The following is a 40,989-nucleotide window of genomic DNA, read 5'->3' as shown; positions in this document are numbered from 1 at the left end:
GCGATTACCAATGGTGGGATCTGGTGAGCAATTGCAACGCAATGGTTCTGGATGATTTTCCGGCAGATTACCGTCCGGTTGTACATATTATTGACGATTGGTTCACGAACCGGAAGCTGGGAATCCTACTGGAAGGCAAGATCGGTAACGGTAAATTGATGGTATGTAGTGTTGATTTGCAAAAGAATCTGGATAAGCGTCCTGCTGCCCGCCAGTTCCGTCAAAGCATTTTACAGTATATGGCATCCGATCGTTTCAATCCGTCTATCTCGATCGATCCGGCATTAGTGAGGGCTTTGCATCAAAAGTAAAATAACAATACAGAGAATGTGTGTTTCATAATAAAATACACATTCTCTCCGGATAAAACTTTTTATACCGTCACTTCACGGATAATCGGTCTCCTGTTCAAAAGTAGCACCGATGTTAACGCCACGACCTAACTGATTGTTAAATGTGGAAATAAAAGATATCACAATGATCAAATTTGAAGAAATATAAAACATTTTAACACAAAAAAGAGCAAAATAAAAACATAAATATCACATATCGAATCACTTCCAGAGAAAGAATTGATACACATTTTAACACCGATACTCAATAATATGATTCCAAAACCCGGTTTTAAACAAACTTCAACTTCGTTTAAAACGAAAAAAAATTCTGTTTAACCGAGATTGAGCTCCGTTTAAAACGAGATTTTCACAAATAGGAGTCCAGATTTTGAGAAAATAGCCTGTCAAAAGACTGATTTTGCATGCTAAATAACATATTCACAATGCCAGAACGAGTAAAAAAGTGAACAAAAACAAAGAACCGAAATACATCTGTACAGACGATTCACGAATAAAAACTACCCTATCGCTCACATATTCATTCCAGTTTAACAGCAATAGAGAAATTAACTTACACATATGTCATTTTGATATTCACGTAGAATGGCCTGCATGAAGACAAGTCCGACCCATATCTCGTATACCTCCTACAAACTGATGCTAAATTATCATTTTGTCAAAAAGAATTCTACATAAATCAATATCATAGATATAAATACGATTATGACAAAGAAATACTATAATCTCCATTTTTTATCTCTCTTTACCTTATCAATGGTTTGAGATATTGGAGAACATTTCAGAGATAATACCTATATTCAAGATGAAAAGACTGCAGAAGATATAGTTGTCGACAGCTTGGTTTACTATTGGGAAAACCGACATTCTCTTATCTCTAATACCAATATCCCAGCTTACACCGACATAAGCAAGCACTAGTAATACAAGGTACGGCTTGCCCTGTGTTGACATAATTATAAAATAATAAAAAGTATTACTTTTGTCACAAATACCATTGAGGTATTTAATTGCTTTGGGCCGTCCTGGTCGTGAGATTTGGGCGTTTTTTATGATGCGAGGAACATGTGGGGAAACAGACAAAAACAAATAAGGCTAAACAGGTTCAAATCAACCGTTTAGCCTTTTGCCTTTGTGGTCCCACTTGGGCTTGAACCAAGGACTCCCTGATTATGAGTCAGGTGCTCTAACCAACTGAGCTATAGGACCGGTATTTCAGAGGGTCACTCTGAAATCGGGTGCAATATTACGACATTTAATCGGATTTTGCAAGTATTCTCGTGAAAACTTTACTTTTCAGCAGCTTCCTCACCACCAAATTCCATCAGATAAGCCTTGATGAATTCGTCGATCTTACCATCCATGACACCGTTCACATCAGAAGTCTGATAGTTGGTACGGTGGTCTTTCACACGACGGTCGTCAAATACGTAGCTACGTATCTGTGATCCCCATTCGATCTTTTTCTTACCGGCTTCGATCTTGGCTTGTTCAGCCAGACGATGTTTCAACTCCTTATCATACAAGATAGAACGCAACTGACGCATAGCGTTTTCTCGGTTCTTGGGTTGGTCGCGCGTTTCCGTGTTTTCGATCAGGATCTCTTCCTCCTCACCTGTGTAAGGATCTTTAAACTGGTAACGCAGACGAACACCGGATTCCACCTTGTTCACATTCTGTCCACCGGCACCTCCCGAACGGAACGTATCCCACGAAATTGCTGCCGTTTCAATCTTCACTTCGATCGTATCGTCCACCAACGGAGTGACAAACACGGAAGCGAAAGAAGTCATACGTTTTCCCTGTGCATTATACGGAGAGACACGAACCAGGCGATGTACACCATTCTCACTTTTCAGGTAACCGAATGCATAATCACCTTCGATATTGATCGTTACCGTTTTAATACCGGCTTCATCCCCTTCCTGTAAGTTGGCGATAGAGACTTTATAATTATTGGATTCAGCATAACGCAGATACATACGCATCAGCATGGAAGCCCAGTCCTGGCTTTCGGTACCGCCGGCTCCGGAGTTGATCTTAAGGACACAACTCATTTGATCGGCCTCATCACGAAGCATATTCCGGAATTCCAGGTTTTCTACCAGTTCCAACGCCTTGTTGTAAGCAGCATCAACCTCAGCTTCAGTGATAATTTCTTCTTTTACATAATCATAAGACAACTGCAACTCTTCTGCGGCATCATGAACCTCGTTATAAAGTTCAATCCACTTTTTCAGTTCCCTCACTTTCTTCATCTGAGCCTCTGCCCGCTTGGCATCTTCCCAGAAACCGGGGTCCTGCGTACGCAATTCTTCTTCTTCTAACTGGATGGTCTTACCATCTATGTCAAAGATACCCCCTCAGCGCGAGCTCGCGCTCCAACACATTCTGTAGTTGGTCTGATGTTATCATACTCTTGTTCTTCTTTTAAATTTTGTGCAAAGATAGAAAATTAATCGTCAGTTTACTCTGCATACATAGCTTCAATCTGATCGGCATATTTCTGCAGGACAACCGGACGTCGTAATTTCAAGGTATCGGTCAGCTCACGCCCTTCCATAGTAAACGGTTGGGGAAGCAAAGTAAACCGCTTGATCTTTTCATAAGAAGCCAGATTCTTCTGATGTTCTTCAATATGCGATTCTATCAGACGGATAATATCATTGTTGGCAACCAATTCTTCACGACTACCGTATACTATACCTTTCTTCTCAGCATACTCTTCCAATAAAGGATAAGCCGGAACGATCAAAGCACTGACAAACTTACGCTGATCGCCGATAACCGCAATCTGCTCGATATATTTATCACTACTCATCTCCATCTCGATGGCCTGGGGAGCAATATATTTACCATTGGATGTTTTATAAAGGTCCTTGATGCGCTCTGTAAAGAACAACACATTACCTTCCAGGCGTCCGGCATCTCCAGTACGGAAAAATCCGTCTTCCGTAAACGAACGGGCGTTTTCTTCCGGCTTGTTATAATATCCGGTTGTTACCGTCTTACCTTTTACCAGGATTTCACCATTGCTTTCATCTATTTTTACTTCCACACCCGGCATGATCTCACCAATAGAACCAAACTGGAAACCTATCTCCGGATAGAAACATACGGTTGCCGTAGTCTCACTCAAGCCATAGCCATAAACAATAGGAATATTAACAGATTGCAGGAATTCGTTCACCGTATCAGACAATGGAGCCCCGGCCACAGGAAACAGACGTCCCCTTTCGATACCCAATACCTTCTTCAACAAAGTGAAAACAGTCTTGTCATAAAATTTAAACTTGGATTTCAAGCAGAAAGGAGCCTGAAGCCCTTTATTCTTATATTCCAGATTATACAAACGTCCTGTTTCTATTGCGTCCAGGAAAATCTTTTTCATAAAAGGAGCAGAAGAATTGATCTTCTCATGAACTCCCACATATACTTTTTCCCAGAAACGAGGTACATTACACATCAAGGTTGGATGAACCTCCGGTAATGTTTTCTGGATCTGCTTCGGATCCTGATTGATAGCTATCTTCACCCCTTTATGCAGACAGTAATAAGTCCAGGCCTTTTCAAAGATATGAGTCAAAGGCAGGAAACACATTGATGTATCCTTGTCATTTACCATCGGCAGACGGACATCATGAATACGCATTGCTTCCAAATAATTGAAATGATGAAGAATGACCCCTTTCGATTCGCCGGTAGTTCCGGAAGTATACATGATAGTTGCTACGTCACCAGGAGTAGCTTCATTAGTACGGATCTTTACGGTAGTCTCTGCATGTGCATTATCCCCCAGACGCAAAAAATCATTGAAATAGATGGACGTTTTATCGTCCGGGTTGAATTTAACGGCTGGGTCAAATACTACCAGGCGCTTTAACACAGACGATTCTTTCTGGACTTTAAAAGCATTATTATATTGCAACTGTTCGCCCACAAACAAGGTGTGTATATCCGCATCATTGATAATATATTCTATCTGGGCCGGAGAATTAGTGGCATACATAGGGATAGAGATTACCCGGTTGCCATAAGCTCCGAAGTCGGTAAACAAACATTGAGGCATGTTCTGAGAATAGATACCGATTTTCTCCTGTACCTCTATTCCAAACTCTGCCATCGCTTTTGCTGTAAGCATTACATACTCAGAGAAATCTTTCCATGAGATCTTTAACCATTTTCCGCTTTCATTATCGCGGTATTTCAAAGCTGTACGCGAGCCATATTTTTCAGCCTGCTTATGAATTAATTCAGCATAGTGGTAATAAACCATAAATCTTCTTTTTGAATTGATACAACAAAAGTACGGCTTTCCTACTGAATAGCAACACATTCCCTCCTTTTTTTACACACAATCGTACTTTTTGTGCAAAAAGTACTCCCGACAACTTACGGACACAATAGAAAGAGGATGTTAAAATAGAATAAACATAGTAGCATGTATTGCATAGTACATAGGCAATACATATATTTGCATTATAAAACTATAAGAGATGAATGCAGAGAACGTAAAATCACAAATGAGAAAAGGGACACTGGAGTATTGCATCCTCCTGCTTCTCAAGAAAGAGCCGGCTTACACCTCTGACATTATTCAGAAGTTACAAGAGGCTAAATTGATTGTAGTTGAAGGCACCTTATATCCCCTTTTAACCCGGTTAAAGAACAGCGAATTATTAAGTTATCAGTGGATAGAATCGACTCAGGGACCGCCTCGCAAGTATTACCAACTCACAGAGAAAGGTGAAGAATTTCTCGGAGAACTGGAAAACTCCTGGCAGGAACTAAACGAAACAATCAACCACATCAGAAACAATTAAAACAGCAAAACAATGAAGAAGACACTTACTGTTAATTTGGGAGGAACAGTTTTCCACATTGACGAAGATGCATATCAGCTATTAGATAAATATCTCTCCAATTTGCGTATACATTTCCGTAAAGAAGAGGGCTCTGAAGAGATCATGAACGATTTCGAAATGCGTATATCCGAACTTTTCGGCGAACGGGTCCGTCTGGGTCATGAAGTCATCACGATCGAACATGTCGAAGAGGTCATCAACCGCATGGGAAAACCGGAGGAGATATTTGAAGAAGAAAAAGAAGATGAAAAAGAGACTACGGGTAAACGCGTATTCCAGGAACAGGTCATTACCGGTAAGAAAAAACTAATGCGTGACCCTGACAACCGGGTGATCGGTGGAGTTGCAGCCGGCATTGCCGCTTATATGGGCTGGGATGCCACAGCAGTCAGATTAGCTATGATCCTGTTGCTCTTTATCCCTTTCGTACATTGGATGGCTATTTTATATATCATTCTTTGGCTGGTAATGCCGTTAGCAAGAACAGCAGCCGACCGATTGATCATGCGAGGGAAAAGCGTCACACTTGAAACCATTGGACAAACTGTTACAGACGGTTTCGAAAAGGTATCGAATAACGTAAACGATTATATCAGCTCCGATAAGCCAAGAAGTTTTTTTCAAAAAATAGCTGACCTGTTTGTTACAGTGTTCGGCTTCATCCTGAAATTCGGCGCTATATTGGCGGGTATCATTCTACTACCTCCTCTCCTGCTCGTCGTATTCATATTATTCATTGTAACGGTAGCATTACTCGGAGGCGGAGCCAGTGTTCTGTATCACCTTTCACCGTTCGGAATGGATTTATATAACGGAGAGCCTGTTTATATGGTCATCATCGGTTGTATTGGCACTATATTATTGATTGGCATACCGGCAATCTCCCTGCTTTATGCCATATGCGGACAACTGTTCAATCTGAAACCGCTTCCTAATTCCGCTAAATGGACACTGCTTGTCTTGTGGATAATTGCTTTGAGCGGTTGCGTGATCTATTTTGTACATGTTGGATTACCGGCTCTTACTCCTTATTTCTGGCAAAACGGTTACTCTATACATATATAGAAGGAAATAAAATGATTGTCGTTTAAAATGTGTGTTTAAAAAAGAAGGCCGCTCTGTCTCAGAGGGGCCTTTCTTCTAAGGTTAACAAATTTATGAGTAAAAACCACTAATGAATCATTAAAAAACCACTACCTCTGAGTCCCTTGGGGTTACACAGAAATAGTGGTTACAAATATACGTATTATTTTCAATAAAAAAAGACTTTACCCAATTATTTGTACGCTTTTCTTATCAAGGCGGCAATTGAAGCTAATTCATCTTGACTTATTGTCATTTTCTCACCACCAAAATACATATCCGACTCCTTCGTTATAGGGATCAGATGGATATGAGCATGAGGTACCTCCAAACCCATTACAGCCAGCCCTACACGCTTACAGGGAATAGCCGCTTCCTGAGCACGGGCCACACGCTTGGCGAATGCCATCATTCGCCCTAACAATGCGTCTTCCAGATCAAAAATATAGTCAATTTCCTTCTTGGGAATCACCAATGTATGCCCTTTTGCAACCGGGTTAATATCCAGGAAGGCAAAGAATTCTTCGTCTTCCGCAATTTTATGGCAAGGTATCTCACCGGCCACTATTCTACTGAATATTGTTGCCATAACTTATTGTATTAAATTGAAATTTCCATTACTTCGAAAGTCATTAACCCCGAAGGAACTTTGATTTCCACCACGTCACCAACTTTCTTGCCCATCAGACCCTGAGCGATCGGAGTGCTGACAGAAATCTTACCTTCTTTCAGATTCGCTTCCGAATCAGACACCAAAGTATACGTCATCACAGCATTGTTTTTCGTATTCTTAATCTTTACTTTATTCAAAATCTGAACTTCGTTCGTTTGAACACGCGTTTCGTCGATCAAACGGGCGTTGGCCAACAAACCTTTCAACTGTGACAGCTTTGCTTCCATTATACCCTGAGCTTCTTTTGCAGCATCATATTCTGCATTTTCAGACAAATCTCCTTTATCTCTGGCTTCAGCAATCTGGGCAGAAATCTCAGGACGTTTCACGGTTTCCAAATAGTTGATCTCAGCTAAAAGCTTATTGTAGCCGTCTTCTGTCATATAACTAACAGCCATAGTAAATCCTCCTAATTATTGATTATTAAATTAATATTTATACCACATATAAAAAAAGAATCCCGACCAACAACCTGGCCGGAACTCCTTTTTCTCTCTATTTAAGACTAGGCAAAGATAAGACATCTTTTCAAAATGCACAAATCTTCGCAAGTGCTTTACAACATATAAATCTGATTGTTAGCGCGATATATTAAAGTACTGCTTTCACATCAGCTTCCAGGGTCTTCACGTCATCCACACGTTTAACCAGGTTACCTTTGCGATCGAGTATGAAAATCGCGGGGAGTTGCTTCACGTTATACAATCCTGCGATCTGCGAATAAACCGACTGCGGATCACGCACGGTAACCCAAGGCAGGTTAGAAGCAGCATTTTTCCAGAAATGAACATCGGAATCCAAAGAGATTTGATAAATATCCAATCCCTGTCCATTATATTTTGTATAAAGTTCCCCCAAAGTCATATTTAAAGCCGGAGACCATTCTGCCTGATAAGCAGTAAAATTGATCACAACAGGTTTACCTTCAGCCACAGACGACAACTTCACCACTTCTCCTTTCAGGTTCGGCAACTCGACATCGAGAAAACTCACTTCGGTTGTTTTCACATTATCAAAGTTCACCGGACGTTGTGCACGAAGCACCTTCATCGACTGCAGTGTCAGATTATACAGATGTTTGGAACGGGGACTTCCCGGATAGAAATGGTCGTAGCTGGTTGCTACGGCACCATAAGCCTTCACATCATTCTTGTCATACAGGTCGAAGAACAACAGACCGTCAATCTGCTGGAATAATGCAAAGTAAGCAGCAGTCGACATCGGTGCCGAGTATATATATTTACGGGCAACCTCCTTATAGGCCTCTGCCGTTTCCAGTATTCTTGCACGATAAGTCGTGTCTGCTATATGTTTATCTTCATATTCTTTACGCAACCTGCCGATAGCCTGGTTAGCATCCAATTGCGCCAGGGTAATTGCTTTGATCGCTTTTGAATTCTCAGAACCTTCCACGGTATATGAAGTAGCAAATGTACCTGCATCGGCAGCAATCGTGATCGTCTCAACCGAGTCGATCGCAAAATTGATCCGTTGATTATTCAGACGCAGGCGATAAAAATCAGGATACGCCGGACGTTTATGATTGAATTTGAATTTACCGGCAGCCGTCAGTTTGACAGAGTCAAGAGTCTCGACATTCGATATACCGACGTTTTCCAGATACATGGTCTGCCCATCAGCTCCGGAAACAACTCCTTTCACGGTAAAATCGGACGCATTATTACACGCTGTGAATAACAGCATGCATATTCCGAGGACAAGCAGTAATTGTGCAGATATTTGTTTCATCATTTCTTCTTTACAATGTTCGTAATTCCGATGCAAATATACATTATTTTACAATTGTGACACTATTATTCTCAAAATCTTCCCTTTATTTTTATAAAAAAGAACTTTTCTGATGTTTTTTATTTTCATTTTCATGCATTTACAGGTAAACTTTCATTACATTTGCACCAATTTTTACAGATAGAAAAATAAGAAAGAAGATTATGCTTAATCCAATTAACAAGACGATCGAGTTGGCTGATGGAAGAACCATCACCATCGAGACCGGGAAGTTGGCAAAACAGGCGGACGGTGCGGTTACCGTACGTATGGGCAACACAGTGTTGCTGGCTACTGTTTGTGCCGCAAAAGATGCAAATCCCGGTGTTGACTTTATGCCGCTGCAAGTTGAATACAAAGAAAAGTACTCCTCATTTGGCCGTTTCCCGGGAGGTTTTACAAAAAGAGAAGGAAAGGCTTCTGATTACGAAGTCCTTACATCACGCCTTGTAGACCGCGCACTGCGTCCGTTATTTCCGGACAACTATCATGCTGAAGTATATGTAAACGTTATATTGTTCTCTGCCGACGGCGAAGACATGCCGGATGCACTGGCAGGTTTGGCTGCATCTGCTGCACTGGCCGTTTCAGATATACCTTTCAACGGTCCGATCTCCGAAGTACGTGTAGCACGTGTAGATGGCAAATACATTATCAACCCGACATTCTCTGAATTGGAAAAAGCAGATATCGACATGATGGTTGCCGCTACAATCGACAACATCATGATGGTAGAAGGCGAAATGTCTGAAGTACAGGAATCTGAAATGCTTGAAGCTATCAAGATTGCTCACGAAGCGATCAAAGTACAGTGCCAGGCTCAGCTCGAACTGTCGGAAGCATGCGGTAAACTCGTAAAACGCGAATATTGCCACGAAGTAAACGACGAAGAACTGCGTAAAGACGTACATGACAAATGTTTCGCAAAGGCTTATGCCGTTGCCACATCAGGTACAGACAAGCACCAGCGCTTCGATGCTTTTGAAGCAATCATAGAAGAATATAAAGCCAACTTCACAGAAGAAGAACTGGCTGAAAAGGCTGAAATGATCGGCCGTTACTATCACGATGTAGAAAAAGAAGCTATGCGCCGTGCAATTCTGGACGAAGGCAAACGTCTGGATGGCCGTAAGACTACTGAAATTCGTCCGATCTGGATCGAAACAGATTATCTTCCGGGACCTCACGGATCAGCAGTTTTCACACGTGGTGAAACTCAGTCACTTACAACTGTTACACTCGGTACCAAAGCCGACGAAAAGATGGTTGACGACGTACTGAACCATAGCAAAGAACGTTTCCTCTTACACTATAACTTCCCTCCGTTCTCTACCGGTGAAGCAAAAGCATCACGTGGAGTAGGACGTCGTGAAATCGGGCACGGAAACCTGGCCCACCGTGCTTTGAAACGTATGATTCCGGATGATTACCCTTATGTGATCCGTGTAATTTCCGATATCCTCGAATCAAACGGTTCTTCTTCTATGGCAACTGTTTGTGCCGGTACATTGGCATTGAGAGACGCCGGTGTTCCGATGAAGAAACCGGTATCAGGTATCGCAATGGGTCTGATTTCTGAAAATAAAGGTAAGAACTATGCTATCCTGTCCGACATCTTAGGTGACGAAGACCACCTGGGCGATATGGACTTCAAGGTAACAGGAACAAAAGACGGTATCACTGCTACTCAGATGGACATCAAGGTAGACGGTCTGTCATACGAAATTCTTGAAAATGCATTGGCACAGGCTAGAGAAGGCCGTATGCATATCTTAGGAAAGATCATGGAAGCTCAACCGACACCCCGCGAAGATCTGAAACCGCATGCTCCTCGTATCGAAACGATGACAATCGGCAAAGAATTCATCGGTGCTGTAATCGGCCCGGGCGGAAAGATCATCCAGGGTATTCAGGAAAAGACAGGTGCTGTTATCACGATTGAAGAAGTTGACGGATTCGGTCGTATCGAAATTTCAGGAACCAACAAAGATACAATCGATGCTGCTATCAGAGCCATCAAGGGTATCGTTGCAGTTCCGGAAGTAGGCGAAGTATACGAAGGAAAGATATCTTCTATCATGCCTTACGGTGCATTCGTTGAATTCATGCCGGGTAAAGACGGTCTGCTTCATATCTCTGAAATTGACTGGGCTCGTCTGGAAACAGTAGAACAGGCAGGTTTGAAAGAAGGTGATACTATTCAGGTTAAATTGGTAGACATCGATGCAAAGACCGGTAAGTTCAAACTTTCACGTAAGGTGTTGCTGCCGAAGCCGGAAGGCTACGAAGAACGTCCGCCGAGACCAGAAAGAGGCCCGAGACCGGACCGTGGTGATCGCGGCGACCGTGGTCCTCGTCAGGACCGTGGAGATCGCCGTAACGATCGTTAATAAACGACTTTCTTATATATAATATATAAAGAGCTATCCTGCGACAGGATGGCTCTTTTTTTATACCCGGCCTTCACTTTTCAGACACGTTACAACCCATACACATAAAACTCAAACAGATCATTTTTTCAAATCAACTATCATACTATCATTCAGCAGCACACACCAATTGTATTTCAATACACATAGAGAATGACAGTTCCTATGATAGCTCTATTTTCAACCATCATACTATCATAAAACAGCCTGACAAAACCGACTAAGTATATGACTTATTTTCAACAAAGTAGGGACTTTTCTTTTCTGAGACCCGGGTGTAAAGGGTGCTGAGATCCGGGTCTTAGCACCGCTCAAACCCGGGTGCAAAAGGGCCTTAAAAGGGGATCTAAAGGAGAAGAATAAGTAGTTTTCGTGAAAATAACAGCCATATTTGAGCTAAAAATGTAGGGTGTGCTATCGGAAAACAGTACAGGCGGAACAGGCGCATTGCAACGTGAATTACGTGTTGGCAGAGGCACACCTTTTTTAATGCACAAAAAAACCTGCCCCGAAAAACAGAGCAGGTTCTTTACCTCTTATTTAATAATTCGTTTATTTACTGCAAGAACAACGTGGCTTCAGTTGTTTGAAGAAATCGTTGCCTTTATCGTCAACCAGGATAAATGCAGGGAAGTCTTCTACTTCGATCTTCCAGATTGCTTCCATTCCCAGTTCAGGATATTCCAGACATTCTACTTTCTTAATGCTTTCCTGCGCAAGGATAGCAGCCGGACCACCGATACTTCCAAGGTAGAAACCACCATGTTTTTGACAAGCATCTGTAACCTGCTGGCTACGGTTACCCTTGGCAATCATGATCATGCTACCACCATTATCCTGGAACAGGTCGACATACGAGTCCATACGACCGGCAGTTGTCGGGCCGAAGGAACCGGAAGCCATTCCGGCAGGAGTCTTGGCAGGACCCGCATAATAAATAGGATGATCTTTGATATACTGAGGCAGACCTTCCCCTTTATCGATACGTTCTTTCAGTTTAGCATGAGCAATGTCGCGGCCTACCACGATCGTTCCGCTCAGAGAAAGGCGAGTCGATACCGGATATTTAGTCAACTCTTTCAGGATATCAGCCATCGGCTGGTTCAAATTGATCTTTACAGCATTACCTTCACCTGCCTTACGCAATTCCTCAGGGATCAGGCGGCCAGGATTTGAATCCATCTTTTCGATCCAGATACCGTCTTTATTGATCTTACATTTGATGTTACGGTCGGCAGAGCAGGAAACACCCATACCTACCGGGCAAGAAGCACCGTGACGGGGCAGACGAACGATACGTACATCGTGAGCATAATACTTACCACCGAACTGGGCACCCAAACCGATGTTGTGGGCAGCTTCCAGGACCTGTTTTTCTAATTCGATATCACGGAAAGCCTGTCCGCCTTCGTTACCGCTTGTAGGCAGGTTATCGTAATAATGAGTAGAAGCCAGCTTCACTGTCAACAGGTTCTTTTCAGCAGAAGTACCACCGATAACGAACGCAATATGATAAGGAGGGCAAGCAGCCGTACCTAATGTCTTCATTTTTTCTACCAGGAACGGAACCAGAGTAGCCGGGTTCAGGATCGCTTTTGTTTCCTGGAACAGATAAGTCTTGTTGGCAGAACCACCGCCTTTAGCTACACAAAGGAATTTATATTCCATACCTTCAGTAGCTTCGATGTCGATCTGTGCAGGTAAGTTACATTTCGTATTTACCTCGTCGTACATATTTAAAGGAGCATTCTGTGAATAACGCAGGTTTTCTTCCGTATAAGTTTTGTAAACACCCAGAGAAAGCGCTTCTTCATCGCAATATCCTGTCCATACATGCTGGCCTTTTTCACCGTGGATAATAGCCGTACCGGTATCCTGGCAGAAAGGAAGCTGCCCTTTTGCAGATACTTCCGCATTACGCAGGAAAGTCAATGCCACGAACTTGTCGTTGTCGCTGGCTTCCGGATCGCTCAGGATCTTAGCCACCTGTTCGTTGTGCTCAGGACGAAGCATGAAAGCCACATCACGGAAAGCAGCATTAGCCATCGCTGTAAGTCCTTCTTTTGCAATTTTCAGCATCGGCTGTCCTTCAAATTCGGATACCGATACATAATCTTTTGTAAGCAGATAATACTCTGTTGTATCCGGCCCGAGTGGGAACGGTGCCTGATACTTGAAAGGAGGTGTTGCCATATCTTTATTATTTAATTATGTAATTATTGGTTTTATAATTCAGAATGATCCTTTTTCGATTGGCAAACTTAGATAAAAATCACGAATTACGAGAGAGGTTTCACCATTTTGTTCGCCGAAAGGAATGAAATAGTTGAAAGAAAAACATATATTTGCAAGAACATGAAAAAGCTAGTCGTACTTTTCACGCTATGCCTGTTGATATCCGACCATCTGACAGGGCAAATCAGTCACGGAGGAAAACCTCTTCCGATGACGGTATTAAGTACCCGCTCCGGAAGTATATTCAAAGAAATGCCCCCCTTTGACATAGATGAACAATTACGTATCGATTCACTGAATGAAAGCGACTTACGCAGCGGCTATCATTTCGCCTATAAGTTTATGACAGACTTTACACCGGAAAACTCAGGCACCAGTTTTACACTGGCCGACGGGACTCGTGTGTGGCGGTTAGGCATACGTTCGGCCAAAGCTTATTCCATCAATGTATTATTTACTGAATTCGAATTACCCGAAGGTGCCCAGCTTTTCCTGTATAATCCTGACCAGACACATATATTAGGTTCATTCAATTATCTGAACAATTCGAAACTCGGGATACTACCCGTTTCACCGGTACAGGGTGACGAACTGATCATCGAATATCAGGAACCTGCCAATGTTCCCTTTCATGGAAGACTGAAAGTAGGAGAAGTCAACCACGACTATCGGGGACTGAAAGAATATGAACCTAACGGTGACAATCCCTTTTTCTGGTGTATGAAACCGTTAGCCTGCCTGCAACAGGAAACAGATAAATACGATGACGTCGGACGTAGCGTCGTCCTGATCGTACTTAATGGAGAGACGGCTTGTACAGGTACATTAATTAATAACACAGAAAACGACGGAAAGCCTTATATCCTGACAGCCTCCCATTGCCTGAACAACCAATTTTCAATTGAAAATCCGGACTATGAACAGATCGCCGGAAGCATTGTAACTTTCTTCAACTACGAAAGTCCGCTTTGCGACCCTATAATGAGGGGGACGGAAGAGATGTCGATGGCTTCGACCTACTTCAGAGCGACCAACGAGAGTACGGATATGGCTCTGCTTGAACTATTGGAAACTCCACCAGTCTACTATCAACCTTATTATGCAGGATGGAATGCCAAAGACGAGGGAACAGCACCCTATATCAATATCCACCACCCGAATGCTTCCGTAAAAAGGGTTTCAAAAACCGATAATGTAAAAATAGCTACTTTTCATTATCCCGAGCATCCATTTAAAGAAAACGGACACTGGCATGTAGAGGAATGGACAGAGGGGAGCACCTATGGAGGTTCTTCCGGTTCTCCTCTGTTCAATAATAATAACCGGATAATCGGAGGCTTGTCCGGAGGAGCATCAGCATGTTCACGACCATACAACGATTACTTCTACATGTTAAGCCGAAGTTGGGATATATCACCCGACCCGGACAAACAACTAAAAACATGGCTCGATCCATCCAACCGGAACAAAGAACTTATCTGTAACGGTATCGACCCATATGCCACAACACCAGCTATCCGCCTGAGCAATATCAGTGAAAGCGGTAAAATAAACACGATAGAAACGACCGCCCTTCCCTCACCCGGAAAAGGACCGGCTTTCGGTAACAACTCATTAGGTATGACCGAATTTACAGAAATGTATAAAACAACAGGGGATGCCTCCATTTTTGGTGCATATATAGTTAATCCATCTATCGCCAACTCTAAAAATATCGATATAGAAATAACCGTTTACAGCGGAAGCAACAAACCGGAAAAACTTTTACATACCGAAGCATTCAAACCGAAGTTCACCACCTTCAAAGAAGAGGGTAAATTATTTATCGACTCGCTTAAGCCTTTGAGCCGTGACCAGGAGTCATTCATCCCATTCTCAGAACCGATCACGGTATCCGGGACTTTCTTTATCGGTTATAAAATCAAATCTTCTACAGATGGTGCCTTCTTTTCGGCATTTAATCTACCAAAAGGAGAAACCAGTAAAAACACGACCTGGATTCATTATAAAGAAGAATGGATCGAAGCGACCGCTCACCCGGCATCACCGATGAATACATCTCTGTTTATCGACCCGGTTATCCAATATAACACCACATCGGCCAACACATCCATCGCAAAAAGTAATCCTATCCGCATATTTACAGGATCGACTCCAAAAACAGTCTATATCCTGCTCCCGGAGAATATCAGACAAGCCCAATACTCAATGATTACGACAGACGGAAGAACAGTACGGAGCGGAACGGTCTATACTGGCCAAAACATAGTCACAACACCCTCTGTCACAACAGGGATTTATCTGATACGAGTTACTTACAATAATGAAAGTTTCACGCAAAAGATATTATTTTAATCAAAAATACACAATAAGCAAGTCGGAAACGCTGCTTTATTGTATTGATAACGATATAGTAAATACAAAAAATTAACCTAATTATATCAGGAACTCAGGCTAAGGAATGTCCGTAAATCCTGCTATTTATATCCGTTTCGGCAAAAAAGGGGACACGGATTCATTAATAAGTATTAATTAGAAAGATTTTATTGTATCTTTGCTATTCATAACAAAAAAATGCTTTAGTTTTGCACTTTGATGGCTAAGGGACAATTGGAAGAGAATATATAAACATAGTAACATTTTAAACTTACATCAAATTATGAACAAAAAGTTTTTATTGTCATTCTTCGTAATGGCAGCAATTTTAACCCTTTCTTCTTGTTCTAACAAGTTGAAACCGCTAGCTGAAGAGTATATCAAAGCTGAGCCGCAGCCGCTAGAGGCTATCGGAGGCAAAGTTCCGGTAACTATCAACGCAACATTCCCTGCAAAATGGTTCAATAAAAAAGCTGTTGTAACAGTAACTCCGGTTCTTCGTTACGCAGGTGGTGAAGCATGGGGAACATCCTACACTTATCAAGGTGAAAAAGTAAAAGGTAACAACCAGGTTATCCCGCAGAAAGAAGGTGCTAACGTAACAATGAAATCTGCTTTTACTTACAAACCGGAAATGAAGAAATCAGAATTGTATCTGACTTTCGACGCAAAGATCAAGAACAAAACAGTTAAATTGCCGGACGTAAAGATCGGTGAAGGCGTAATCGCAACTTCTGAATTGGCTGACGCTGCTACTGCAACTGCTGCTATCGCTGCTGATAAATTCCAGCGTATCATCAAAGAAGCTCACGATGCTAACATCATGTTCCTTATCCAACAGGCAGAACTCCGTTCAAAAGAACTGAACTCTACATCTATCAAAGATTGGAAAGACCTGGTAAAAAATGCTGACGAAGCTCCTAACCAGAATGTAGCAATCGAAATTTCTGCTTATGCATCTCCTGATGGTGGTGTTAAACTGAACACAGGTTTGGCTGAAAGACGTGAAGGTAATACTTCTAAATATCTGGCTAAAGAATTGAAGAAAATGAAAGTTGATGCTCCGGTTGATGCACGTTACACTGCTCAGGACTGGGAAGGCTTCAAAGAATTGGTATCTGCTTCCAACCTGCAGGATAAAGACCTAGTATTAAGAGTTATCTCTATGTACCAGGATCCTGAAACAAGAGAAAAAGAAATCAAAAACATCTCTGCTGTATATTCTGATCTGGCAGAAACTATCTTACCTCAGTTGCGTCGTTCTCGTTTGACTGCTAACATCGAAATCATCGGTAAGTCTGACGACGAAATCAGCGCATTAGCTAAGAGCAACCCTGCAGAACTGAACATTGAAGAAATTCTGTATGCTGCTACTCTGACTAACAACGATGCTGAAAAGATGGCTATCTATACAAAAGCTTCTGAACTGTATCCTAACTGCTACCGCACTTGGAACAACATCGGTATGATGGCGTTCAAGGCTGGTGACCTGGCTAAGGCTGAACAGATGTTCAACAAATCTAACTCTGTTAAGGCTAACAACGAAGCTAACATGAACTTAGGTCTTATCGCTCTGACTAAGGGTGACCAGGCTAAAGCTCAGCAATTGTTCGGTAACGCTGCAGGTGTAGCTGAATTAGGCGAAGCTCTGGGTGTTCTTTATCTGGAACAAGGCGAATATGCTAAGGCTGTCAACTCTTTCGGTTCTGTTAAGACAAACAACGCTGCTTTGGCTCAGTTGTTAGTAAAAGATTACAGCAAAGCTTCTCAGACTCTGAATGCTGTTGCTAATCCTGATGCTACTACTTCTTACCTGAAAGCTGTTGTTGCTGCTCGTACAAACGATGCAAACGGTGTTATCAGCAACCTGAAAGCTGCTATCGCTGCAGACAAAGCTATGGCTAAAGAAGCTGCTATCGATCTGGAATTTGCTAAATATGCAACTAACGCAGATTTCGCTAGCTTGGTTAAGTAATTAAGCTTACAACCTACATACAAAAGGCTGCTTCCATACGGAGGCAGCCTTTATTTTAATACATAACAGCCAGAACGCAAGAGCAAACCACACATAAATATGGTTCTTATTATATAATTTAAGACAAAATGTTTTGTCATCTTGTCAACCTTTTACACCTTTGCGTGCTAATTTAAATAAACAGACGTTTTACCAGATGAAAGGATTGCTATCTATACTTGTTTTTTTAAGCCTGATACTGATAGGTACTCAGGACGCTACAAATATAGATACATGTATCCGTCACGGGAACGTACAATTGAGTTCTGTCGAGAAAACGATTAAAGACAGAGCCTTACAACAGCAACATGAGTTAATATTCGACCTGGCAGAGAACTGTAACTATATACATATTCTATCCAAGCTGTCACGCGAAAGAAGTAACTCCAATAATTCACTCCGGCTGGAAAACAAATCTCATTCGGATCAATTTCTGAAAGAGTTCAATCTACGCCAGCGTACCAGTGAATTAATATCGACTTTACAGATTATCGACGCATCATCCCTTCATTACCGCTTCGCACATTTTATCTACGAACTGCGAAGGATTATTATTTAAATCAATTCTTACTGATATCTTATAGGCTATTCCTGTAGACAGGAACGGCACAAATTGCTATTGCCGGAAGTAACCATCTTCGTTCGGCAAAGGTTATCTACCTTTTAATTAATTCATAACAGATATGGGAGCTATATCAATTTTACTAATGCTGTTCGCCGGCATTGGTTTTGCCGGCCTGGCTATAGGCGTAGGCAAACAGGTGTCAACGAAACGCAGAAACCTGGTCAAAGGGGAGGCATACGAATGTGGTCTTCCCACGGAAGGAACATCCTGGGGACAGTTTAATGTAGGTTATTACCTCTTCTCCTTATCCTTCCTCATCTTCGATGTGGAAATGGTGTTCCTTTATCCCTGGGCCGTCACACTGAAAGAAGTAGGTGCCCCGGCACTGGTCGAGATTATCTTTTTTATGCTGTTCCTGTTCATGGGATTGCTTTACGCATTTAAAAAGAAAGCATTGCAATGGAAATGAAAAAAGACTTTTTACCCGAAATACCGGAAGAGTTTCGCGAAAACCTGGGACAGAATGTCCTGGTTACGACCATAGACAAAATTGCCGGATGGGCCCGTAGTAATTCACTCTGGCCATTGACTTTCGGAACCAGCTGCTGCGCTATTGAAATGATGAGTGCAGCATCCGCCAAATACGACTGGTCGCGCTTCGGTTTCGAAGTGGCACGCGCCACCCCACGGCAGGCCGACCTGATCATTGTAGCCGGAACAATCACGAACAAGATGGCTCCGGTACTACGCCGTTTGTACGACCAGATACCGGAACCCAAATACGTGATCGCTATGGGAGCCTGTACGATTACCGGCGGCCCATTTGCTAAAGACAGCTACACAGTCGTACGGGGCGTAGACAAGATTGTCCCGGTAGATGTCTATATTCCGGGCTGCCCACCCCGGCCGGAAGCCTTATTGCAGGGAATGATGGCATTGCAGCAAAAAATCAAATTGCAAAAAGCGTATGTAATAGAGAAACCTAAAGACGAACCGGAGTTATGAATAAAGAAGAACTGACAACATCACTCTCCAACCGTTTCCAGGGGAAAGATATAGGAGAAAGCTTCGGACTTCCGGCTCTGACAATCGCTAAAGAGGAGCTTATGGATACCGCCCATCTGCTGAAAGAGGACCAGGCATTTGGTTTCAATCAACTGGTTTGCGAAACAGTAACAGACCGTAGCGAATATTTTGAACTGGTTTGTCACCTGCGTGCGGTAGGCAAAGGACATGAAATGATCCTGAAAACACACGTGGAGCGGGAAGCGACTCCTCTCCTTCCTTCACTCTATGAGTTATGGCAAGCAGCAGAATTATTCGAAGACGAGATATATGACCTGTTCGGTATCCGTTTCGATAATCATCCGCATCTGCGCAGGTTATTCCTGGATGAAGAGTTCGAAGGATATCCATTACGTAAGGATTTTGTGAACACGCTTGATTTGTAAGCTACACAACTTAATAGGTATTAATCATGGAAAAATATATGGAAATAACACCTGACGAATCGGACGGTTTTATCATAAACATTGGGCCGCAACACCCGTCTACACACGGGGTACTTCGCTTGCGTACGCAACTGGATGGTGAAACGATCCTGAATATGGACCCGCATCCGGGTTATATTCACAGGGGCATCGAAAAGATGTGCGAATCGTTGGGATACAAGCAATTTATCTATCTGACGAGTCGGATGGACTATCTCTCAGCCCACATGAACAATCAGGCATGCGCTCTCTGTATCGAAAAAGGAGCCGGCCTTGAAGTTCCAGAGCGTGCGCAGGTAATCAGGGTTATCATGGCGGAATTACAACGTCTCGCCTCGCATTTGCTCTGGTGGGGCTGTATGGGATTGGATATGGGAGCCGTTTCTCCCTTTTTCTACGCATTCCGCGAGCGGGAAATGATACTCGAAATCTTTGAGGAGACGGGAGGTAACCGGTTGACGATGAATTATATTACGCCGGGCGGTGTTATGCAGGATTTACATCCGGATTTCGTACGCAAGGTAAAAGAGGTACTCGCCTCCCTGAAAAAACATGAACATGAATACGGCGAACTGCTTACCGGCAATATCATCTTCCGTAAACGCCTGGATGGTGTCGGTACACTGACTCCGGAGCTTGCCGTTTCACTGGGTTGCACAGGTCCGGTTGCAAGAGGCTCGGGTATTTCATGCGATGTCCGCAAACAGGCTCCTTATGATGTTTACGATCAGGTAGAGTTCAAAGAGATTCTTTTCTCCGGGGGAGATTGCATGAACCGTTACATGGTCCGGATGGAAGAGATGAAAGAGTCTATCTCCATCATCGAACAACTGATCGACCGCATACCGGAAGGTTCCTTCCGCAATAAATCCAAAGGAATGCTGAGGCTTCCGGAAGGAGAATACTATCAGCGGGTAGAGACTGCACGTGGTGAACTGGGTGTATATATTGTTGCCGATGGCTCTGCCAAACCCTGGCGTGTGAAATTCCGGACACCGAACTTCAGCAATCTGACGGCACTCAAACCTTTGTCAGTCGGTTCGAAAGTGGGAGATCTTGTGGCGATCATGTCGACACTCGACCTGATAATACCTGATATTGACAGATAAAAAACAAAAAGAAATGACAAGTTTACAAATAGATTTCACAGGTCTTATCCAATGGATCGGGCAAACATTGTCCGACTATCTGTCGCCGGGCTGGGCATTGGCTGTCGAGTTAATCCTTGCAGCCGTCGCCCTTATCGTAATGATCGTTGTCCTGGTTATTCTGATGATCTACGCCGAACGAAAGATTGCCGGTTTCATGCAGTTGCGTCTCGGACCGATGCGCGTAGGCTGGTGTGGCTCCGTGCAGGCTATCGCCGACGTATTGAAGCTGCTTCTGAAAGAGTGCGTTACACCGTTTAAGGCGGATAGGTTCCTCTTTGCCCTGGCGCCCTTCATCGTACTGACCACCAGCTTTCTGGCACTGGTTCCATTCTCCTATTCGCCGGGATTGCAGTTGTGGGATATCAATATCGGGGTACTTTACGTCACTGCCGTTTCATCGATCAGCGTGATCGGGGTGATGATGGCGGGATGGGCCAGTAACAATAAATATTCGCTATTGGGGGCTATGCGTAGCGGTGCACAGATCGTGAGTTACGAGCTTTCAGTCGGCATGTCGTTGATTGCCGTGATTGCCATGAGCGGCTCACTGTCGATTCTCGACATTATTAACTCGCAGGCCGACGGATGGTGGATTTACAAGGGACATATCCCGGCTATTATCTCTTTCATGATATTTATCATTGCCTCAACAGCAGAACTCAACCGTGCGCCCTTCGACCTGGCGGAAGCCGAGCAGGAGCTGACAGCCGGATTCCACACCGAATATTCAGGTATGCAGTTCGCCATGTTCTTTCTCTCGGAATACACCAATATGCTGATCGCCTCTATGATGGCTGCAACGGTATTTTTCGGAGGCTGGCAACCGCTCTACATTCACGGGCTCGACGGATTCAATGCAGCGATGGATTATATACCGGGATTTATCTGGTTCTTCGGTAAGGTATTCTTTGTGGTGTTCCTGATCATGTGGTTCCGCTGGACATTTCCACGTATCCGTATAGACCAGCTGCTTCGTCTGGAATGGAAATACCTGCTGCCCATCAGTATTGTCAATGTACTTATTGCAGCGACGGTTGCGGTATTCGAATGGTATATATAAACAGATAAAGGAGAATTGAAAATGAATAAATGCATAAACTATATATACTCTATCGGTGCAGCCATCGGGTCGCTGGGTAAAGGAATGTTCCGCACATTCAGCAGCATGGTGCATCCCAGCCGGATACTGACACAGCAGTATCCCGAAAACAGGGAAACGACACTCTATATTCCTGAACGCTTCAAGGCGGAACTTCATCTGATAGAGGATGAGAACGGTGAACTGAAATGCACAGCCTGTACCCTTTGCCAGACAGCCTGTCCCAACGATACGATCCAAATCAAAGTGGAGAAAGTGACTACACCGGAAGGAAAAAGCAAACGCGTTCTCAGCGAATACATCTACGACCTGGGACGTTGCACTTTCTGCGGCCAGTGCGTGGACTCCTGTAATTTCGGGGCACTGGAGATGACCAATCATTTTGAAAACAGTGAATATAACAAGCGGAAACTGGTGAAGTTCCTCAACGAGCATCACCTGCCCGCTAATAGAAAGGAGGAACAAATATGAATGCCGAAGCAGTTCTATTTTACGTACTTTCAGCAGGGATACTCACACTGGGTGCGCTCTGTGTATTCAGCCGGAGCATTTTCCGGTCGGCCGTCTTCCTGCTCCTCTGCCTGATAGGGGTAGCGGGGTTGTATATAATGATGGAGATGAACTTCGTGGCTGCCTTGCAGATAATGATCTATGTGGGAGGTATTGTGGTGCTTATCATCTTCTCCATCTTCCTGACCCACAATACAGGGGCGAAGTTGCCACTGCCTATTCCCCGGCGAATGTTCTGGGCATTGTTTCTGCCCTTCAGCGGTTTTATGCTGGTACTGTGGGTATTGTTGCACCATCCGTTCCGGTCGGAAACGATCTCCCCAAAGATACTCGACATCCATGAGATCGGACATCAGTTGTTCAATCTGAATGAATACGGCTACATCTATCCGTTCGAAATAGTCAGCGTCTTATTGCTGGCTGCCCTGATCGGTAGTATTGTAATAGCACAAAGTAATAAAAAGAAATAAGATTATGGAACAAATACCTCTTTCACATATACTGATATTGAGTTCGGCGCTCTTCTTCCTGGGAGCTTACGGCTTCTTTGCCCGCCGCAATCTGATTACGGTCCTGATGTCGACCGAATTGATCCTGAACAGTGTAAACATCAACTTTGTGGCATTCAATAAATATCTGTATCCGGATCAACTCGAGGGCGTCTTCTTCACGCTCTTTATCATTATAGTCGCGGCTGCGGAAGTGTCACTCTCGATAGCGATCATTATCAACCTCTACAGGAAATTCAAGACCATAGATATCGATGATACAACGACAATGAAATACTGACCGATATGAATAATTATGAACTATATACAGGATTGATCCTTCTACTGCCTCTGGCAGGGTTTATCACCTTGTCGCTGGCCGGTAAACGGTTCACTCCACGTGAGGCCGGCATACTGGCTACCCTGTTACTGGTACTGACCGCGTTACTGTCGTGGATAGTGGCTTATGGCTATTTCTTCGAGTTCGGCAAGCAGGCAGGTATTTACCAACCCTGCCGGCTAATGGATTTCGAATGGTTACCTTTCACCGATACGCTTTCGATCAATGTGGGCATAACCCTGACACCGATCATTGCGATGATGTTGGTCGTTATCCCGACCGTGTCGCTATTTGTCCACCTTTACAGCACCGGCTACATGAAGGGAGAAGAAAGGTTAGGGAGTTATTTCGCTTACCTGCAACTGTTCACCTTCTCCATGCTGGGGTTGGTGATGGCATTCAACATCTTCCAGGTTTACTTCTTCTGGGAATTGGTCGGCGTCTCTTCCTTCCTGCTGATCGGATTTTATTTTAAACTGCCTGCCGCTATTGCAGCTGCGAAGAAGGCCTTTATCGTCACCCGCTTTGCCGACCTGGGGTTCCTGATCGGTATCCTGATGCTTGGCGCGGGAGCCGGTTCGTTCGACATCGAACAAATTATCAGCCGGCTCACCGATCCGGGATCGGCTTACCTGACGGCCTTTACAAACGGCTCCTTTCTCGGCTTTTCTACATTGACATGGGCACTGCTCCTTGTCTTTGCCGGAGGTGCGGGTAAATCGGCAATCTTCCCCTTGCATGTATGGCTACCGGATGCTATGGAGGGTCCTACACCAGTCAGTGCCCTGATCCATGCAGCTACGATGGTCGTTGCCGGTGTCTTCCTGGTGGCACGGTTGTTTCCGGTTTATGCCATTTCGGCTCCGGCAGCATTGGAAGTGATAGCCATACTCAGTGCTTTTACGGCTTTGTTTGCTGCAATAATAGCTTGTACACAGACCGAGTTAAAAAAAGTGCTGGCTTATTCTACGATCTCACAGATCGCCTATATGTTACTGGCACTGGGTGTTGCCGGATGGGGCAAAGAAGCGGCCGAAGGATATACAGCTTCGATGTTCCATTTATTTACGCATGCATTCTTCAAAGCAGCTCTTTTCCTCTGTGCCGGAGTTATTATCCACATCGTTCATTCGGGAAAACTGGAAGATATGGGAGGGCTGCGAAAGAGCCTGCCCATTACACACATCGCTTTTCTGTTGGCGGCTTTGTCTATCTCCGGATGTCCGTTCCTGTCGGGTTTCTTCAGTAAGGAAGCGATTCTGGCAGCTGCATGGACAAGCCATCCGGTCTTATATGTTGTCGCTCTGGTCACCAGCGGACTGACTGCTTTCTATATGTTCCGCATCTATTTCCTTGTCTTCTTCAATAAGAAAGCAACGGAGGAAAAAGCACATGAACCCTGGCAGATGGCTTTACCGCTGATCGTACTGACCATCGGTACTGTATTTGCAGGATATATTCCTTTCGGCGAGCTGGTCAGTGCCGATGGGATACCGTATAAGCTACACGTAAGTGTCTTGTCGAGTCTTTTACCTGTATCTGCCGCGCTGATCGGGATTCTGGCAGCAGCCTCATTCTATGCCGTACGCAATGACCGGCCGGCTGCGTTTGCAAAGGGCCTGGGGGGCTTTTATCAATGGGCCTACCATAAGTTTTATATAGATACCGTGTACTTGTTCTTCGCCAAACAGGTGATGGATAAAGGATTCGGAGGCCTGTTCTCTTTTATAGACACCCGTGTCATACAGGGAACTCTTAACGGACTGGCGGAAGGAAGCTATTCTTTCAGTGTGCTGATCAAACGGATGCAATCCGGCCGTATCCAGACATACGGCTTCTTCTTCCTCGGAGGTATTCTTTTGATGGCCGTATTACTAATCATTCAATACATTTGATAAAATGGACTTACTAACGATACTTTTACTTATACCCGGTATTACGCTCGTCCTGTTATTCCTCGCCAGGGGACAACAGGCAGTCCGAAAGACAGCCATGGCCGGTGGAGCCGTACAGTTACTCTATACAATCTTCCTCGCCTATCGTTTCATACAGGAAAAGGTCGCGACAGGCAATACAAGCGGGTTACTCTTTAATGACTCGTTCAACTGGTTCGAACCGCTGAACATCAATTTCAGCTACGGGATCGACGGTATCTCGCTGCTGATGATACAGCTTACCGCACTGGTCGTATTCAGCGGCATACTGGTCTCCGGGAATATCCGGGAACAATCCAAAGAGTTTTATGTCCTACTTACGCTGCTGGGCTTCGGGGCTTACGGCTTCTTTATAGCAACAGACTTATTCATGCTTTTCTTCTTCCTGGAGATCGCTGTTATCCCGAAATACCTGCTTATCGGTATCTGGGGATCAGGTGCACACGAAAAGAATGCCATGAAACTGGCACTGATGCTGATGGGTGGTTCAGCACTGGTCTTTATCGGCATTGTCATGCTCTACTTCTTCAACGGGGATGTCTCCGGCCATTTCACCTGGAATTTGCAAGAGCTGGCTCAGACGCATCTGCCTGTATATTACCAACGACCGTTGTACCTATTGACCTTTATAGGCTTCGGTGTATTCACAGCTCTCTTTCCTTTTCATTCCTGGGCTCCGGACGGTCACTCATCGGCACCAACTGCCGCCTCTATGTTCCTGGCAGGCGTTTCTATGAAGTTGGGAGGATACGGATGTCTGCGGGTAGCCACCTTCCTATTTCCCGAAGCAGCCGACGAATTATCATGGATATTCATCATTCTTGCTTCAACCGCTATCCTATATGGGGCCATCGTTACCTTAAAACAAAAAGACCTGAAGTATATGAATGCTTTCTCGTCTGTCAGCCACTGCGGATTTGTCATCTTAGGTATTGCAATGCTTACCCGCACGGCTATCACGGGAGCAGTGATGCAAATGGTTTCACATGGAGTAATGACAGCCCTTTTCTTCGGTGTGATCGGTATGATCTACCAACGTACACATACCCGGCAGATCAGCGAACTGGGAGGAGTGCTTTATCAGGCTCCGTTCATCGGTTCCACCTTCCTGATCGCCGGACTCTGCTCACTGGGGTTGCCGGGGATGAGCGGTTTCGTTTCCGAAATGACGATCTTCGTCGGTTCCTGGGAACGAGCGGGGATTTTCTACCGGGTCGCAACTTTAATAGCCTGCTCATCTATCGTGATTACAGCCGTATATATCCTGCGGGCAGTAGGCTCGGTTATCTGGGGAGAAGTACGCAATAAGGCAGTCAAAAACATGACAGATGCAACCCCCTCAGAGAGACTCGCATCAGTCCTGCTGATAGCTGCTATCTTCCTGATCGGAACATGTCCTTTTTGGGTGATTCGTTTGATCGACAGCGACAGTCTTGTTATTGCTCAACGGTTACTGACACAGGCTTTTCAATATTAACTTATAAAACAAAAGATTATGAGTATCGAACTCTTCACCATATTACGATTTGAACTGATAGTATGTGTCCTGATCTTTCTTCTGTTGGTCATGAAACTGATGGATGCGGATAAATCGTGTAAACAACTGCTGTGGACGGTCAATATTCTCCTGTTCATTAATTTTGCAGCCAGTTTCTTGCATATTCCGACAGCGACATTATTCAATGGGTTCTTCCGGACCAACGACCTGATCGAATTAGAGAAAACGATCCTTAACCTGGGTGTTCTGCTAATCCCTTTGCTGGCTTCCCGCTGGCTCTACAAACATGCAGAGATCAGCATCGAGTTTTATATCCTGATGCTTAGCAGCTTGTTAGGTGGCTTTATTACATTGTCGAGCGGCCATGTACTGATGTTGTATCTGGGAATAGAGATTTCAACCATTCCTATTGCTGCCCTGGCAAACTTCAATAAGCATGAACGACGTTCGTCGGAAGCAGGCATTAAGTTTATCCTCTCTTCCGCTTTTTCTACAGGAATGCTTTTATTCGGGATATCCTTACTGTATGGAGCTTACGGAAACCTTGGTTTCGACTACCTACAGGCAAACCTGGCTCCCAACTTACTGACGCTGCTGGCTTTTGCCTTTATGATGGGCGGCTTCTTCTTCAAGATGTCGGCAGTTCCATTCCACTTATGGGCAGCCGATGTGTACGAAGGTGCACCGATGGCTGTCACCAGTTACCTGTCAGTCGTATCCAAATGTTCCATCGTATTTGTTTTCGTATCCATCCTGATGACTGTATTCCAGCATTTGTCCGGCGAATGGCTTGAGATTATATCGGTAGTAGCCATCCTGAGTATGACAGTCGGTAACTTGTTTGCCATGCGCCAGCAAAATCTGAAACGTTTACTGGGATTCTCCTCCATCTCACAGATAGGATTCGTATTGGTAGGTATTACAGGTAACAGTATCCTGGGACTCGATTCCACCCTCTACTTCATGCTGATCTATGTACTGAGTAACATCTGTTTCTTCGGTGTACTCGGAGCCGTTGCCGATGCGACAGGCAAAGAAGATTTGAATTCATTCAAAGGCTTCTACCGCACAAATCCGTTCCTGGCTTTAATGATGGGGGTCAGTCTGCTTTCACTGGCGGGTGTACCTCCCACTTCCGGATTCTTCGGAAAGCTGTTCCTGCTGGCCTCCGCCATGGGTGACAGGATGTACATCCTGATTCTTTTTGCAGGAATCAACCTCGTACTTTCGCTTTATAACTATCTGCGTATCATCAAATACATCTTTATCGATACGCCTGAAGATCGGTTATGCGTCGGCAGGACAAAGGTAATGACAGCCACACTGATGTTTTGCTGCATTGCCATTCTTTGTATCGGATTTATCTCTTCCGTTTACCAGTATATCGACTGGGCAGGAAGGTTGACATTCTAATGTATTAAAAAAGAAAAGGCTGATAAGGATACGGACAAACTCCTTATCAGCCTCATTATGCCTAAAAATATGTCTCTTCCCTATACGAGTAAATCATAAATAGTTTATATTTACAGCAGGAAACAAATATATTAGTAACCACCTAATAGACTATTTATGAAACGGATTCTACTATTTTGCCTGATCTGCATTATGCATTCATCCGGCCTCGTTGCCCAGATAGACAGTACACAGTTCCTGTTAAAAGGTTTTCAGGATGGATATGTATTTTATAAAGACGGACGGCAATTCCGTGTCCCAATGAATTACAGTCTATTAATCAAAAAATTCCTGTTTATCGATCAAAATGACAATAATAATATAAAAGAATTCCTGGAACCGGAAATGGTTGCAACAATCAAGATCGGCGAAAGAATCTTTCTTCCGACCAAAGACGGAGCTACGGAAGTATTGCAAATGAACCCTCCTATTTTTGTCCAATATAGAGGCTCGATGCGTTGGGAAGGGAAAAACGTCGGATATGGCGGACGGTCCGAGACCTCAGCCGTAGACTCATACTCAAGCTTCCAGTCCGGAAATACCGTACATAAACTGGAAACGGAAAAACTGATTTTAACCCGGATCGATAAGATATTCCGGATCGAACGAAATGGAAAGCAATACCGTTTTATCAATGAAAAACAATTCCTGAAAGCCTTTCCGGAAAAGAAAGAAGTCTTGAAAGAGTATATCAAAAAGAATGATTTCGACTTTAATGCGATAGATGATGTCTTACAGGTATATAACTATGCTACTGCTCTTTAGACAGCGGTAATATAAATACAAAACATGCACCGGCAGTATAGGAGGCATCTATATAAACTTCTCCCCCCAAACGGGTGGAAATTGCTTTACATATTGGTAAACCCAGACCGGCTCCCTGTTTAAAATCATTCACTTTTTCAAACCGGTCAAAAATAATCTTTCGCTTATCCAACGGAATGCCACATCCTGTATCGCTGACAGAGAAGCAAATCCTCTTATTTATCTCATCCACCTTATAATCCAGACGGATCTCTCCTTCTTCCGTAAATTTGGCAGCATTTGTCAGTAGATTCATTAGCAACTGTTGCAAACGAAGCGGATCGGTACTCATAAAATAAGGAGCATCAGAACAGGTGAAAACAATTTTTACTTTCAGATTAACCCGATGCCGCATCGCATCCAATGCATGCCGACAGCATGCATGAATATCAACTACCTGATAATATAACGTAAAATTATCAGCCTCTAAACGGGATAGGTCAAGCACATCACTAACAAGATTCAACAACAAATCTGAATTATTATTGATGATCTGTATATATTCTGTCCGCTCCTCTTCCGACGAATCGGCCAACAAACCGGTAAAACCAACGATCGCATTCAAGGGTGTACGTATCTCATGACTTACATTGGCAATAAAATTACTTTTCATCCGGTCTGCATTTTCAGCCTTTTCCCTTGCAAATTCCAGATTACGATTTGTCTCCTTTAAGACTTCTTTCTCATGCTCCAGCACATTTTTCAAGCGATGTATACGCAAAGAATATCGTATTAAAAAGATAAGTAAGACTGCCAAAATACTGGAAAACACAACCAACAGGATTAATTGAACCTGTTTATTTTTCAACTCCTGTTTCTGAATTAAAAGAACTTGCTCTTGTTTTTCACGCTCATTTAATTGTCGTAAAGAGCGAAGTTGATCTACCTGGGACAAATAGGCGTTGAGTTTTTTCTCTTTATAAACATTCAACAATTGCCGGCTGGTTTCCAAAACGGATTTCTTATCCCCATTAGCTTTTAATATATTGATTTTCAGTTGAATAACTTCATCATCTCCTTCCTCGATAGGTTTAAGTTCCCAAAGAGCTTGGTCATACTTTTTTATCATAAAGTAGTAATGCCCCATCGCAAACTTATTAATTGCCCATACGAATCCACGTAACGCATCTTTATAAAGCACCTGCTTCTGAATGGCTTCAACTGCTTCTTCTTTTTTACCTTGTAAAGAGTACATCCATATTCTGTATGAATACAGAAAACAACGAGAATATCTGGAATCATAACTCGATACATTTGCAATCGATTCTATCTTTATCAAAGTCTCCTCATAATAATCCAATAAAAGTTCTGCTTTGGTGAATTCCGATTGATAAATATAAGTCCGTACCAGACTTTCTGCCACCTGTAACTTATATCCTAACTGATTGTCTTCTTTATTCAGAAGAGATAAACAAGTTTCTAAATTTGAGATCGCATCCTCGTATCGTCTCGACAACATATAGATCAAGCCTAAATTCTCACTGGATAAAATCAGCCCTCTTATACTACCTGTCTTTTCCGCTAATAGGCGCTGACTGACAGCAATACTCATTGCCGATTCCAACCTGAAGTTTTCACCCGACATATATACACGACACAGATAGTTATATACTTGGAATTGATATTCGACAGCCCTGTTATCTTTTTGCCCTATCGAATCGAGCCTATTGGCCCAAAACACCAAACTGTCAACATCTTTCTTAATGGCATAATATTTACTAATGGAACTCATTGCACGATAACAACAGTCAAGAGAGTCCGCTTGATTTGCAACCTCAATCAGCTGTTTCCAATAGGTTACCTCTTCCTGTTTTCCTGTATTCAGTATAGCCAGTTTTTGTAAAACTTCGATTTTTTCATTCGCGTTATTCAGCTTTGATAAAACATGCAATAAACTATCCTGGTTTTGCTGCAAAACAGCACTTGCTTCAGATGCCTGGATTCGCCAGACGGTCAGAAAAAGAAGCAAGACAGTGATCATCAAGCAATCAATTATGTTAATCTCTGTTACTTTCATTTGTCATCTGCATTTCTGAAAAAGGTAACTCAAAAATAAAACGGGCTCCTTGTGTATAAAGCGGGTCGAGATACAAGCGACCTGCAAAACGGTCAGAAATAGCTCTGCAAATAGACAAGCCCAATCCAGCACCTTGTTTGAATTCATTCAACTTTTGGAAGCGATTGAATATTATTTTCTGTTTATCAGGAGGAATGCCGCAACCGGTATCCGTGACGATGAACTTAATCAAACGACCAGCCTCATCCACCTGATAATCCAAATGTATTTCTCCCTCTTCCGTAGATTTCGCCGCATTCGTCAACAAATTTACCAGTAATTGTTGTAAACGGAGCGGGTCGGTACTCATAATATAAGGCGCATTTGAATAGGTAAAAACAAGATTTACACCGGGATTCACCCGATGCCGGATGGTAGTCAGCGCATGTTGACAACACTCTTGAATATCAACTTCCTGGTAATGTAACATAAAATTATCGGCCTCCAGGCGGGATAAGTCAAGAACATCGCTAACGAGGTTCAATAGCAGTTCTGAATTATTATTAATGACCTGCATATATTCGGTGCGCTCTTCTTTGGTTGAGTCACCCAACAGACTTGTAAAACCAACAATAGCATTCAAAGGCGTACGTATCTCGTGGCTGATATTCGCAATGAAATTACTTTTCATTTTGTCAGCCTTTTCTGCCCGTACTCTTGCTACTTCCAGATTTTCATTAGTTCTCATCAATGCTGATTGTTCCTTCAAAAGGATATTCTTTAATTTCCGGGTACGAATTAAATAACGAAACCAGAATAAAAGAGATAAAAACAAAATGAAGGCAAAAATAATTAATGCAATTAATTGTGAATGTTTATTGTCCAGCTCCTTCTGTTGCAAAGAAAGCTTTTGAATTGCTTTATCATCTTCATTTGACTTCTGAATAGAACGAAGTTGATCAATCTGTTTTATATAAGCTTGCTTATTTTGAGATTTTCTAAAATTCAAAAACTGCTGATAGATATTTAAGGCCTCCTGCTTCTTCCCCATTGCCATATAAATAGCCGCTCTTAAGTCGAAAACCGGAGCTTCCAGATCGGTTTTTTCATTGATAAACTCCAAGGCTTTCGGATAATCTTTCAATAGATAATAATAACTTGCCATTGCCAGATTATAAGCAGGTAATATGTAAGATTTAGATATATACTCTTTATGCGGTTGCAAGCGTTTAATAGCCGCTTCAACCTTTTCCTGTATGCCAATTTCGGAATAAAGTCTTATCCGATAAGTTTCCAAAATAGCACGAGCCTCACCTGCACGATAAGTTTTATACCTTGCCTTATCACTTGCTTCAATTTTTGATAGAACATCTTCATAATCATTCAGTGCCACTTCAGCCTTCTGATACTCCTTCAAATATAAACAGGAACGAATCAGACATTCATTCACCTGCACTTCATAAATATATTCATCTCCTAACTGCTTTAATATAAAGATACAATTCGCAAATGCTTTAGCAGATTTTTCAAAGCACTCGGTAACCATATAAATTAATCCCCAGTTTTCATTACAACAAGCAAGCCCCAACTGGAAGTTTGCTTTTTCCGCCCAAATTTGCTCTTTAACAGCCTCATTCATTGCCAGCTCAAACTCTCCCCGAATTACATATAAACGACAAAGTGCATTATGTGTTTGAAACAAATCTAACGGATACTCTTTACGAACGTTTGTAATAGAATCAAACTTATTTACCCAATAAACCAGTGTATCTAACTCATAAATATTCGTATAATAACGACTTATGTAGTATAGTGCTTCATAACTTTTGTTTATGGAATCTGCTTTGCAGGCCATCTCATACATTTTTATGGAATAGAGTCCCTCTTCGGGGGTATATCTTGATAATAATATCAAATCGTAGTATATTCCAATCTGTTGAGCAGGTTGTTCTGTTTTTGAAAGAAGTCCCAACAGACTATCTTTCTTGTGCTTCATAGGATCACCTTCGTTAGCCTTCAATAACAATGTACTAAAGAACGAACAGAGTAAAAAGAATACCTTAAAGGCTTCCCTTTTCCAAATAACTATTAAAGTAATTCTTTTCATATTACTTTAACCTGCCAGTGGAAGTTTAAAAACAAACCGGGCTCCTTTTATATAAGATGAATCTATTGAAACGGAGCCACCTAAACGACGAGCAATTTCACTACATATCGGTAATCCCAGACCTGCACCTTGTTTAAAATCATCCACTTTCTCAAATCGGTTAAATATAGAGTCCTGTTTTTCCAAAGGTATACCACAACCGGTATCAGTTACAGAAAATATAAGCTCCTGAGACTCCTTATCTATTCTGTAATCCAGATTAATTTCCCCTTCTTCCGTATACTTAGCGGCATTAATCAATAAGTTTGCCAATAATTGCTGAAGCCGTGAAGGATCCGTACGTAAAATTAGGGGGGTATCCGGATGGGTAAAAGTCAGTTTAACACCTTTAGCCAACCTATGGCTAATCGAACTTAAAACTTCCTGGCCACAACTCCGGACATCCACATCCTGGATGTCCAATGTAAAATTGTCCGCTTCCAGTTTGGACAAGTCCAATACATCGTTAACCAGTTTCAACAATAAATCGGTATTTACATTAATAATATTGATAAATTCTGCCTGTTCTTCTTCCGTCACGTCATTCAACAGAGCGGAGAAGCCTACAATGGCATTCAACGGAGTACGTATCTCATGACTAACATTGGCGACAAAAGTGGTCTTCATCTGATCGGCCTTTTCTGCCTTCTCTTTTGCCACCTGCAAATATTCCGTCGACTCTTTCAATGAAAGTTGCTCCCTTTCAAGTACATTTTTTAATTTCCTTATCTTCAATGCATAACGAACAACTCCGATCAGGAGCACGATCAAGACACATACAAATATCAAGGATGCAACCAGCAACTCCTGTTTATGAGCAATCTCTATCTTCTGGCTTTGCAATAACTGTGTTTGCTTTTCCTTTTCAATCAACTCATGCAAAATACGTAACTGGTCGATCTGACGTGTATAAGCCGATATATTCAAATTTTCTATATATTTCAAAACCTCGTCATACGTCTCAATAGCTTCGTCCAACTTCCCTGCAGCCACCAACACCTTGATCTTTTCTTCTAAAGGCTCTAATGAATAGTCTACCGCCAGTGTTTTATTTACATACTTCAGGGCCAGTGGATAATTACCTATATAATAATAATAACGAGTCATAGCAAGGTAATAAACAGATGTATAACCGGGGGCATACGTTTCGTTCATATACAAGGTAGCTTTTTGAACCATCTCAACAGCCTTCTCCTTCTGACCTTTTGCAACATAGCAATTCAGGTAATATGAATAAAGCATACAATAAGAAGCCTTTTCAAACGTCCGATCATCCAACGGATTTGCCAGAAGAATACCTTTCTCCAATACGGAACTATAAAAATCGAGCATTACCTCCATCTTATCCAACTCATGTATGTGTAAATAGGCTGCAGCCAGATAAGACATAATCTGGACTTCCCATACAGGTGCATCTTTTTTCTCTTTCAACAATGCCTGACTCTTCTCTAAAGGAGGAATTGCTTCCTCATCACGTCCGATCATCAGATAAATCAATCCTATGTTTTCATTACAGGCTATGATTCCATTTTTATAACCGAGATCTTCCACTTCACGCAAAAGATTGACTGCCTGATTCATCGCTATCTCATACTCTGCATTTGAAATATAGTATCGACATACGCAATCACGCAGATCAAACGAGGCATATTTTAGTTCATGATGTTTATGAGCAATAGAATCAACCGTTGCCAAAGTAGATAATATGCTATCGAGCTGATTCGAATTACAGTAATAATGTCCCAAGGAAACAGATGCTTTGCAGAATGCATCGATAGAATCATTCTCTAAAGATACTTTCATAAGCATCTTCAGATATTTCTCTTCGTTGGAGGTTGATTTATTTAAAAAGACCAATTTACGGTACAATTCGATTTGTCCGCCCGGATCTGTTGTATTATCCAAAACATAACACAAACTGTCTGTCATTTCATGATACCTGTCATTATCCGCCTTTACACAGCATAAATTAAAGCAAAATAAAATTAACAATATAAATACATATTGACTACAAGCTCTTTTTATCTTCATACTAGTGATGACGGTACATTTTTCAGACAAATAAGCTACAATGATCGTAAATAAAAATGAGACAGGCAAGTTTTCCATTGAAAAGAAAAGGCGATATATTAATATACATCGCCTTTACCCAATAATATTTTATTTCGAATTAACGTCCTTGACGTTTGCGCTCTGTTTCATCCAAAATAACTTTACGCATACGCATATAGTTCGGAGTTATTTCCACATATTCGTCGGCCTTGATATATTCCAAAGCATCTTCCAAACTGAAAACAATAGGAGGAGCCAATGATACTTTATCATCTGAGCCGGAAGCACGCATATTGGTCAACTTCTTTGATTTCGTTACATTAACAACCAGATCACCATCTTTAGTATGCTCACCAACTACCTGGCCGGCATAAACTTCTTCCTGCGGAGAAATAAAGAAACGACCGCGGGACTGCAGGTTGTTCAATGCGTAAGCAAATGCCGTACCCGTTTCCATTGCGATGATCGAACCATTGCTACGACGCTCAATCTCACCTTTCCATGGTTGATATTCAAGGAAACGGTGTGCCATGATCGCTTCACCTGCGGAAGCTGTCAGAACAGCATTGTTCAAACCGATAATACCACGTGAAGGGATATTGAATTCAAGATGCATACGATCGTTCTTGCTTTCCATCATGGTCATCTCCCCCTTACGCTTTGTTACCATATCGATAATACGGCTGGAAGATTCTTCCGGAAGATTGATAGTCAGCTGTTCAATCGGTTCACATTTTACACCGTCGATTTCTTTGATAATAACCTGCGGCTGGCCAACCTGCAATTCGTATCCTTCACGACGCATCGTCTCGATTAATACAGACAAGTGAAGTACGCCACGACCGTACACCAACCATGAGTCGGCAGAGTCGGTCGGAACTACGCGAAGAGCCAGGTTCTTATCCAACTCTTTCTGCAGACGTTCGAATATATGACGTGATGTTACGAATTTACCATCTTTCCCGAAGAACGGAGAGTTGTTGATAGTAAACAACATAGACATTGTCGGTTCATCGATAGCAATGGTGGGCAGTGGTTCCGGTTCGTTGATATCCGCAATCGTTTCACCGATCTCGAATCCGTCGATACCAATCACGGCACAGATATCTCCTGACTGTACCGAATCGACTTTCGTACGACCCAGTCCTTCAAAAATATCCACTTCCTTAATTTTAGATTTCACCATTGAGCCGTCACGCTTACAAAGCATCACATCCTGTCCTTCTTTAAGTTCGCCACGGTGAACACGTCCTACGGCGATACGTCCTACATATTTGGAGAAGTCCAACGATGTGATCAACATCTGGGGAGTACCTTCCAATACCTTGGGTTCCGGTATATGTTCAATGATAGCATCCAGTAATGCGAAAATATCTTCAGTAGGCTTCTGCCAGTCTTCCGACATCCAACCTTGCTTGGCTGAACCGTAAATAGTAGGGAAATCCAACTGTTCTTCCGTTGCATCCAGGCTGAACATCAGGTCGAATACCATTTCCTGTACTTCCGACGGACGGCAGTTAGGTTTATCTACCTTATTAATAACAACGATCGGTTTTAAACCTAATTGAATTGCTTTCTGAAGAACAAAACGTGTCTGGGGCATCGGACCTTCAAAGGCATCCACCAATAACAGGCAACCATCGGCCATGTTTAGTACACGTTCTACTTCACCACCGAAGTCGGCGTGACCCGGGGTATCAATAATATTGATTTTGCAATCCTTATAATTAATAGATACATTCTTTGCGAGAATAGTGATACCTCGTTCCCGTTCCAGATCATTATTATCCAGGAACTGATCCGGCTCTGCCTGTCCTTCACGGAAAAGCTTACCGGCTAATAACATCTTATCCACAAGCGTCGTTTTGCCGTGGTCTACGTGCGCGATAATCGCGATGTTTCTGAGTTTTTGCATCGAAGACTAATTTATTGGCTGCAAAAGTACGATATTTTTACGATATGTATGTGATATTCATGTTGCAAAATATAAAAAAGACGATGAAAATTGTTGCCAGACAAAAAAGTTATGCATATCTTTGTCGCCGCTTAGATAATATAGTATCAATTTATTAAAGTAAAAAGAATCATGTATTTAGATTCAACAAAGAAAAAAGAATTATTCGAAAAGTATGGCAAGTCAGCCGCTGACACAGGTTCTGCAGAAAGCCAGATCGCTCTGTTCACAGTACGTATTGCACACTTAACAGAACACTTGAAAGCTAATCACAAAGATTATAGCACTGAAAGAGCTCTGAAAATGTTGGTTGGTAAACGTCGTCGTTTATTGGATTATCTGATCAAGACTGATATCGAAAGATATCGTTCTATCATCAAAGAGCTTGGTATCAGAAAATAAGAAACTACTTCTCCGGAAGTTCACAAAAGGGTAACTCGGTGACGGGTTACCCTTTTTTTCTTTCAGTAAATTGCATTAGGAAATGAAATATTAATGTAAATTTGCGACGTTTAGTTACAAATTAAAAGATATACTAATAAAATCATACTTATGGGAAACAACAAAATTATCGGAGCCAAGATAAAAAGTATCCGTGATTCTAAACAACTTTCCATCGAAGAGGTGGCCGAACGTTCCGGCCTGAGTGTAGAACAGATCGAACGCATCGAAAGCAATATAGATTTCCCTTCGCTGGCACCACTCATCAAAATAGCACGGGTACTGGGTGTTCGTCTGGGTACATTCCTTGATGACCAGTCTGAATTAGGCCCGGTAATCTGCCGTAAAAAAGACAGTAACGATTCAAACAGCATCGGTTTCACCAATAATTCAATGGAAAACCGTAAGCATATGGAATATCATTCTCTATCGCAGGATAAATCAGGACGCCATATGGAACCGTTCCTGATCGACGTTGCTCCGTCGGAAGAGGGTGTCGATTTTGTCCTTTCGACTCATGAAGGGGAAGAATTCATATATGTACTTGCAGGCGTACTCGAAATAAACTACGGAAAGAATACATATATCCTGGAAGAAGGCGACAGTATTTATTACGATTCGATCGTTGCACACCATGTACATGCCGCAGCCGACAGTACAGCTAAAATACTTGGAGTTGTTTATACTCCATACTAATTGAACAAAGGATATGGAAATACAATTGCAAGATAAAACACTGGGGCAATGGCTCGAACACTGGGCCGAAACGATCCCGGACAAAGAATATCTGGTTTATTCAGACCGTGACCTGCGTTTCACCTGGAAAGAGTTCAACAAACGTGTAGACCGGATGGCAAAAGGTATGTTGTCCATAGGCATCGAACACGGCACACATGTAGGTATCTGGGCAACCAATGTACCAGACTGGCTGACATTCCTTTACGCTGCCGCTAAAATTGGAGCTGTAGCCGTTACAGTCAATACGAATTATAAGCAGAATGAGCTCGAGTTCCTAGTAGAGAACGCGGATATCCATACAATGTGCATCACCGACGGTGTCTTCGACGGAAGTTATATCGACATGATGTATGCTATGCTTCCCGAGCTGAAAGAGTCACAACGTGGTTACCTGAAAAGCAAACGTTTCCCGAAACTGAAAAATGTTGTTTATATCGGGCAGGAGAAATATCGAGGCATGTATAACACACCGGAATTGCTATTGCTAGGCGAAAACATCAGCGACGATAAACTGAAAGATGCCAAGAAACTCGTCAATTGCCACGATGTAGTCAATATGCAATATACATCCGGTACGACAGGTTTCCCGAAAGGTGTCATGCTGACGCACTATAATATAGCCAACAACGGTTTTCTGACCGGTGAGCATATGAAGTTCACGACCGAAGACAAGCTTTGTTGTTGCGTTCCCCTCTTCCACTGCTTCGGCGTAGTATTGGCTTCCATGAATGTACTGACACATGGTTGCACGCAAGTGATGGTCGAAAAGTTCGATCCGCTGGTGGTGTTGGCATCTATCCACAAAGAAAGATGTACGGCACTCTACGGCGTTCCGACCATGTTCATTGCCGAACTCAACCACCCGATGTTCCCGATGTTCGACCTGACTTCGCTCCGTACCGGTATCATGGCGGGCTCGCTTTGCCCGGTGGAACTGATGCGCCAGGTAGAAGAGAAAATGTTTATGAAGGTAACCAGTGTATACGGTTTGACAGAAACATCGCCTGGTATGACCCATTCCCGCATTGATGATCCGGTAGAAGCACGCCACAATACAGTTGGCCGCGACTTTGAATTTACGGAAGTACGCGTCATCGACCCCGAGACCGGTGAAGAATGTCCGGTTGGTGTACAGGGGGAAATGTGTAATCGTGGTTACAACAATATGAAAGGATACTATAACAATCCTGCCGCGACTGCCGAGGTAATCGATAAAGAAGGCTTCCTCCATAGTGGTGACCTGGGTATAAAAGATGAAAACGGTTACTACCGAATCACCGGCCGAATCAAGGATATGATCATCCGTGGTGGCGAAAACGTTTACCCGCGTGAGATAGAAGAATTCCTTTATCACCTGGAAGGCGTGAAAGACGTCCAGGTGGCCGCCGTTCCGTCCAAGAAATACGGAGAAGAAGTAGGTGCGTTTATCATCCTGCATGAAGGTGTTACTATGACTGACGATGTGGTAAAGGATTTCTGTCGTGGAAAGATCGCCCGTCATAAGATACCGAAATACATCTTCTTCGTCGATACCTTCCCGATGACCGGTAGCGGAAAGATACAGAAGTTCAAACTGAAAGATCTCAGCCTCAAGTTACTGGCCGAACAAGGTATTACTCCGGTATAAAACAAGAATATATTAAAACAGACGGTATATTGCCTGATAAAAATAGCCGTTGGCCAACGGCTATTTTTATCAGGCAATATACCGTCTTCAGTTCAGGTCAGAACACAAGACTGCGAAACATAGTTTCCTGTCCAATGCGGAATGATTTTTTATAAATCGGTTATGGGAATCGCTTTAACACTTTGAGTTCCACGATCTACCACAAGCAAAGTTCCACGGGAAACCGTTATTTTTTCAGGATTTGTGAAAGAAGCAGTATAGTTTTGCAGCAACTTACCATTAGACGGGGCTATTTCCCATAGTTCAGACTGTTTACTATTGATACGCAAAGTTACAAATAATCGATTATCAACAAAAGCCAATGATTGCGGCGCATTTTCGAAACCAAGAGATACGTTGTTATACATGAAGCCACTATTACCTTCTCGTATGTTTTTCGGGTCGAAAATATGGATTTTCTTCGTGTTTTGAGCGGTTACGTATATGAGCCCCTCTTCGTTAACTGCAATTCCATATGTTCCGGCAGCTTCTTTTAGATTGACACTTCGACTGTAAATAGGAATCCGTCGTGCCGTCCCGGATTGAACGTCATTTTCCAAAACGACGACCAGTTTACGTTTATCCCGGATCAGGATGCTACCTTGACTGGCTGCCACATCAAAAGCATGTACAGTCTGATAACCGCCTTCTCCCCAAGCCCCAGTTCCGATACATGTTATAAATTCATATGTGGAAGCATCGAATACATCCGTTCGACTTCCTGCATTTGTCACATATATCTTATTGAAAGAACGGGTCACACCAGTAGGTTCTCCGGCAAAAGTCTCTTCTGTATTATTATCTGTCCATTTCCGAATACTCCGTATATGACGGATACCGGAAGAAACG

32 protein-coding genes, 1 tRNA gene and 1 pseudogene (1 of these 34 cut by a window edge) are annotated in these 40,989 nt (G+C 42.8%); 22 read left to right on the top strand and 12 right to left on the bottom strand.

All coding sequences use genetic code 11. The features are described from left to right. Nucleotides 1-311: pseudogene (locus M1P97_RS19345) on the top strand (beta-galactosidase); the annotation flags it as partial. Nucleotides 312-1,488: 1,177 nt separating this feature from the next. On the opposite strand, the gene M1P97_RS19340 reads toward M1P97_RS19345, so the two are convergent. The 3 genes from M1P97_RS19340 to M1P97_RS19330 all read right to left on the bottom strand — a co-directional run bounded on the left by M1P97_RS19340 (nucleotide 1,489) and on the right by M1P97_RS19330 (nucleotide 4,629). Next, nucleotides 1,489-1,562: transfer RNA gene (locus M1P97_RS19340), tRNA-Ile, on the bottom strand. A gap of 80 nt (nucleotides 1,563-1,642) precedes the next feature. Next, a protein-coding gene (gene prfB / locus M1P97_RS19335) for a peptide chain release factor 2 (RefSeq protein ID WP_097677889.1) occupies nucleotides 1,643-2,768 on the bottom strand; the annotation gives its coding sequence in 2 pieces (ribosomal slippage) (nucleotides 1,643-2,704 and nucleotides 2,706-2,768; 1,125 coding nt in all). A 52-nt stretch (nucleotides 2,769-2,820) separates the two neighbouring features. After that, the gene (locus tag M1P97_RS19330; RefSeq protein WP_249389934.1) at nucleotides 2,821-4,629 is read right to left on the bottom strand and encodes an AMP-dependent synthetase/ligase; all 1,809 of its coding nucleotides are present in this window, start codon (nucleotides 4,627-4,629) and stop codon (nucleotides 2,821-2,823) included. 220 nt (nucleotides 4,630-4,849) lie between these two features. On the opposite strand from M1P97_RS19330, the gene M1P97_RS19325 reads away from it, so the two are divergent. Next, entirely contained in the window at nucleotides 4,850-5,176 is a 327-nt protein-coding gene (locus M1P97_RS19325) for a PadR family transcriptional regulator (protein WP_075559891.1), read from the top strand. Nucleotides 5,177-5,188: 12 nt separating this feature from the next. Beyond that, complete coding sequence (locus M1P97_RS19320; protein ID WP_249389933.1) at nucleotides 5,189-6,283, top strand: PspC domain-containing protein; 1,095 nt, start codon at nucleotides 5,189-5,191, stop codon at nucleotides 6,281-6,283. Between the two features lie 211 nt (nucleotides 6,284-6,494). Here the strand turns inward: M1P97_RS19320 and M1P97_RS19315 are convergent, their stop codons facing one another. The 3 genes from M1P97_RS19315 to M1P97_RS19305 all read right to left on the bottom strand — a co-directional run bounded on the left by M1P97_RS19315 (nucleotide 6,495) and on the right by M1P97_RS19305 (nucleotide 8,723). Beyond that, on the bottom strand, nucleotides 6,495-6,890 hold the full coding sequence (locus tag M1P97_RS19315) for an HIT family protein (protein ID WP_249389932.1): 396 nt from the start codon (nucleotides 6,888-6,890) through the stop codon (nucleotides 6,495-6,497). A gap of 11 nt (nucleotides 6,891-6,901) precedes the next feature. After that, nucleotides 6,902-7,372 carry a transcription elongation factor GreA gene (greA, locus tag M1P97_RS19310; RefSeq protein ID WP_028726457.1) on the bottom strand — a complete coding sequence of 157 codons (471 nt, stop codon included), beginning with the start codon at nucleotides 7,370-7,372 and terminating at the stop codon, nucleotides 6,902-6,904. Between the two features lie 193 nt (nucleotides 7,373-7,565). Further along, a complete protein-coding gene (locus M1P97_RS19305) occupies nucleotides 7,566-8,723 on the bottom strand; it encodes a TlpA disulfide reductase family protein (RefSeq protein ID WP_195374747.1) in 1,158 nt (385 codons plus the stop codon). A 203-nt stretch (nucleotides 8,724-8,926) separates the two neighbouring features. On the opposite strand from M1P97_RS19305, the gene pnp reads away from it, so the two are divergent. Further along, complete coding sequence (gene pnp / locus M1P97_RS19300) at nucleotides 8,927-11,152, top strand: polyribonucleotide nucleotidyltransferase (RefSeq protein WP_195374748.1); 2,226 nt, start codon at nucleotides 8,927-8,929, stop codon at nucleotides 11,150-11,152. Nucleotides 11,153-11,743: 591 nt separating this feature from the next. On the opposite strand, the gene M1P97_RS19295 is transcribed toward pnp, so the two are convergent. Then, complete coding sequence (locus M1P97_RS19295) at nucleotides 11,744-13,384, bottom strand: fumarate hydratase (protein ID WP_075559886.1); 1,641 nt, start codon at nucleotides 13,382-13,384, stop codon at nucleotides 11,744-11,746. Nucleotides 13,385-13,546: 162 nt separating this feature from the next. Between M1P97_RS19295 and M1P97_RS19290 the strand changes: the two genes are divergently transcribed. The 15 genes from M1P97_RS19290 (at nucleotide 13,547) to M1P97_RS19220 (ending at nucleotide 29,108) form a co-directional block, all read left to right on the top strand. Next, entirely contained in the window at nucleotides 13,547-15,781 is a 2,235-nt protein-coding gene (locus tag M1P97_RS19290; protein ID WP_249389931.1) for a T9SS type A sorting domain-containing protein, read from the top strand. Nucleotides 15,782-16,085: 304 nt separating this feature from the next. Further along, on the top strand, nucleotides 16,086-17,777 hold the full coding sequence (locus tag M1P97_RS19285; RefSeq protein ID WP_075559884.1) for a tetratricopeptide repeat protein: 1,692 nt from the start codon (nucleotides 16,086-16,088) through the stop codon (nucleotides 17,775-17,777). Nucleotides 17,778-17,973: 196 nt separating this feature from the next. Further along, nucleotides 17,974-18,375 carry a hypothetical protein gene (locus M1P97_RS19280; RefSeq protein ID WP_249389930.1) on the top strand — a complete coding sequence of 134 codons (402 nt, stop codon included), beginning with the start codon at nucleotides 17,974-17,976 and terminating at the stop codon, nucleotides 18,373-18,375. A gap of 124 nt (nucleotides 18,376-18,499) precedes the next feature. Continuing rightward, nucleotides 18,500-18,850, top strand: coding sequence for an NADH-quinone oxidoreductase subunit A (locus M1P97_RS19275; RefSeq protein ID WP_249389929.1), 351 nt, complete (start codon nucleotides 18,500-18,502; stop codon nucleotides 18,848-18,850). Then, entirely contained in the window at nucleotides 18,841-19,386 is a 546-nt protein-coding gene (locus M1P97_RS19270; RefSeq protein ID WP_195374753.1) for an NADH-quinone oxidoreductase subunit B, read from the top strand. The genes M1P97_RS19275 and M1P97_RS19270 overlap by 10 nt, the downstream gene beginning before the upstream one ends. After that, entirely contained in the window at nucleotides 19,383-19,832 is a 450-nt protein-coding gene (locus M1P97_RS19265) for an NADH-quinone oxidoreductase subunit C (RefSeq protein WP_249389928.1), read from the top strand. Before M1P97_RS19270 ends, M1P97_RS19265 begins: the two co-directional genes overlap by 4 nt. A gap of 26 nt (nucleotides 19,833-19,858) precedes the next feature. Next, on the top strand, nucleotides 19,859-20,980 hold the full coding sequence (locus tag M1P97_RS19260) for an NADH-quinone oxidoreductase subunit D (protein ID WP_195374755.1): 1,122 nt from the start codon (nucleotides 19,859-19,861) through the stop codon (nucleotides 20,978-20,980). Between the two features lie 13 nt (nucleotides 20,981-20,993). Further along, the gene (gene nuoH / locus M1P97_RS19255) at nucleotides 20,994-22,082 is read left to right on the top strand and encodes an NADH-quinone oxidoreductase subunit NuoH (protein WP_195374756.1); all 1,089 of its coding nucleotides are present in this window, start codon (nucleotides 20,994-20,996) and stop codon (nucleotides 22,080-22,082) included. A 21-nt stretch (nucleotides 22,083-22,103) separates the two neighbouring features. Continuing rightward, the gene (locus M1P97_RS19250) at nucleotides 22,104-22,592 is read left to right on the top strand and encodes a 4Fe-4S dicluster domain-containing protein (protein WP_195374757.1); all 489 of its coding nucleotides are present in this window, start codon (nucleotides 22,104-22,106) and stop codon (nucleotides 22,590-22,592) included. Next, a complete protein-coding gene (locus tag M1P97_RS19245; RefSeq protein WP_195374758.1) occupies nucleotides 22,589-23,101 on the top strand; it encodes an NADH-quinone oxidoreductase subunit J family protein in 513 nt (170 codons plus the stop codon). The genes M1P97_RS19250 and M1P97_RS19245 overlap by 4 nt, the downstream gene beginning before the upstream one ends. A gap of 4 nt (nucleotides 23,102-23,105) precedes the next feature. Beyond that, complete coding sequence (nuoK, locus tag M1P97_RS19240) at nucleotides 23,106-23,420, top strand: NADH-quinone oxidoreductase subunit NuoK (RefSeq protein WP_195374759.1); 315 nt, start codon at nucleotides 23,106-23,108, stop codon at nucleotides 23,418-23,420. Nucleotides 23,421-23,425: 5 nt separating this feature from the next. Continuing rightward, nucleotides 23,426-25,354: an NADH-quinone oxidoreductase subunit L gene (nuoL, locus tag M1P97_RS19235; protein WP_249389927.1), complete on the top strand. Its 1,929-nt coding sequence runs from the start codon at nucleotides 23,426-23,428 to the stop codon at nucleotides 25,352-25,354. A gap of 4 nt (nucleotides 25,355-25,358) precedes the next feature. Continuing rightward, complete coding sequence (locus M1P97_RS19230; protein WP_249389926.1) at nucleotides 25,359-26,870, top strand: complex I subunit 4 family protein; 1,512 nt, start codon at nucleotides 25,359-25,361, stop codon at nucleotides 26,868-26,870. 18 nt (nucleotides 26,871-26,888) lie between these two features. Further along, entirely contained in the window at nucleotides 26,889-28,304 is a 1,416-nt protein-coding gene (locus tag M1P97_RS19225) for an NADH-quinone oxidoreductase subunit N (protein WP_249389925.1), read from the top strand. Nucleotides 28,305-28,460: 156 nt separating this feature from the next. Further along, nucleotides 28,461-29,108 carry a hypothetical protein gene (locus M1P97_RS19220; RefSeq protein ID WP_195374763.1) on the top strand — a complete coding sequence of 216 codons (648 nt, stop codon included), beginning with the start codon at nucleotides 28,461-28,463 and terminating at the stop codon, nucleotides 29,106-29,108. Here the strand turns inward: M1P97_RS19220 and M1P97_RS19215 are convergent. The 4 genes from M1P97_RS19215 to typA form a co-directional block, all read right to left on the bottom strand. Then, entirely contained in the window at nucleotides 29,095-31,164 is a 2,070-nt protein-coding gene (locus M1P97_RS19215) for a tetratricopeptide repeat-containing sensor histidine kinase (RefSeq protein WP_249389924.1), read from the bottom strand. The genes M1P97_RS19220 and M1P97_RS19215 overlap by 14 nt on opposite strands. Next, nucleotides 31,145-33,250 carry a tetratricopeptide repeat-containing sensor histidine kinase gene (locus tag M1P97_RS19210; RefSeq protein ID WP_249389923.1) on the bottom strand — a complete coding sequence of 702 codons (2,106 nt, stop codon included), beginning with the start codon at nucleotides 33,248-33,250 and terminating at the stop codon, nucleotides 31,145-31,147. Before M1P97_RS19210 ends, M1P97_RS19215 begins: the two co-directional genes overlap by 20 nt. A 6-nt stretch (nucleotides 33,251-33,256) precedes the next feature. Continuing rightward, nucleotides 33,257-35,218, bottom strand: coding sequence for an ATP-binding protein (locus M1P97_RS19205; protein WP_249389922.1), 1,962 nt, complete (start codon nucleotides 35,216-35,218; stop codon nucleotides 33,257-33,259). A gap of 241 nt (nucleotides 35,219-35,459) precedes the next feature. After that, nucleotides 35,460-37,256 (bottom strand): translational GTPase TypA, encoded by a 1,797-nt coding sequence (gene typA, locus M1P97_RS19200; RefSeq protein WP_195374767.1) that lies wholly within the window; start codon nucleotides 37,254-37,256, stop codon nucleotides 35,460-35,462. 171 nt (nucleotides 37,257-37,427) lie between these two features. Between typA and rpsO the strand changes: the two genes are divergently transcribed. The 3 genes from rpsO (at nucleotide 37,428) to M1P97_RS19185 (ending at nucleotide 40,101) form a co-directional block, all read left to right on the top strand. Beyond that, nucleotides 37,428-37,697: a 30S ribosomal protein S15 gene (gene rpsO / locus M1P97_RS19195; protein WP_195374768.1), complete on the top strand. Its 270-nt coding sequence runs from the start codon at nucleotides 37,428-37,430 to the stop codon at nucleotides 37,695-37,697. A 150-nt stretch (nucleotides 37,698-37,847) separates the two neighbouring features. Continuing rightward, the gene (locus M1P97_RS19190) at nucleotides 37,848-38,432 is read left to right on the top strand and encodes a helix-turn-helix domain-containing protein (protein WP_195374769.1); all 585 of its coding nucleotides are present in this window, start codon (nucleotides 37,848-37,850) and stop codon (nucleotides 38,430-38,432) included. A 13-nt stretch (nucleotides 38,433-38,445) separates the two neighbouring features. After that, on the top strand, nucleotides 38,446-40,101 hold the full coding sequence (locus M1P97_RS19185) for an AMP-binding protein (protein WP_195374770.1): 1,656 nt from the start codon (nucleotides 38,446-38,448) through the stop codon (nucleotides 40,099-40,101). Between the two features lie 149 nt (nucleotides 40,102-40,250). On the opposite strand, the gene M1P97_RS19180 is transcribed toward M1P97_RS19185, so the two are convergent. Beyond that, nucleotides 40,251-40,989 carry the end of an NHL repeat-containing protein gene (locus tag M1P97_RS19180; RefSeq protein ID WP_249389921.1) on the bottom strand. 1,325 nt of this gene lie beyond the right edge of the window, so the window shows 739 of its 2,064 coding nt (coding positions 1,326-2,064); its start codon lies off the right edge, out of view; its stop codon occupies nucleotides 40,251-40,253.

It is taken from the genome of Parabacteroides leei, from assembly GCF_023369805.1.
Taxonomy (GTDB): Bacteria; Bacteroidota; Bacteroidia; order Bacteroidales; family Tannerellaceae; genus Parabacteroides; species Parabacteroides leei.
Note: the sequence above shows the minus strand (reverse complement) of the source record. Positions and strands in the feature narration are given on the sequence as shown.

What these genes read in the sequence shown, in the direction of transcription:
- M1P97_RS19330 (WP_249389934.1), bottom strand. Translation starts at nt 4,629, where the DNA reads ATGGTTTATTACCACTATGCTGAATTAATTCATAAGCAGGCTGAAAAA.
- M1P97_RS19325 (WP_075559891.1), top strand. Translation starts at nt 4,850, where the DNA reads ATGAATGCAGAGAACGTAAAATCACAAATGAGAAAAGGGACACTGGAG.
- M1P97_RS19320 (WP_249389933.1), top strand. Translation starts at nt 5,189, where the DNA reads ATGAAGAAGACACTTACTGTTAATTTGGGAGGAACAGTTTTCCACATT.
- M1P97_RS19315 (WP_249389932.1), bottom strand. Translation starts at nt 6,890, where the DNA reads ATGGCAACAATATTCAGTAGAATAGTGGCCGGTGAGATACCTTGCCAT.
- greA (WP_028726457.1), bottom strand. Translation starts at nt 7,372, where the DNA reads ATGGCTGTTAGTTATATGACAGAAGACGGCTACAATAAGCTTTTAGCT.
- M1P97_RS19305 (WP_195374747.1), bottom strand. Translation starts at nt 8,723, where the DNA reads ATGAAACAAATATCTGCACAATTACTGCTTGTCCTCGGAATATGCATG.
- pnp (WP_195374748.1), top strand. Translation starts at nt 8,927, where the DNA reads ATGCTTAATCCAATTAACAAGACGATCGAGTTGGCTGATGGAAGAACC.
- M1P97_RS19295 (WP_075559886.1), bottom strand. Translation starts at nt 13,384, where the DNA reads ATGGCAACACCTCCTTTCAAGTATCAGGCACCGTTCCCACTCGGGCCG.
- M1P97_RS19290 (WP_249389931.1), top strand. Translation starts at nt 13,547, where the DNA reads ATGAAAAAGCTAGTCGTACTTTTCACGCTATGCCTGTTGATATCCGAC.
- M1P97_RS19285 (WP_075559884.1), top strand. Translation starts at nt 16,086, where the DNA reads ATGAACAAAAAGTTTTTATTGTCATTCTTCGTAATGGCAGCAATTTTA.
- M1P97_RS19280 (WP_249389930.1), top strand. Translation starts at nt 17,974, where the DNA reads ATGAAAGGATTGCTATCTATACTTGTTTTTTTAAGCCTGATACTGATA.
- M1P97_RS19275 (WP_249389929.1), top strand. Translation starts at nt 18,500, where the DNA reads ATGGGAGCTATATCAATTTTACTAATGCTGTTCGCCGGCATTGGTTTT.
- M1P97_RS19270 (WP_195374753.1), top strand. Translation starts at nt 18,841, where the DNA reads ATGGAAATGAAAAAAGACTTTTTACCCGAAATACCGGAAGAGTTTCGC.
- M1P97_RS19265 (WP_249389928.1), top strand. Translation starts at nt 19,383, where the DNA reads ATGAATAAAGAAGAACTGACAACATCACTCTCCAACCGTTTCCAGGGG.
- M1P97_RS19260 (WP_195374755.1), top strand. Translation starts at nt 19,859, where the DNA reads ATGGAAAAATATATGGAAATAACACCTGACGAATCGGACGGTTTTATC.
- nuoH (WP_195374756.1), top strand. Translation starts at nt 20,994, where the DNA reads ATGACAAGTTTACAAATAGATTTCACAGGTCTTATCCAATGGATCGGG.
- M1P97_RS19250 (WP_195374757.1), top strand. Translation starts at nt 22,104, where the DNA reads ATGAATAAATGCATAAACTATATATACTCTATCGGTGCAGCCATCGGG.
- M1P97_RS19245 (WP_195374758.1), top strand. Translation starts at nt 22,589, where the DNA reads ATGAATGCCGAAGCAGTTCTATTTTACGTACTTTCAGCAGGGATACTC.
- nuoK (WP_195374759.1), top strand. Translation starts at nt 23,106, where the DNA reads ATGGAACAAATACCTCTTTCACATATACTGATATTGAGTTCGGCGCTC.
- nuoL (WP_249389927.1), top strand. Translation starts at nt 23,426, where the DNA reads ATGAATAATTATGAACTATATACAGGATTGATCCTTCTACTGCCTCTG.
- M1P97_RS19230 (WP_249389926.1), top strand. Translation starts at nt 25,359, where the DNA reads ATGGACTTACTAACGATACTTTTACTTATACCCGGTATTACGCTCGTC.
- M1P97_RS19225 (WP_249389925.1), top strand. Translation starts at nt 26,889, where the DNA reads ATGAGTATCGAACTCTTCACCATATTACGATTTGAACTGATAGTATGT.
- M1P97_RS19220 (WP_195374763.1), top strand. Translation starts at nt 28,461, where the DNA reads ATGAAACGGATTCTACTATTTTGCCTGATCTGCATTATGCATTCATCC.
- M1P97_RS19215 (WP_249389924.1), bottom strand. Translation starts at nt 31,164, where the DNA reads ATGAAAGTAACAGAGATTAACATAATTGATTGCTTGATGATCACTGTC.
- M1P97_RS19210 (WP_249389923.1), bottom strand. Translation starts at nt 33,250, where the DNA reads ATGAAAAGAATTACTTTAATAGTTATTTGGAAAAGGGAAGCCTTTAAG.
- M1P97_RS19205 (WP_249389922.1), bottom strand. Translation starts at nt 35,218, where the DNA reads ATGACAGACAGTTTGTGTTATGTTTTGGATAATACAACAGATCCGGGC.
- typA (WP_195374767.1), bottom strand. Translation starts at nt 37,256, where the DNA reads ATGCAAAAACTCAGAAACATCGCGATTATCGCGCACGTAGACCACGGC.
- rpsO (WP_195374768.1), top strand. Translation starts at nt 37,428, where the DNA reads ATGTATTTAGATTCAACAAAGAAAAAAGAATTATTCGAAAAGTATGGC.
- M1P97_RS19190 (WP_195374769.1), top strand. Translation starts at nt 37,848, where the DNA reads ATGGGAAACAACAAAATTATCGGAGCCAAGATAAAAAGTATCCGTGAT.
- M1P97_RS19185 (WP_195374770.1), top strand. Translation starts at nt 38,446, where the DNA reads ATGGAAATACAATTGCAAGATAAAACACTGGGGCAATGGCTCGAACAC.